Consider the following 46,153-nt stretch of genomic DNA (forward strand, 5'->3'; position numbering starts at 1 on the left):
GGTGATGAGCTGATGGCGCTCGTAGAGCGTCTGGCAGATATCCAGCACACGTTTGGCCGGTAGCTTGTAACGGCGCGCGGCATCGACCTGCAAGGCCGACAGCGAATACGGCAGGGGAGCCGTCTGGGATTTCTTCTTGCTTTGCAGGGTGCTCAGGTGCCCCTCGGCGCCGGGCAAGCGCGCCGCCAACGCTTCGGCCGGTTCGCGCGCCAATAGTCGTCCCTGGTCGTCCAACGGATGCGGCGGTTGGGGTTGCCACCAGGCACGTAGTGAGCCGTGCTCGACACCAAGATCCGCCCACAGCGTATAAAAGGGGCGCGAGACAAAGCGCTCGATCTCCAGGTCACGGCGCACGATGAGTCCTAATACGGGCGTCTGCACGCGCCCCACCGAGAGCACGCCCGAGTAGCCGGCTTGGCGGCCGGTCAAGGTCCAGGCGCGTGACAAGTTGATGCCATACAGCCAATCGGCGCGCGAGCGTGCCTCGGCAGCCTCGAAGAGCGATTGATAGCGTGCGTTGTCCTCGAGGCGTTGCAATGCCTGTTGCACGGCGGGGCGGTTGAGGTCGCTGATCAACAGTCGCGCCATCGGGCCGCGCCAGCCCAGGCGTTCGATGACCTGTTGGACCAGCAATTGCCCCTCGCGGTCCGGATCGCCGGCATGCACGACGCTATCGGCACGTTTGAGGAGTTTGCGAATCACGGCCAACTGCGTGCGGGCCTTGGTGCGTGGTATGAGTTGCCATTGCTGGGGCACGATGGGCAAATCGTCGAGGCGCCATTGCTGATAGCGAGCGTCGTAGGCGTCGGGTGGTGCCTGCTCGAGGAGGTGCCCGACGCACCAACTGATACAGGTCTCCCCGCATTCGAGATACCCGTCCTGGCGTTGCGCCTTGGCGGGTAATGCGTCGGCGATGGCGCGTGCCAGACTGGGTTTTTCGGCGACGATCAGGCGCATGGCGTTCGGAGGTTCCGCATGAGTATGGCATCTATTCTGACATGTTCATTCCAAGGCGTGGACTAGCGACGCCCGAAGAGCCGACGTGCGCGCACCAAAGCACGATACCAGTCACGATGGGGGGTCCCCACGGCGGGTGGACGATGGCTGAGAAAGCTGACGTTACGGGCATCGCTGCGTCCCGTCAGGTTGATGTTGGAGAGCATCTGCAGGGTGCTGTCGCGGGCGCCGTACTGGCGTTTGAGAAACTCGATGGCGGCGGGCTCGAGCTCCACGCGATAGTGGCGCACCAGCGCCAGCGCCAACGATTCGGCCGCGCGTGACAACTCGGTATCCACTTCACGAACCATCGAGGCGCCTAGCGCGGCCTTGGCGGCCGCTGACAGGTTGGGTTCGATCTGGCCGAAATCGGCGGCGTTGGAGCTATTGATGGCACGCTGCGTGGCCGGTTGTGACAGTCCCACGTGAGGCTCGAGAGCGAGGAATATCTCGATGGCCAAGCGCTTGGCGGCATCCACGCCGACGCTGAGCTGGGTCTCGCGGTGAGCGCCGCGCCACGCTTCGTGATGGCGTGGCGTGATGCCCGTCTGATTCAAGTAGCGGGCGAGATGCTTGCAGACCCGTGCCTTGGCTTCGTCATCCAGCGCAATGGTGCGTTCGCGGATGCGCAGCCCTCTCCGCCCTGGCCCCAGGCGCAGGCGCGTCGTGTCGTCGGACAAGCTGGCGGTGATGCGCTCCCAGCGATCCACCGACTTGATCAACTGAGCGTGACTGCGACCCACCTGTTCGTAAGCGCTGGAAACGCTCTTATAGAGCTGGATGGCATTGGCGAGGATGTCCGACTTGGTGCGTAACGCACGCTTGCGCTCTTCCTGGCCGACTTCCACTGCCTGAGCGAGGTGCACGATCTGCTCGGCCAGCGCGTCCATCGCCTTGACCGAACGCTCGAGCAGCAGCTCGGCACGCAGCCCCGAGGCGCTGTCTTCGACCAGGGTGCCGGACTGCTCGGCGAGATAGACATTGAGCGCCTTGAGACGCGAAAGGCCGGTCGCTTGTGCGATGCGCTGGCGTGCGCGTGCCTCTTCCAGATTGTCGAACGCCTGGGCGAGGCGCCAGCGACCGCGATACTCGAACGAGAGCACTGGAATCTTGCGCCCGCTGATCAGTTCGAACGCCAGAATCAGCATTTCCTCGACGTCCTGCAGAGTCATCAGCAGGTCGTTGTCCTGCTCGATGGCCGCCATGACGCGCTCGATGAAGTTCTCGTCGCGTGGTACGCCTTGGTGAAGGTCGGGGGCACGGCCCTCGAAGCGTTCACGCAGCAGGTGCGTGGCGATGGGCGCAGTATCGTAGAGGGCGTTGAACTGAGGTTCCAGGGTGTCGCGGTATTGCGTGACGAGATCGCGGATGCGGGCATGCAAGCCGACCCGGCGGTAGACGTCGATTTGACCAATGAGACGTGCGCTCTCGCGGTCGTCGAGCAACTCGATGGCCGCCAATTCGACGCCCTCCGGCGAAAGGTCGTGCTTGCGCAGCAACATGGCGGCGGCCTCTCGGCGTCGGGCATCACCCTCGAGGCTTTCGACGATCAGATCGCGCGTGACCAGCAGCAGCTCGGGCAAGGTCTTGATGACCTGCTCGATCTGTCCGGAGGTCTTCTCGGCCTTGCGTCCTTGAGTGAGGTGGTAGCCGAGGTTGGCCAGAATCCCCGCAGCGCCGGTGATCACCGTGTAGGAAATGAAGAAAACGTAGTTTTCCGTGGTCGGTGCCTTGCCGTACCCCAGCAAGTAGCCGCCCCAGGCGCCGAGCAGCGTCACCGGACCAGCCGTCCATAGAATCTGCATCAGACTGACCGACCAGGGTACCTTCTCGACGGCTGCGGTGATGCGCCGGATTTCGTTGCGTCCTTCGCGTTCGAGGCGTACCTGAGAGGTCTCTTGAGCGGGCGATGTTTTACGCTGAAACGGCAACGGCAGGAGCACGATGACATCCCTTACATGGCGGGGTTCGGACAAGCGGCGACAATACCCGAAAAGCGGCATTGGTGCACCAAGCGGTAGACGGATGAGGCTCGCTTGCCGGACATGCTAGAATAAAGCGATTTTTTCTGGAGGGTCGCGATGCTGGCCGCATGGGTGGAACAATTGCTGGGGTATGCCAGCGGCGCGTTGAAGGCGATACGCGATAATGAGCATTATCCGGCGCTGATGATCTGGGCGCGCGACGAGGGCGTGGTGCGTGTCGGCGGCGACCTGAGCATGGCGCAGGCCTTGGCGCCCTTGTTATGGAACGAGACGCCGCTGGTGCGATTGGGTTTCGATCCCGAGCCCTTGGCGTGGCCGGGGCGCAACGAGCCTTGCTGGTGCGATTCAGGACGCAAGACCAAACAATGCTGCGGTGCGGTGACGTTGCCGGGAGCGGTTCCCTCGCACCTGATGTGGATGCTGTCGCTCAAGGAATGGACGGGCGAGACACTCAAGGCGGCCCTGGGGAGCGGCAAGGCGCCGGATCAGGCACTGTTGGAAGCCGGCTTGATTGCCGCCGAAAGCGGTCAGCGCGGTCGTGCCCAGCAGATCCTCGAAAGCCTGTTCTCCAGCGAGCGTGACTGGTCGCGCCTGCCCGAACAGGCAGAGCCGGCGTTTGAGATCCTCGTCGATCTCTATCAATCGCGTGGTTTTCATCGCAAGCGGGCGTCGTTACTCGACGAGGTCCTGGAGCGTGGCCCGACCTTCCTGCGTGGCGTGGCGCTCGAGCGCCTATGCTTGATGCATCTCGATAGCGATGATTTGGCCAGTGCTCGGGAAGCCTTCGTGCGGGCCCAGCAAACGCTGCCCGATTCGCCAACGCTGGCCTATATCGAGTCCATGCTGTTGCTGCACGAGGGCCATCCAGAAGAAGCCCGCGCCCGGGCGCATTTCTGGTGGCGCCGACTCTCTAAACGCTCCGATCTCGAAGTGGATCAACTACAGTTTTTGGCCGACCTGGCCGCCAATCCCGAGGCGACCCTGGCCGAGCAGATGATCAACTCCGAGGAAGACTTGGCCGAGCCGTTGGCGTCGCTTGCCGCCTTGCTCGATACCTTGGAAGCACCGCCTCGGCTGCAATTGTCGCGTACTTCGGAAGGCCACGTGGAATATCATGCCACGGCTCGTGAGGATACCGCCTTCGCGGCGTGGTTCGAGTATTTCAAGGTGACCATCGACGAAGATGCCGCGCTGAGTTTCGAGTCCGACCCATGGGAAAACGCCGCAGAATGGCTGCCCGCCTTATGTGCTCACCCCGAATGGTTGGGCTCGCCGGCGGTAATGCAGTCGCTGAGCCTAGCGTTAACCAGTCGCTTCGGAAGCCTGCCATGGATGGCGGAGAGCTTCTTTGCGCCGCTGGCGGCGCGGTTCGAGGCATGGCTATCGCAACTCGAGACGCAGCAAGGTCCCTTTGCCTGGGACGACGCCGACAATGCCACTTTGTTGCGCTGTGCCTTGGCGCTGATCGTGGGAATGGAGCGCGGCGCGCGGACGCGTTCGCGGCATCTCGCCGAACGTGTGCTCAAGCTCGATGAAGAAGATGACCTGGGATTACGTGAGCTGGTGCTCGATCAGTTGTTGCGTGAAGGGCGTGACGACGAGGCCGCCGAACTCAGTGGCGTGCACGATGAGGAAGAGATGATCGGCGTGACCATGGCGCGTGTGCTCGCCTTGTATCGTTTGGCACGCTGTGACGAGGCTGACGAGGTACTAACCGCCGCCCAGCGGGCCAATCCCTACTTGGTGCCGATGCTATGTGACGAGAAGCCGAAGCCAGTGGCACTGGCCGTCGATGCACCAGCGCCGGGGACGCGCGCCGAGGCATGGCAGTATCGCCAATTAATGCGCGACCAGTGGATGGCGACGCCGGGCGCCATGGCGTGGCTGGGCGCCCATCGTTGAGAAGTCGCCATGGCGCGAGCGTGGCAGCTTAGGGTCTCATGTTCAGCGCTGAGTGCGAGCGAGCCAGAGCGCGAGTAGCACGGCGGGCACACCCAAGGCTGCACTGACGGTAAAGAAGCCCGTGTAGCCGACACCATCCACTACCAGCCCCGAGAAGCCGCCGAGAAACTTGCCGGGTAGCGTCATCAGCGATGAGAACAAGGCATACTGCGTTGCCGTATAGGCACGTGAGGTCAGGCTCGAGAGAAAGGCGATGAAGATCGTGCTCGCTAGGCCATTGGCGAGATTGTCGCCCATGATGGTCATGACCAGCATGGGAAAGCTGTGTCCCGCGTTGGCCAGTGCTACGAACATCAGGTTGGTGAGGGCGGTCGCCAGGGCGCCCGCCACCAACATTCGTCCCAGCCCAAAGCGTACTACCAATAGCCCGCCGGCCACACCGCCGAGAATGCTCATGGCGATGCCGAATACCTTGGTCACATTGGCAATCTCGGAGAGGCTGAAGCCTAGGTCGATATAGAGCGGATTGGCCATCGCGGCCATCGCCAGGTCGCTGATGCGATAGAGACCGATGAACAGCAAGAACCATAGAGCCGTGCGTCCGTGACGGGCGAAGAAGTCGGTGAAAGGGCAAACGATGGCCCCGATGACCCAGGCGCCGAAGCGACGCCGTCGACGAGGCGCGTGGCGATGCTGGTGCAGGAATGCGCGCACGCGTGGTTCGCTGGCGAGCTGGATGCCTAGCGTCGAGCGCTGCGGTTCTGGCCTCACCAAGGTGGTGATCACACCGATCCCGACGAGCGCGGCCATGCACGCGTAAGCGGCATGCCAAGAGACCGCGTCAGCGATATATAGCGCCCCGGCGCCAGCGGCGAGCAGCCCGCCGCGATAGCCGATGATATAGGTCGAGGCCATGGCGGCCTGCACGGTTTCCTCGGCGGACTCGATGCGGTAGGCATCGATGACGATATCTTGAGTCGCTGCGCCGAACGCGACCAGTAGGGCCAGGCCGGCAATGGGGATGAGATGCGCGGGTGGCGAGAGGGCGGCCAGGCCCAGTAGTCCTGCGGCGATCGTCAACTGGGCGCAGAGCATCCAACTGCGGCGTTGGCCGAGCCAACGACCCAAGCCCGGCAGAGCGACACGATCGACGATCGGCGCCCAGGCGATCTTGATCGAATAGAGGATGCCGATCCAGGAAAAGAACCCGATAGCAGCGACTTCTACTCCGGCGTCACGCAGCCACGCCGTGAGCGTCGAGAATACCAGTAGGAAGGGGAGGCCGGCGGCGAAGCCGAGAAACAGCATGGTGATGACCGGTGCCTGCAGATAAACCGCCAAGGCGTCGCGCCAGCGGCGGTGTGCGACATCGTGAGTCATCGGTTCCTCCCGTGAGCGAGCCGCCCGATGCGGCTCGGACATGAATCCGGCACAATGCTAGAATGCAGTGTTTGTACGGCAATGGCCCGCGCCCAGGCGCGTGGCGAAAACGCAGGTTGCGTACCGTGGCATACCCCGACGATGAAGGCCAGAGGACATGACCGATCAGCTCGATCCAAGCGCGCTCGATGACACGGCCGCCTGCCCGCGCTGGTATGTGGTGCAGTGCAAGGGCGGGGAGTCCTTCCGTGCCAGTGAGCATCTGACCAATCAAGGTTATCGTGTCTTCCATCCGCTGCTCGAGGTGCAGAAGAAGCGTCGCAACAAGTTGGTCTGGATTGCCGAACCCCTGTTTCCTCACTATTTGTTCATCCGTCTCGACCGGGTGGCGAGCAATTGGCGTCCCATCCGCTCCACGCGCGGCGTGTTGAGGCTGGTTGCGTTCGGCGACGAACCGCTGCCCGTGCCAGACGCGCTGGTCGAGATGCTAATTGCCCGTTCCCAGCGCGATGAGACGGCGCGTGAGGCGGGCAACGTCTACTTTCGCCCCGGTGAAATCGTCGAGATCACCGAGGGCCCCTTTCAGGCGCTCAAGGCCGTATTCGAGAATCAGAAGGGGGAAGAGCGCGCTATCGTTCTGCTCAACATGCTGCATCATCAGCAGCGCCTCGAGTTACCGGTGGGCGATCTACGCCGCACGACATGACACGCCGCCCAATGTTGTAAAGATCAGGAGTTTTCATGACCATCTCGCCGCAACATGTCGTTCGCCTGCATTATGTGTTGTGCGATTCTGCCGGACATGTGCTTGATGACTCGCGTCGTCGCAAGGCGCCACTCGAATACCTGCATGGCCACGCCAATATCTTGCCAGGCCTCGAGGCGGCGTTGGAGGGGCTTTCCGGCGGTGATATCCGCGAGATCAACCTGGCGCCCGAGGAGGCCTATGGGGCGCATGAACCCGATCTCGTGCAGATAGTGGCGCGCACGGCCTTTCCCGGCGTCGAAGAGTTATCACCGGGCATGCGTTTTCAGGCGCAGGGCCCCGATGGGCCGCGCACGGTGACTTTGATCGAAGCGGATGACACGCGGGTAACGGTAGATGCCAATCATCCGCTGGCGGGACAGGCCCTAGCGTTTCATGTCGAAATTCTCGATATCCGCTCGGCGCGCCGCGCCGAACTGGCTAAGGGCCACCCATTGGCGGCAGATGTGACGGCACCCGAGGTTGAGGATCGCAAGCAATAGCTGCTGGGCTTTGGATGTCTATCCTACCGGCGCCTGTTCTATGCGGCGCAAGAAGGTATCCACTGGTTCGGGATGTGCCAGGTAGTAGCCTTGCAGAAAGTCGATGCCGCGTGCGCGCAGATAATCTTGTTGCACCGCGTTTTCCACGCCTTCAGCGACTACGCGGAGTTCTAGCGCCTGACCAAGCGCGATGATCGAGCGCACCAGTGGCGCGTCGCGGTGCGGCGTGATGGCATCGACGAAGACCTTGTCGATCTTGATCTCGTCGACGCGAAAATCCTGTAGATAACGCAGCGACGAATAGCCTGTGCCGAAATCGTCGAGGGCGAGACGTACGCCGAGTTCACGCAGTGCGTTGAGTCTGGTGGCGATACCCGGTGTAACGAGAAGCGATTCGACGACTTCCAGGATCAGCCGCCGAGGCGCGAAGGCATGGCGCTCGAGCAATTGCGTCACGTGCGTCATGAAGGCGTCGTCATGGAGCTGTTGTACTGAGACGTTGACCGAGAGCGACAATTCACTGCCCTGCAGCGCACCGCCGAGCAAGGCGCAAGCTTGGTCGAGTACCCACTGCCCCATAGGGCGGATCAAGCCGCTGTACTCGGCTTCGGCAATGAAACTGCCCGGTGCTAGGAGCCCTTCGCGTGGATGTTGCCAGCGTAAAAGCACTTCGGCGCCCGCGAGGCGTCCTTCGGGGTCGAACTGTCCTTGTAAATACAGGCGAAACTGGTGTTCGTCGAGCGCCGTACGCAATTCGCGCTCCAAACGGTTGAGGCGCTGTTCCCAATCGCTTAGTTGGCTGGTGTAGAACGCCAAGTGAGGCGGTGGTGTCTCGCGTGCGTGTTGCACCGCGAGTTCGGCACGTTGTAGAAGTGATTCGATGTCCTGAGCGTCGCGCGGGTAGCATGCCACACCTGCGTTGAAACGTAGCTGACTGGGCGTGCCGAAGATACGCCAGCTGTTCTCGCCCAGCGAAAGAAGCCGCTCCAGGCAGTAGTGGCGCAGTGACTCATCCGTTTGCCCGGGAATCGCGATTAACAGACGATTGGCCGGGAGGCGGCCAATGTGAATGCTGCCTTGCAGCTCGGTCAGGCGTTCCTTGAGCTTCTCGGCCACCTGACGAATTGCTTCATCGCCGGCCTGTTGGCCGAGTGTCTCGTTGATGTGACCTAGACCGCCTAGTCGTAACACCAGCAGGTGGAACGCCTCGTTACGTTGCGTCAGCGCTTGCAGGCGATGCAGGAGCCCTCTCAGTGTTGCCAGTCCCGACACTTCGTCGTGGTGGAGCTGGCGATGCAGGTCGTGTTCGACCTCGCGACGGCGCAAGGATTCTGAAAACTGGGAGAGCAGTCCCGCGAATCCCATTAGTGTGGTGATTTCATCGCCATGCCACTCGCGTGGAGAGGTCGACTCACAGCAGATCGCCCCACGCAGCTCACCACCGGCGAAGATTCCCACGTCCAGCATGGCGTGAATATGATTTTCGCGAAGGTAATGGCGCAGGCCGCTGAGGCGTTCGTCATGCTGAGCGTCGGACGTGACCAGGCAAGGGTTTTGCGTCAGTGACGCGAGATAGCCATCCAGCCCATTAGGTGCCAGCCTGATGCCATTGAGTGAGTCGACGAGCGACATGCGACAGGTTAGGGCACGATCCTCGTCGAGAAACCATAGACTGGCACGCTCTGCGCCTAGAACCTCGGCGCTGGTGTCGAGCAAGGCACGTAGGAAGGCATCCTCGTCGAGATCACACTGTAGAAGCTCGCGCATGCGACGCCAGGCTTCCTGTTGATCCGCCTGGCGCTTTTGCGCCTGCATTAGCGCTTCCCATTGCGCAATGTTGTGGCGTGTTTGCTGGGCCATGCGATGTCGCAACAGCGCGCCCATTAGCATCACCATGATCGTGATCGCCATCAACCAGGATAGGCGTTGCTCGAATAGCAGCGACGCCATGATAGCGACCCCGCTGCCTACCGCAAACACGCGGAAAAGCACACTGTTACGACGTTGTTCTTTGCGCAAACGGTGTAATTGGCCGGCGGTATCGGGCGTCATTCTGGGTACCGGCGGTTGTCGAAGTAAAGATGAGTCGTCATGCGACATCCTACGCCATATCGAAAGAGCCTTGGCGCATCGGTGCTCAGCTGCCATATGGGCTCAGGCGAATCGTTGCTATGTGACGCGTGAGGCGCATGCATGGCCACAAACGCGCGGGATGCGAACTGCGTTGAGAATGATTTCAGGCCAATATCTTGGCAGTGAGCCAGAGCAAGGGGAAAGGAGTCCGGGGCGTGCCGCGCAGAGCATGCCCCGGTGCCGATCAGGATGTCAGGCGTTGACGCAGGAAATCGAGCATCGTGTCGGTGGGCACCATGGTGACCTCACTATCGCGGCGTCCTTTGTACTCCAACTCGCCGTTATCCAGCCCGCGTTCGCCGATCACGACGCGGTGGGGAACTCCGATGAGCTCCTGGTCGGCGAACTTGACGCCGGGGCGCAGGTCGCGATCATCGATCAGAACATCGACGCCGGCGTCACTGAGTTGCTGATAAAGGGTTTCGGCATACTCGCGAACGCGCTCGGATTTATGCGCGTTCATGGGCACGAGCGTGACTTCGAACGGGGCGATGGCATTTGGCCAGATGATGCCCCCTGCATCATGGTTTTGCTCGATGGCGGCGGCGACGACGCGGGTCACGCCAATGCCATAGCAGCCCATCAGCAGCGGAACTGCCTGGCCATTGTCATCGAGCACGGTGGCGTTCATCGCGGTGGAATACTTTGTCCCTAGCTGGAAGACGTGGCCGACTTCGATGCCGCGGGCGATGGCCAGGGTGCCCTGGCCGTCCGGTGAGGGGTCCCCCTCGACCACGTTGCGCAGATCGGCCACCTTGGGCAGGGCGACATCGCGTTCCCAGTTGATGCCGAAATAGTGCTGGCCGTCGATGTTGGCGCCGGCACCGAAGTCGCTCATCAGCGCCACGCTGCGATCGATGATCAGCGGCATCTCCAGGTTGACCGGTCCCAGCGAGCCGGGACCGGCGCCTACCGCCTGACGGATTTCCGCTTCATTGGCCATGGTCAGGGGGGCGGCAACCTCGGGGAGGTTCTCGGCCTTGACCTCGTTGAGCTCGTGATCACCACGCACCAGCAAGGCTATCAGGCCACCCTCAGTGGCATGCACCATCAATGTCTTGATGGTCTTCTCGATGGGCAAGCCATGCTGCTCCACCAAGGTGGCGATAGTACGTGCATTAGGCGTATCGACCAGATGCAGTTCTTCCTGAGGCGCGGCGCGCTCCGGTGTCTCGCCGAGCGGCGCCGGTAGCGCCTCGGCTTTTTCCATGTTGGCGGCGTAGTCTGACGACGTGGAAAAGACCACCGCGTCCTCGCCGGAATCGGCCAGCACCTGAAACTCGTGGGAGCCGGTACCGCCGATGTCGCCGTTGTCGGCCTCGACGGCGCGGAAATCCAGACCCAGGCGCGTGAAGATGCGCATGTAGGCGTCATACATCGCATCGTAGGAGCGCTGTAGACCAGCTTGGTCGATATCGAACGAGTAGGCATCCTTCATGATGAACTCGCGGGCGCGCATGACGCCGAAGCGCGGACGCGTCTCGTCGCGGAACTTGGTCTGGATCTGGTAGAAGTTGGAGGGCACCTGCTTGTAGGAGCGTATTTCGTTGCGGACGAGGTCGGTGATCACTTCCTCGTGCGTCGGGCCATAGCAGAAATCGCGATCATGTCGGTCACGAATGCGCAGCAGTAGGTTGCCGTATTGGTCCCAGCGTCCAGACTCCTGCCACAGCTCCGCTGGCTGGATCGCTGGCATCAGGACTTCCTGAGCGCCAGCGCGGTTCATTTCCTCGCGCACGATGTTCTCGACCTTACGAAGCGTGCGCAGCCCCAAGGGTAGCCAGGTATAAAGGCCCGAGCTCAGGCGGCGAATCATGCCCGCACGCAGCATCAGCTGATGGCTGACGATGTCGGCGTCGGCGGGTGTTTCCTTGAGGGTAGGGATCAATAATTGACTGGCGCGCATGGACAAGCGGTTCCTTGGATTCGAGGCCTAAATCACGTCGCCCTGAAGCGGCGCGGTAAATAGGGCTATTGTACGGTCAAGGCGTGAACGCGGCAAAAGTGATGCACGCTGGTGCTTCCTGGAACGGCGAGTCGGGTGGTGGGCCTCGAGAGGGCAGGCTCACGTTGACGCGAGTTTGCGATATGCTTATGCACGTAAGCCCGGCATGCTGGGCAACGTAGCTTTGACCTTAAATAATGTATGTGAACAGAGTAAGAGGATAAAGTGATGAGTGCCATGCACGACCGGAATGTCTTCCAGGCTCGCCGCTGGGTGGCGGCGCTCACCATCGTGGCCACTACCACGACCCTGGCAGGGTGCGGAACCGTGTTCTATCCCGAGCGCAAAGGGCAGCCCAGTGGACGTATCGACCCTGCAGTGGCGGTAGCTGATGGCGTGGGCCTGTTGTTTTATATCATCCCCGGGGTCATCGCCTACGCCATCGACTTTTCCAATGGCACGATCTACCTGCCGAGTCGCAATACTGCACAGGTGGATACGCTGCATTTCGAGGACGAGTTGGATGCGCAAACGCTCGAGTCGGTGCTGGCCGAGCGCACGGGCGGGCCAGTGCGTCTAGATGATGAGCTCGTGCGGGTTGAGCGGGTCTCTTCTCGAGGTGAGGCGCTGGCGCTGGTGCGCATGTCCGGCACTTACGATAAAGAACGTCTTGCCTCGATGTAAGGACGTTGTTGGCGAGTAAAGCAGTCTAGTGCGAGTTGCCTCACATGACTTTGATGAGTGTCATGCTACGAGGCAATTCGTGATTGGCATGAGAAAAACCAGACATGTAAACGCGAATATCAAACTGTTATCAAAAAGACTCTAACGCATACTGAAAGCCCGATTCAGACGCAGGGAGTCTACGATGACATCACAATATAAAGCTTCTCGATTTGCGGCGCCGTCCGAGCACCCAACGCAAGCCTATCGTTTGAGCAGCATGTGCTTGCCAGCGCCCTTGTCGGTAGGCGAGCTGAACACGTTCAGCACCATCAGCCGTCAGGTATCGCCTTTGAGAAAGCGCCAAACGCTATTCGCACAAGGTGAAGAATTCAAAAGCCTGTATATCGTTCGCTGCGGAAGCTTGAAGCAAGTTTATCGTGATATCACCAATGAAGAACACATTACCCAGTTTTATTTACCGGGAGAGGTGGTGGGGCTTGATGCCATCAGTAGTGGTTTTCATCCGGGGGTGACGCAGGCATTGGAAACGACATCTGTCTGCGAAATATTGCCTGAAGCACTCGAAGAGCTCGCCCAAAAAAGACCGGGTGAGTTGGGCATGAACGGTTGTTTTCTGCGGGTGATGAGTCGCGCACTGCATCAGGAACGCATGATGGTGCGTCTATTTCTGAATAGAACATCCGATATCCGTTTGGCCAGCTTTCTGATTGCCTTATCGACGCGCTTTCGACAACAAGGTTATTCGCCGTTCAGCTTCCGCCTTTCCATGTCGCGTAGCGATATCGGCAATTATTTGGGGCTGGCGGTTGAGACGGTGAGCCGTCTATTGGGGCGTTTCCAAGACTTGGAATTGCTCACGGCAAAGGGACGAGAAATCAGGATCGACGATCTGGATGGGCTTATGGCATTGGCGGATGGGCGTGGGCGCCAATCCATTTGGCATGCCACGGTCTCTTCGCCAAGTCACAGTCATCTCGCCGGTATGCCGGCTCACTGAGGCCAAGTGCATGGGGCATTTGGTTGCCCTTTAGAGGCTATCGGGAGAAATACTAGTAGGAGAGGGCGCCAAGCGCTTGATTCTACTGGTGCCCGGAGCCGGACTTGAACCGGCACGGTGTTACCACCGAGAGATTTTAAGTTCTATCAATAGGTGGACACTGAGCACCAGTGTTCAACAAAATCATTAGGTTACGCATGACAAGGCGACATTGTTAGACTTTGCCAGCCAGTAAAGTGGACACTTTGTGGCCACTAATCAACGTCATCATCTCCTAGGAGGTGAGCGTTTTCATCAAGGTGCAAGCGCAAAGCATGTCGTATTTGAGCACCAGCCGACCGTTCCTGAATGTCCGCAAGTTCCTTGATGCGATCATAAAGGCTGGGTTCAATCATAAGAGAAATGGTTTGCTTTTTTTCACTGGCTCTCTTACGAGGCGTTCTAGGCGCTTTAGAAGCCTCAGTAGGGGGTTCCCCCTCATGGTGGCTAGAAAAGCCCGTAGACGCCTTGATAGCGTGCGTGTTGGAAGGGGGTAGGTTAGTTGGTGAATCGGTAGATCCAAAACGTTGACTTTGCTTGATGCCAGCCAAAAATTCACCCAGTGCCTTTTCCGAATGTCTGGCAGTGTACGGCATAGGGGGCATTACCCCCTCAACTGACCAGCGCTCGAACCACACGCTATCGTTAATCGACCTGTTACGTACGCATTCGTAGTAAAGACCAAAAGCTTCAAACCAAGGACCTTTCTGGAGCAACCCAAGCAAATTGCGCCAGCCTTCTGGCTTTGCCTGCTTGAGGTAAGACCAAAGGCGACGACGCTCGTTTTTGGTAAGGTGACTGCTCATCCTATTCCACCATAGAACCTATATAGAAAGTATATTAGCTGCTAGCCAGCGAATACGCAATGTATCCGACTAAAACCTATATTTGACCTATATAGGTTTCTGGTGCTATACCTATATAGGTCTTCAAGCAGTGTCAAACACTGTCAATTAACGGCACCCATAAAGGGTGATCTGCGAGACGTGTTACAGGGAGGGTCTCGGTTGTGGCAGTAAAAAAGCAGGAGGATGGTACATGGCTGGTTGACTTTCGTGGCAACGGGAAAGGCTCAAAACGGTTCAGGAAAAAGTTCAAAACCAAAGGGGAAGCCCTGCGGTACATGAGCTATGTCAAAACCAAAGTGGTTCAACAGCCTGACTGGAACCCGCCTAAGAAAGATATGCGCCGGCTATCAGACTTGATTATGCGTTGGTATGAAATTCATGGAAAGCATAGCAAATCAGGTGAAAGCCGGAAATCACGACTTCTAAAATTGGCAGAAGTATCTGGCAATCCAACTGCCGAGAATCTGAATGCAGGATGGTTTGTAAGTCTCCGGGAAGTCAGAAGCAAAGATGTTTCAGCAAACACCTTGAATCATGATAGAGCTTACTTGAGCGCCATGTTTAATGAGCTAAGGAGAGTTGGCGAATGGGGAAAGGAAAATCCAATAAAAGATAGCAGGAAAATTAAGTATGATGAAAGGGAGTTGCGTTATCTTTCCAAGAAAGAGATAGAAGTGCTACTCGATAAGCTAAGTGAGTCAAGAAACAAATCAGCACTTTTGATAACGAAGGTATGCTTGGCAACAGGAGCGAGGTGGAGTGAAGCCGAGACCCTGAGGAGAGAAAACGTAAAGGATGGAAAGATATCTTTTTGGAGTACAAAGAACGGAAAGGCGCGCCATATTCCTATTGGCAGAGAGCTAGAAGAGGAAGTGCTCAGTCATGGAGGTAGCGGCAGGCTTTTTAGAGGAAGTTATGAGGCATTTAGTAATGCAATAAGAAAAGCAAATATAGAACTACCAGAAGGGCAAATGACACATGTGTTAAGGCATACTTTTGCGAGCCATTTTATTATGCAGGGGGGAAGTATACTGACACTTCAAAGAATACTTGATCACTCAACTATAACGATGACAATGCGATATGCTCATTTATCGCCAGACCATCTTGAGGAAGCCAAAAGCCTAAATGCATTAGAGGTTATTAAATGAAAAGACTTGAGCGCCTTAAAAGTGTTGGAATGAAGATTCACGCTATGTCACATATTATGGAAAATCAGCATTTAACAGACGACATATATACCGAAATTCTAGAAAATCTGCATAGCGAACTTGGCAATGCAATTGAAGAATATAAAAGCTCCAATATTGTCACATTCCCCGCGGCGTATGCTCCCTCAAGCTCCAGGATCAAGGGTAATGGCCCGTCAACCTAAGCCGTGGCCGCTTTGTATCGGGCCAGACGGTGGCGGCGGCGTCAACCCGTGCTGCGCAGAGTATGACGCCGCCGCCACCGCCTGGCGTTGGATAGAGGCGACCGACGGCGATAGGTGACGGGGTAAACCCCTGTTCATCAGGATATTGATAAGGGAGGTGACACCGGGAGGGCAGTGTGCATGGCAAGCAGAAAGGCGCCGCGTATAGCTGGGTCGTTTAGCATCGCCTAACCGGCGATCAACCAGAGACCTAAACGATTACAGAAAGTGGACACTTTGTGGTCAACGAGCTAGTTAACAAGGACTGCGCAAGATGGGGAAGGGCGCCAAGTGCCTGATATTACTGGTGCCCGGAGCCGGACTTGAACCGGCACGGTGTTACCACCGAGAGATTTTAAGTCTCTTGCGTCTACCAATTTCGCCATCCGGGCTAACGGATACGGAAGGGGAACACCGCAGAAAAAATGGAGGCTGGAGTCGGAATCGAACCGGCGTTGACGGAGTTGCAGTCCGCTGCATCACCACTCTGCCATCCAGCCTTGTTGCGCTCGTTGAAAAACGATCAACGTTCGAGTTTGGAGCGGGAAACGAGATTCGAACTCGCGACCCTCGCCTTGGCAAGGCGATGCTCTACCACTGAGCTATTCCCGCCGAACTCGAGGACGTATTATAGAGATAAGCCTGTGAATGTCAAACGTTTATGTGCTTCTCTGACGTGGAAATAATGCTCACATGGAGCGCGTCAATTCCGGCCATGCTGCGCGCAGGTACTGGAACATCGACCACAGCGTCAGCGTAGCGGCGACATAAAGTAGAGCGACGCCCAAGTTGGCGATCATCGAGCCAGGTGCGAAGCCGAGCAACAGCAGCAGCGAGACCATCTGCAGCGTGGTTTTTAGCTTCCCTATCCAAGAGACGGAGACACTACCACGCTTGCCGATTTCCGCCATCCACTCGCGTAACGCCGAGATGACGATCTCCCGACCGATAATGACCAAGCCCGGTAGTGTCAGCCACACAGCGTCGAAACGTTCGATCAGGAGGGCGAGGGCGACGGCGACCATGAGCTTGTCCGCTACTGGGTCGAGAAAGGCGCCGAAGGGGGTGCTCTGGTTCCAGCGACGCGCCAGGTAACCATCGAGCCAGTCGGTCACAGCAGCAAGCCCGAACAATCCCGCACACAGGAACATGCTCCAGGAATAAGGGAGATAAAAGGCGATCACCAGCAAGGGAATGAACACGATTCGCGCAAGCGTCAATAGGTTGGGGATGTTCATCGAGCGATGTAAGTCCTGACTGGTGAATGAGATCGTCGTGCCATTGTATCTTTCCGCTCATGGCTCATCCATGCAAGGCCTGATGAATGGTCGTGGCCATTTGAGCGCTGATACCGGGCACGCGGGCCAGTTCATCGCGGCTGGCCTGGCGGACGCCCTGAAGCCCGCCGAAGAAGCGTAACAACTCTCGACGGCGTTTGGGACCGACACCGGGAATGTCCTGCAGGGTCGAGGTGCGGCGTTGCTTGTCGCGCTGCTGTCGATGCCCGGTAATCGCAAAGCGGTGCGCTTCGTCGCGGATATGCTGGATCAAGTGCAGCCCAGGGGAGGCGCTATCGAGCGATAAGGCATTGTCGACGGTTTCCAGGAATAACGTCTCGAGGCCGGGCTTGCGTGTCGTACCTTTGGCGACGCCGAGCAGATGCGTGTTCATGATGCCGACATCTTCTAGCACCTCGCGCGCCATGTTGAGCTGCCCCTTGCCGCCATCGACGATAAGGACGTCGGGCAGCTTGCTTTCGTCCTGCACCAGGCGCTTGTAGCGGCGTGTCAGCGCTTGGCGCATGGCTGCGTAATCGTCGCCCGCCGCGACGCCTTCGATATTGAAACGCCGATAATCGGATTTGACCGGCCCGTCTTGATCGAAAACCACACAAGAGGCGACTGTCGCTTCGCCGTGGCTATGGCTGATGTCGAAACACTCCAGACGCGTCGGGGTTTCCTGTAGATCGAGCGCCTTGCGCAAGGCATCGAAGCGTTTGGCCAACTGCGAGCGGTTGGCTAGCTGGCTAGTGAGGTGCTGTTCGGCGTTGGTGTCGGCCAGGCGCAGCCATTGGGCGCGATGACCGCGTACCTGATGCGCCACACGGATGCGTTTGCCGGCACGTTCGGAGAGTGCGGCCTGAATGACATCGGCATCCACAAGCGGCAGGGACGTGATGACCTCGCTGGGGATGTCGCGATCGTGACCTAGGTAATAATGGCTGATGAACGCGCCGAGTAGTTCTTCCGCCGTCAGGTCCAGGCCGTTTTGCGGCATGTGGTGGCGCGCCCCGAGCATGCGTCCGCCACGTACGCTTAGAGTGCTGATGCAGACGCCGCCCGGGCGCTCGGCGAGAGCAAAGATGTCGGCATCGCCATCGCCAGTATCGACAATCTGACGCTCCTGCAGGCGTCGCAGTTGCTGAATTTGATCGCGAAGGCGTCCCGCTTCCTCGAAGTCCAGCGCCTGGCTGGCGGCTTCCATGTCCTGGGTGAGTTGCGCGGTCACCTGCTCGCTGCGCCCGTCCAGAGCCATGATGGCGTGGTCGATGTCGCGCTGGTATTCCTCGCGGCCGATATAGTCGACACAGGGTGCGCTGCAGCGCTGTATCTGATACTGAAGACAAGGCCTTGTGCGATGGGCGAAAACGCTGTCCTCACAATTTCGGATACGAAAGATCTTCTGCACCAACGCTAGACTCTCGCGGACGGCGGTCGTGCTGGGGAAAGGGCCTAGATAGCGACCGTCGCCGCGTTTCCCGCGCGCGCGTTTGAACTCGAGTGCGGGGTAAGGATGGCGATCCGAGACAAAAATGAACGGATAGGACTTATCGTCGCGCAGGAGGATGTTATACGGCGGTCGCTGCTCCTTGATGAGCGTCTGCTCGAGCAGGAGCGCCTCGGTTTCGGTGCGCGTGATGGTGACCTGGATATCTGCGATACGGCTGACCAGGGCTTGCGTCTTGGTGTTGAGCGCACCACGAAAATAGCTGGCAAGACGTGCCTTGAGCCGCTTGGCTTTGCCTACATACAAGATTTCGCCGTCGGTATCCAGCATGCGGTACACGCCGGGCGATTCGGAAACCGTCTTGAGGAAATGCTTGGCGTCGAAGCTCATGGGCGCGGGACAATCGTTGAGTCGGTCATGCCCGTTAGTATATCAAAGGGAAAGGGGCGCCGGAGACCCGAGTCGAGGCGCCGGCGACACCAGGTATCAAGAGGCTTCGTAGCCGTCTATCAAGCCGTAACGCAGCCCCAGGTGGGTGAGCTCGACATCAGATTGCACATTCAGTTTTTCGAAAATGCGGTAGCGATACGTGTTGACGGTCTTGGGACTCAGGAAGAGTCGGTCGGAGATATCGCTGACCTTCTGGCAGTTGACGATCATCATCGCCACTTGTAGCTCGCGATGCGAGAGTTGGTCGAAAGGGTTGTCCTGCGAGCCTATCTTGGACAGCACGACCTTCTGGGCGATATCCGGGCTGATGTAGCGTTGTCCCCCGAAGATGGCACGGATCGCGCGGACCATTTCATCGAGCTCTGTGCCCTTGCTGATGAACCCGGCGGCGCCAGCATCCATGAGGCGCTGGGCAAACGCTTCTTCGAGGAATGCTGTCACGATCACAACCTTGATATCCGACATGCCACGCATGATCTTGCGCGTGGCTTCGAGTCCACCGATACCGGGCATGCGTATATCCATCAATACGATATCGGGGCGCATTTCACGTGCCATGTTGACGGCTTCTTCGCCATCGACGGCCTCGGCGATAACGTGCAAGCCGTCTTCGGAATCCAGCATTCGGGCAATGCTAGTACGAACTAGATGGTGATCATCAGCGACAAGAACCTTGATCAAGGGAACTCCTGCAATCAATCGCCGGTTAACGAAATAAGGGGTATGTTGGCCCTTATGTGGCGGCCATTATGTAATGCTTCAGCTCCATGCGCTATGTGGTGGTAGCGATGCGCTCAATCAACTTAACAGTAATATTGGCTTTATGCTGCCGTGGGTTTTGCAGTTTCGCGCGCTGCGTGGCGCTAGTGCTGAGTGGCCTTTGGCGCATGACAGGTACGCATTGACATGAATGGATAGCAGTCGTAGTATACGCAGCGTTCCAGGGGCACTATCACGGATATATCCTTTGGCAAGTAGATAAACGCATCGCACGATGCGATATCGACATGGGGCCTTAGCTCAGTTGGGAGAGCGCAACACTGGCAGTGTTGAGGTCAGCGGTTCGAACCCGCTAGGCTCCACCAGATCCGCCTAATATCAAGCCGCCGACGCATCGCGTCGGCGGCTTTTTTCGTATCTTGCCTAGCGTCTAACGTTAAACGGTCGACGGCAATGTTTTCCCTCAAGGGCTGGCAGGGCCGCTGGCGCCGCATTCCAGACATCGGTATTGCATACCGTCCTCGGCATGGCGCTCTTCGAAGGCTTGCAGGCGCTCGTCGTCATTGATCGTCTCGCTGACGCTGCACGCCGGGCACTCGATGGTACGTTCATTGTTGCGTTGCTCGATGAGAAACATGCTGTTCTCCTGCCGTAGTCTCGACTCGATGAAAGGCATATCTGCCGTACAGTGACGGCAAGGCACGAAGCCTGTGAGCGCGGAGCTCGTAAAGAGAAAAGTCGGCGTTTGGCGGGGTGGCGTCAACGTAGACATTGGCGACGCTCAGGTAGTAAAAAATCAACGCTCGCGGGGTGTTGGAAGCGTACCTGCGAGTGGCTTCGTCGCAAAGCGGGGTGTCGGGTAGGGTCGTGCCGTGGTAGTGAAGTTACAGGAAGGGCAATTCGGCGCGCGTGGCGCGCAGGGCAAGACAGGGCGTCGCAGAAAGAAAGAAACGATGCCGCCCGGGCGGCATCGTTTCGTGGTAGGTCGGTAAGTTAGTCGTCGACTTTGCCGAGCAGGAGGAATTCGATCAAAGCCTTCTGGGCGTGCAGGCGATTGCCGGCTTCTTGCCATACCACGGCACGCGGATCGTCGAGCAGAGTCGTGCTGATTTCTTCGCCACGATGCGCGGGCAGGCAATGTAGAAACAGCGCACTATCGGCGGCGCGGTCGAGCAATGCCTCGGTGACCTGAAAGCCGTCGAAATCCCGCTCGCGCTTGGCTTGTTCCTCTTCCTGGCCCATCGAGGCCCAGACGTCCGTGGTGATTAGCCCCGCGCCTTGCACCGCCTGCTGTGGGTCGTGCGATATCTCCACGCGATCGCCGGCGGCCGCCACGAGGTCGGCATTCGGCTCGTAGCCTGGCGGACAGCAGATGCGCAGCCGGAAATCGAACTGCCGTGCGGCATTGATCCACGAATGACACATGTTGTTGCCGTCACCGATCCAGACCGCGGTCTTGCCCTTCACCGACCCGCGGCATTCGGTCCAGGTCATGACATCGGCCAGAAGCTGGCAAGGGTGATAGTCATCGGTCAGTGCGTTGATGACCGGAACCTGGCTGGCGGCGGCGTATTCTTCGAGCCCGGCATGCGAGAAGGTGCGGATCATGACGATGTCCACCATCTCGGCGAGAACGCGAGCGGTGTCGCCGATCGGCTCGCCGCGTCCTAGCTGCGTGTCTCGAGGAGAAAGGAACAATGCATGGCCGCCGAAATGTGCCATGGCGGTTTCGAAGGAAACCCGCGTGCGCGTCGAGGACTTCTCGAAAAACATCGCCAGGGTGCGATTGGTGAAAGGCGTATAGGTCGGCCCTTGCGCTTTGAGGCGGTTCTTGATCGTGATCGCACGCTGAATGAGGTGATTAAGTTCCTCGGGTGACAAATCGAGCAAGGTCAAGAAGTGGCGTGTGGCCATGGCGACGCTCCTTTCAAATGTGATCCACGGCATATCAGGGCGACGACGCCCACCGATGAAAGCGCGTGAGCGTCCCAGCCAAGACGCGCCCCGAGGCCCGGCTTTCTGCGACGCTCGGCCTTGCAAGGGCGACATGCGGGCCGTGCGGAAAGTCGACCATCCTAGCCAGGCTGCCGAGAAGGCGCAATTGTCGATATCAAGAGTGTCGGCGTTACGAGGGCTGTTTTCGGCGCTCGCCATCAGTAGAATGGAGGTACATTCACCCGATGTATTGCGGTGGTGCCGGCCAATGGCAAGCCGCCCCGCGTGAGGAAACTGAGATGAGCACGACTCTCGAGAACATCCAGCAGCAAATCGGCGAAAACACGATTCTGCTCTATATGAAAGGCACCCCTCAGCTGCCACAGTGCGGCTTTTCCGCCCAGGCGGTGCAGGCGGTCATGGCGTGCGGTGAGCGTTTCGCCTTCGTCAACATCCTCGACAATCCGGACATTCGTACTGAATTGCCCAAATACGCCAACTGGCCGACCTTTCCGCAGCTGTGGGTCAATGGCGAACTGGTTGGCGGCTGCGACATCATCGTGGAAATGTACGAAAGCGGTGAGTTGGAGAAACTAATCAAGGAAGCCACAGCCAACGCCGAAACCGAACAGGAGTGAGGCGTTGAGCCGGACGTCCTTCCCTGGAAGGGCCTTGGCGCATCGAAAAGCCCTGCCGATGAACATCGGCAGGGCTTTCGTATGGGTGACAAGCGAGTATGACGTGTCGCGTCAGTCCTCGCCCATGCTTTGTTCCTTCTGGGCCAGCTCCCAGCCGCCGAGATCTTTGTAACGGTTGATCATGGCACAGAATAACTCGGCGGTGCGCTCGGTATCGTAACGGGCTGAGTGAGCCGAGTCGTTATCGAACTGTATGCCCGCCGCACGGCAGGCGCGTGCCAGTACGGTCTGGCCGTAGATCAAACCACCCAGCGTGGCGGTATCGAAACACGAAAACGGATGAAAAGGGTTGCGCTTGATGCCGTTGCGTTCGATGGCGGCATTCAAGAAGCCCTGGTCGAAAGCGGCGTTATGGCCGACCAAGATGGCGCGAGTGCATTGGTTGGCCTTGATCGCCTTGCGCACTGGCTTGAAGATTTCGCCCAACGCGTCGTGCTCGCTCAATGCCACTTGCTGGCGCAATGGGCTATCCAGGTCGATGCCGGTGAAGTCCAGTGCAGCCTGCTCGATGTTTGCCCCGTCGAAGGGTTTGACGTGGAAGGCGTGCGTGGTATCAGGCATCAGGTTGCCTTGCTCGTCCATGGTCAGGGTCACCGCGGCGATCTCGAGCAGAGCGTCACTCTGGGCGTTGAAACCCCCGGTTTCCAGATCGACGACAACAGGGAGAAAGCCTCGAAAACGTTGAGCCATCAAATCGCGTGCCTGGCCGTCGCTCATGCTTTTGCTCCCATCCCGATGCGGTCTCGATAGCGTCGCCACACCCGGGGCGGGGCGACAAAGTGGCAGCGAGTGTAGCATTTTCGCCCCTCGACGTCCCGCCGCTCGGTATTCGTCAGCCTCGCTCGGCGCTATAATCGGGTGACGTTTTCTCGCTGTGTTCACGCAGCCGAACCATTCGATCAATATCCATCTTTTCAGGAGTCCCGCATGTCCGATGTGAACAAGGTCGTCCTCGCCTATTCCGGCGGCCTGGATACGTCCGTCATCGTCAAGTGGTTGCAGGAAACCTACGATTGCGAGGTGGTGACGTTTACCGCCGACATCGGTCAGGGCGAAGAGGTCGAGCCGGCGCGAACCAAGGCACAGGCCTTGGGCGTCAAGGAAATCTATATCGAGGACCTGCGTGAAGAGTTCGTGCGCGACTATGTCTATCCGATGTTCCGCGCCAACACGATCTACGAAGGCGAATATCTACTGGGGACCTCCATCGCGCGGCCGTTGATCGCCAAGCGGCTGATCGAGATCGCCAACGAGACCGGCGCCGATGCCATTTCTCACGGCGCTACCGGCAAGGGCAACGATCAGGTACGCTTCGAACTCGGCGCCTATGCGTTGAAGCCCGGCGTCCAAGTGATTGCCCCGTGGCGTGAGTGGGACCTCAACTCCCGTGAGAAGTTGATGGATTATTGCGAGAAGCACGACATTCCGGTCGACTTCTCCAAGAGCAAGAAGAAATCGCCGTACTCCATGGACGCCAATCTGCTGCATATTTCTTACGAAGGCGGCATTCTCGAGGATCCCTGGGCGGAAGCCGAAGAGGACATGTGGCGCTGGAGCGTGTCGCCGGAGGCAGCGCCGGAGACGCCTACGTATATCGAATTGACCTTCGAGAAAGGCGATGTCGTGGCTATCGACGGCGAGCCGCTCAAGCCTCATGAGGTGCTTTCCAAGCTCAACAAGCTCGGTGGCGACAACGGCATCGGGCGTCTGGATATCGTCGAGAACCGCTATGTGGGCATGAAATCTCGTGGCTGCTACGAAACCCCGGGCGGCACCATCATGCTGCGCGCCCACCGCGCCATCGAGTCACTGACGCTCGACCGCGAAGCCGCGCACCTCAAGGATGAGATGATGCCCAAGTACGCCGAAGTCATCTACAACGGCTACTGGTGGAGCCCGGAGCGCAAGATGCTGCAGGCTGCCATCGACGAGACTCAGGGCAACGTCAACGGCGTGGTACGCATGAAGCTCTACAAGGGCAGTGCCACCGTGGTCGGGCGCAAGTCCGAGGAATCGCTGTTCGATGCTTCCATCGCGACCTTCGAGGACGATGCAGGCGCCTACGATCAGAAAGACGCTGAAGGCTTCATCAAACTCAACGCCTTGCGTTTGCGTATCGCGGCGGCAAAAGGCCGCAATGCGAATTGATCCGTATCCACTCGCGTTGAACGTCTCCCGGCCGGGCGGCGTTCAACGCATAGCCAGCGCGCAGGAGGCTTCATGCTGAAACGACTCATCGAGGGCTTGTTTCGCAGCGGCGATGTCAATGACGAGGAAATACCCGCGACAGACTACGAAGGTTATTTGATTACGCCGGACCCGCAGGATGCCGGTGGTCAGTACCGGGTCAGCGGCTGGATTCGCAAGCCCATCGCAGGCGGTGAAACACTCGAACATCGCTTCGAGCGCTCGGATATCGTGTCTAGCCGTGAGGATTGTATCGAGTTGACGTTGCGCAAGGCGCAGCGCTTTATTGATGATACTGGCGACGAAATGTTCGAGGATCGCTGAGCGTTTCTATCGATCACTATTATCGTGCACGCGATTACCAACGCCACTATCTTTGGAGCTACGGCTTCTGGAGGAGTGGCGTTTTTTATTTCCACGACGCCTAGGGCAATCATTCGAGCGGGGACCCTCGCCGCTTAGAGCGGGCCCAACCTTTTATCATCCCGATGGAGCCGCGCATGATTACCGTGCATCACCTCGACAACTCCCGCTCGCTACGCATCGTCTGGTTACTTGAAGCCCTGCAGCAAGCTTATGAGCTCGTGACCCATCATCGCTATCCGCAGACATTGCTGGCGCCGGAGAGTCTCAAGCGTCTTCATCCACTCGGCAAGGCGCCGCTGATCGTCGACGAGGGGCTGACCGTGGCCGAGTCTGGGGCGATCATCGACTACTTGATCGAACGTTACGACGAGGGCCATTTGGCACCGCCGGTGGGGACGCCTGAGCATCGCGACTACCGTTATTGGCTGCATTACGCCGAAGGCTCCGCAATGCCACCGTTGGTGATGCATCTGGTTTTTTCGCGTTTGGGTAAGCCGCCGGTGCCGGCGTTGTTGCGTCCTGTGGCGGGCAAATTAGGACAGGGTGTACAAGCCAAGTTTCTGAACCCTGAGATCGAGCGGCATCTGGCTTTCTGGGAGTCCACGCTCGCCGAGCATGCATGGTTTGCCGGCTCAGACTTCACGGCGGCAGATATTCAGATGAGTTTCCCCGTGTTGGCTGTCGAATCACGACGTGGCATCAAGGATTTCCCCGCCATTGTCGATTGGTTGGCGCGGGTGCGTGAGCGGCCGGACTATCAGCGTGCCGTGGCGCAGACCGGCGAATTGAATCTGAGTGCGTCACGCTAGAGGAGGCGAACATGATGAGTCATTGGTGGGTAAAAGGGCTGGCACTGGGAATGATGGCGTTGCCGGTCATCGCCAGCGCTCAGGAAGAACCGCGCGATGACGGAGGTGACAATGTTTCCGGCGTGATGGCCTGCGATGTCCTTCAGGATGAGATCGAAGCCAAGATTCGTGCTAATGGTGTCGAGGACTTTGCGCTCGATATTATCGCCAGCGAACGCGTCGACGAGGAGGGGGTCCGTGAGGACGACGCTCTCGCCGGAGGGGAAGTCGTGGGAAGCTGTGCCGGCGGCACGCGTAAGGTGATCTATCGACGCGGCGCTCAAGGGAGCGGGGCCATGTCGTCCTCGGATGCCTCGCTGCCACCGTCTGACGCGAGTACTGAGCCAGGTAGAGACACTACCGATGAAACGCTGAGTGAAGACTCCGAAAGCGAGGATACCGGGCACTAGCGGATTCTACTCCCGCCTTTTGGCGGTCCGCTTCCGTCAGCCTCCGGGCTTGGCTACCATGGCGCCTTTTATCCAGGAGGCGCGCGTGAAGGCCTTATTGCTTTCCGCCTACGCAGCCGTGAGTCACCGGCACTGGGCGGATGGGCTGCAGCAGCAGTTCCCCGAGATCGACTGGCGGCGATTGGAACTGCCACCACGGCATTTTCCCTGGCGTATCCGCGGCAACCCTCTGACCTGGCTGGGCCAGGAGATCGACTGTCTCCATGAGGACTACGATCTGGTCGTCGCGACCTCGATGGTCGATCTGGCGACCTTGGTGGGCCTTTGCCCCTCGCTGGCGCGTGCGCGCAAGGTCGTGTACTTCCATGAAAACCAGTTTGCCTATCCGCTTCCCAAGGGCCAACGCATCCGCGCCGAGCCGCTAATGGTCAATCTCTACGCGGCCCTGGCGGCGGATGTCGTCGTCTTCAACAGTGCCTACAACCGCGACAGCCTATTGCGCGGGGCGCGCGAATTCCTCAAACGCATGCCTGAGCGCCTGCCGCTCGACTCCGTGTTGTCACGCGTCGCCGATAAGGCTGTGGTGCTCCCCGTGCCCTTGTCCGAGGAGATGCCCAAGCCCGCGCGCTCGGGGCAGCGAATTCTGTGGAATCATCGCTGGGAATATGACAAGAACCCCGAGGCGTTCTTTACTGCACTGGAAACGTTGGCCACGCGAGGCATCGACTTCGAGGTAGCGGTAATGGGCCAGCAGTTCCGCGATCAGCCGCCGGTCTTCGAGGCGGCGCGTGCGTGGCTGGGTGAGCGCGTCGTGTGCTGGGGCGAGCAGCCCGGTGATGTCTACCGAGACATGCTCGACAGCGCCGATATCGTGGTATCTACGACCGATCATGAATTCCAGGGGCTGGCGGTCATGGAGGCAGTGACCCATGGCTGCGTACCGCTGGTGCCGGACCGCCTGTGCTTTCCCGAGTATTATGCGTCGGCGTATCGCTACGCGGGCGATCAAACGACGCTCGAGGCCACGCTGGCGCAATGGCTGACCCAGCCGGCGTCACGCCCGGCGCTGCCCGACGCGCGAGCCTGGCAATGGCCGGCGTGGCGCGAGGCGTATCGCGAGGTGCTCATGGGGTGATGATGCACGCATCTTGCTGCGATCACGCTGCGTTCATTCGATTTCGGTCTTGTCCTTGTACTCGCAGAGATCCTCGATCACGCAGCTTCCGCAGCGTGGCTTGCGCGCCACGCAGGTGTAGCGCCCGTGCAGAATTAGCCAATGATGGGCATCGTGCAGAAAGTCCTTGGGCACGTGGCGCATCAGTTTCTGCTCGACCTCGAGCACGTTCTTGCCCGGTGCGATGCGCGTGCGATTGGCGACCCGGAAGATATGCGTGTCCACCGCCATGGTCGGCTGGCCGAACGCAGTATTGAGAATCACGTTGGCGGTCTTTCGCCCGACACCGGGTAGCGCTTCCAGTGCCTCGCGGGTGTCCGGTACCTCGCCGCCGTGCCGTTCGAGCAACAGGTGGCAGGTTTTCATCAGGTTGTCGGCCTTGCTGTTGTACAGGCCGATGGTCTTGATCTTGTCCTTGAGCCCATCGATGCCCAGGTCGAGGATGCCCTGCGGGGTATTGGCGACGGGGAACAAGCGCGCGGTGGCCTTGTTGACGCCGACATCCGTGGCCTGGGCGGACAACAGCACCGCCGTCAGTAGCTCGAAAGGCGTCTGCCAGTGAAGTTCCGTGGTCGGCGTGGGGTTGTGATCGCGCAGGCGCGAAAAGATCTCGTAGCGTTTTTGAGCGTTCATGGGGGAATCACGTCGATGAGGGAGAATCGAACGCGGCACGGGCTGCGTCGAGCATGCGCTGGGCTTCGTCGACCTGGCCATGCGCGGCCTCGAGGCTGGCGGCATCGCCATGGCGCTGGGCATGCGTGACTTGTTGGCGAGCCTTGCGCAATGACTGCTCGGCGGCTTTGACGGCCATGCGCCGATGGTGCGTAGTAGAGGAGTCGGCGCGCGGTGCCTGGGCGTTGCCGAGTTGCCGGTCGACGTCCGCCAGGCGCGAGGTCAGCGTATCGGCGCGTTCATCGAGCGCTCGGCGTGCCTCGGGATCTAGCCCGTCGCGCTGACGTTGACGTTCCACACGCTTGAGTCCGGCGACCAACGTGGCACGCGTCGCCTTGAGTGACGTGGTATCCACGCTGGCTGCAGCGTCCTGTTGCGTCGGCTGAGCAGGGGCTGTCTCGCGTTTAGTGCTTGCCGTCACGGCTGCTTGACGACGTTCGCGCTTGCGTCGCTTTTCCTCAGCTTGCCGGGCGAGACGCTGCTGGCGTGCCTCGTAGCGTTGTCGACCCAGTTCGGCACGTTTGGACAAGTAGGCGTCTTGCTGGGCTTGTGTCTCGGCGGCGACCCATTCGGGATGCGGCAGGATATCGATGCAGTCGACCGGGCAGGGTGCCACGCAGAGTTCACAGCCGGTGCATTCGGATTCGATCACCGTATGCATCTGCTTGGCTGCGCCGAGGATAGCGTCCACCGGGCACGCTTGGATGCACTTGGTGCAGCCGATGCACTCTGCCTCGCGAATATACGCTACCTTGGGAGACTCCGCGGGCTGCGCGAGGGGCTGGCGCGCCTGGCCTGTCAACTCGGCCAGCCGCGCCATAGTCGCCTCGCCACCGGGCGGGCATTTATTGATCGCCTCGCCGGCGGCAATGCCTTCGGCATAGGGGCGACAGCCGGGATGCCCGCACTTGCCGCATTGCGTCTGCGGCAGTTCGGCATCGAGGGTCTCGATGAGCGCGCGATTAGCGGACACCTTACCTCCTCAGGTCACGCGCTGGCCGGGTTCCGCACCGCTATCCGGCGACAGCAGATAGATGCCGCCCTCCTGGTCGCCAGCGGCCAGCACCATGCCTTCCGAAACGCCGAAACGCATCTTGCGCGGCGCCAGGTTGGCGACCATCACGGTCAGGCGCCCCTCCAGGGCTTCGGGCGCGTAGACGGCACGGATGCCCGAGAACACGGTGCGTGTCTCACCGCCCAAGTCGAGCGTCAACTTGAGCAGTTTCTTGGCGCCCTCGACGTACTCGGCCTTGGCAATACGCACGATGCGCATATCGAGCTTGGCGAAATCGTCGAAGCTGATCTCATCGGCGATTGGATCGTCGGCGAGGGGGCCCTTGGCCTGTTCCTTGAGCTTCTGCTCTTCGGCAAGCACTTCCTTGGACGCCTCGGTCATCTGCGCGATCTTGTCGGTATCGACGCGGGTCATCAGCGGCTTGAACTTGGCGATGGCATGGTCTTCGAGCACATGATGGCGGCTTCCCCAGTCGAGAGAATCGACCTGTAGAAAGACGCGTGCCTGCTCGGCCATGGTCGGCACCACGGGCTGCAAGTAGACCATCAGCACGTGGAACAGGTTGATCCCCACCGAGCAGATATCGAGCACTTCTTGCTCGCGGCCTTCTTCCTTGGCCAGTACCCAGGGCGCCTTGTCGGCGATATAGGCATTGGCCTCGTCGGCGAGCTCCATGATCTTGCGCATGGCGCGGCCGAATTCGCGTGCCTCGTAATCGGCGGCGATGGCCTCGCCAGCGTCCACGAAATGCGCCACCAGCTCGGGCTCGACGCAGCGCGCGGCGAGTTGCCCGTCGCCCAGCTTCTTGACGAAGCCTGCGCAGCGGCTGGCGATATTGACCACCTTGCCGACCAAGTCCGAGTTCACGCGCGAGGCGAAGTCTTCGAGATTGAGATCGAGATCGTCGACCCCGGCGGTGAGCTTGGCAGCGAAGTAGTAGCGCAGATATTCGGGGTTGAGATACTCGGCGTAGGTCTGCGCCTTGATGAAGGTGCCACGGGACTTGGACATCTTGGCGCCGTTGACGGTGACGAAGCCGTGGCAATTGACGCCGGTCGGCGTGCGCAGCCCCGCGCCCTCTAGCATCGCCGGCCAGAACAGGGCGTGGAAGTAGACGATGTCCTTGCCGATGAAGTGATAGACCTCTGCTTCCGAGTCGCGGCGCCAGTAGCTGTCGAAGTCGATGCCCTCACGCTCGCAGAGGTTCTGGAAGCTGGCCAGGTAACCGATCGGCGCGTCCAGCCAGACATAGAAATACTTGCCCGGCGCATCGGGGATCTCGAAGCCGAAGTAGGGCGCGTCGCGGGAGATGTCCCACTCGTTGAAGCCTGACTCGAACCACTCCAGCAGCTTGTTGCGAATCTGCGGCTGCACATGACCGCCATTGATCCAGCCCTGCATGAAATCGGCAAAGTCAGGAAGCTTGAAGAAATAGTGTGTGGACGTGCGAACTTCCGGCGTGGCGCCGCTGATCGCCGAGACCGGATCGATCAGTTCGGCCGGCGTGTAGGTCGCACCGCACGCTTCGCAGTTATCGCCGTATTGATCGTCGCTATGGCACTTGGGGCAGGTGCCCTTGATGAAACGGTCGGCGAGGAACAACCCTTTGATCGGGTCGTACATCTGCTCGATGTCGCGCGTGGAGATATGCCCGGCGTCGCGTAGCGCTTTATAGATGCGCTCGCTGTGCTGGCGGTTCTCTTCCGAGTGCGTCGAATGATAGTTGTCGAACGCCACTCCGAAGCGGGCGAAATCGGCCTGATGCTCGGCGCTAACGTTGCTGATCAGTTGCTCCGAGGTGATGCCTTCCTGCTCCGCGCGCAACATGATGGCGGTGCCATGGGCATCGTCGGCACAGACATAATGGCACTCGTGGCCGCGGCTTTTCTGGAAGCGCACCCAGATATCGGTCTGGATATACTCGAGCAAATGGCCCAGATGTATCGAGCCGTTGGCATAGGGCAGGGCACTGGTAACCAGGATCTTGCGCTTGGCGTTGGCGGTAGTCGGCATGGCGGCTCTAGTGACGAAAGTCGGAAACGAAAGAAGGCGTCGCGAACGACATCGACGAAAAGGCGATTGTAGCCCGCTTGGCGCTTGGCTGCATCCGTGATGCGGAAGACAACATCCACGCGGCCGGTGCTTGTAACACCTCGGTAAGGGTACGCTCAGGGCGTGCTTGGCCAGCCGCCGGTGCGGATGGCTGGACACCCCGTGACATCGAGATTGTAGAGATAAAGCCATGCGGGGCCGAAGGCGGTGCGATGAATGATACGGTCGTAGGTGCCGTTGTGCGGCGCGCGCACGCGATAATCCTCGAGTTGGTCGAGATCGCGTAGCCCTTGCGCATCGACCCGGTAGAGTTCCACTTCGATGCCGTGGGAGGGCTCCGCCTTGGCGCCGGGGCAATGCCCCAGGTCGTAGAGGGTGACATCACTGAGCGTATCCGCACCAATGAACTCGGCGCCTGCGAGCCAATGGTGATTGCGTAGGCCATGCTTGAGCGTGCCGTACACGGCGACCAACGGTGTGCGGCGAATGGCGAGAGCGGGTGAATGCATGGGCCCCCTGCGTTGACGACGAATGACGGGTCAGTGATCGGCGTGGCTATTACCGCGATAGACGACGAAGTTCGTCAGCCCCTGGTCGGCGAGCCGAAGCGCCTGCATTTTGCTCATGATGCCCTGATCGCAATATAGCGCGTAGCGCCGATGCGCCGGCAGGTGCGCGGCGCGTTCGCCAAGCTCGAAGAACGGAATCGCCAGTGGCTCGCCTCGCGGCAGCTCCAACGGGGCGGCATCGCGTTCATCGGGGTGGCGAATGTCGATGACCGTGACGTCATCGGCCTCGTGCAGAGCCTCGGCGCCCTCGATCACGGGTACATCGAGCGTGCGCGGCGCGGGCGTGTCGAGTAGGCGGTCCACCCGCGTTTGGCGGGTGGCCTCGAGTGCGGCTTCGAGCACACCCATATCGAAGTCGGCCTCGGCGGCGTCGATCTGGTCGGGTCTGGGGCGTGTATTGGGGCGTTGTGAGATCGTGCCGCAGTATTCCGGCAAGCGCTCGGCATGGGCGGCGGTACCGATGCGGCGTGCATCCTCGATGATGGTTTGCTTGTCGTCGGCGATGAGCGGACGTAGAACGGGCCGCTCGCTGACTGCATCGATCAGCCCCAGGTTGACCAGGCTCTGACTGGATACCTGCGCCAGCGCATCGCCGGTGACGAGAGCCGAGAGGCGCGCGCGTGTCGCGACGCGATTGGCGACCCGCAGCATCATGCGCTTGAGTACGACGCCCGCCAGACCGGCGGGCACACGGCGCTGGATTTCATCGAGCACGCCGTCGAAAGGCACACTGATGAAGTGGGCATGATGCGATGCACTGTAGCCCTGCCACACCTGATGCACGACCTCGCGTACGGCCTGCTCGTGTTCCGGTCCGCCGAGATTGAAGAACAGGTAATGCGTCTTGAGCCCGCGCCGGATCAAGCGCCAGGCCGCCACCGGCGAATCGTAGCCGCCCGAGATGAGTGCCAGTGCCTGGCCCTGGGTGCCGAGCGGATAACCGCCCAGGCCGGGCAAACGGCGGGTCACTAGACGCAGGTGCTGGTCTTGCAGCTCGAGCGTGACGTTTACCTCGGGGTGGGAGAGATCCACCTTGGCGTCCGGACTGGCATTGAGCAGCGCGCCGCCCAGGTAACGCTCGAGGTCTGCCGACGTGAAGTCGTGCTGACCGCGACGCTTGACGCTGACGCGAAACCGGCGGCCGGCCAGCGGTGCCCGCCATAGCGCCACCAGGCGTTCGGCGGTATCGGCGAAGGAGACGAAAGTATGCACATTGATCACCAGCACCTCGTGGATGCCGGGCACGCGCGATAGCGTTGCTTCCAGGCGTTCGCGGGTAGCGTCGTCGATAGCGTGGCGGACCCGCACCTCCAACGCATCCCAGCAGTCGGCGATCCGCACATCGGGGACCAGCGGCGTCAGAATGTTACGCAGGTTGGTGCGCAGACAACGAACCATCTGCTTGCGTACGGGGCGGGACTTGATGGTGATCTCGGGGAAAAGCTTGACGCGATACCGCATATGTCTCGTGTCGAGTGCTAGTGAAGGCGAGCATGGTAGCAATCCGGCCCCTGCCTCGCCAGTCACTCCGCCGGCGTACAATGAATACGGCATTTTTCGCCATTATCTTGAGCTGGATGCCGATTGAGCGCTCGATGTTATCGTCTGGTGGCGCTATGTTGAGAAATGTGTGCGGGGGCCGCGCCCGAGCGCCAATGAATTTGATACCATCTTGGCGTTCGTGATCCGCGCCGTGGTGGGCGCTTCTTGATGGGCAGGGATAAGCGCATGTTTCTCGACGATTTTTACACCGTGACCGATGATCGGCTATGTATTACGGCCGAGCAGGCAAGTCGTTTCGCCAAGTGTATCGCTGGCGATTACAATCCCATTCACGATGCGGATGCACGGCGCTTCTGCGTGCCGGGCGATTTGCTATTCGCCTTGGTGATGGCACGTTTTGGCCTGGCGCAACGCATGACCTTCCACTTCAAGGGCATGGTCGGTGACAGCGTGCCGCTGTGCTTCGTGCAACATGATGACGACACCGTTCAGGTGACCGACGCTCACGGCAAGGTATATCTCGAAGTCGAGCGCGGTGGGGATATCACCCACGACGCTGGCGTCATCGAGGCCTTCACGCGCCGTTACGTGGCGTTTTCAGGGCGCAATTTCCCGCATTATCTCAAACCGCTGATGGAAGAGCAGGGTGTCATGTTCAACCCCCAGCGGCCGCTGGTGATCTACGACAGCATGGGCTTCTCATTGTCACGGCTGGATGTCGCCGAGGCCGGCGTGGCTTTCGCCGGCGCGACGCTGGATGTCAGCGGCAAGCGGGGTGACGCCTTGCTGCAATTCAAGATGACTGACGGCGAAACGGCCATTGGCCATGGCTCCAAGAAGTTGGTGGTCAGCGGGCTGCGTGAGTACGACCCGCCGGTGATGGACGCTTTTGTCGAGAAGTTCATGAACCTCAAGGCGCATTACGCCACGGCAGAGTGAGACGCCAGATGCAACCCTTGCACGCAGAAGGTGTCACAGGCCACGTCATCTTTTGTTATAGGAGCATCCTTTGAGTATCCAAGGCATTCAGCAATTCTTTCAACGCATGCTGGAGTCCCCGCAACCGGAGCGCCGGCAGGTGACGTTGGAATTGGCGGTGGCAGCCCTGTTGTGCGAGATCATGCGTGCCGATTACGAACATGACCCAAGCGAAAGGTCCATACTGCGGGAGCTATTGACCACGCGTCTTACGATTGCCCCGGGCGACGTCGATGAACTGATGTCGTTGGCCGAAACCGAAGTCGAACAGGCTGTCGACCACTATGAATTCGTCAGCCTGATTCGCGAGCAATACGACTACGAGGATCGCGTGGCGCTGGTAGCGCAGATGTGGCAGTTGGCTTTTGCCGACGGTGAACTCGATGCCTTGGAAGAACACCGCGTTCGGCGTCTCGCCGATCTCCTTTATGTCAGCCACAGCGATTTCATTCGCATCAAGCTTGAGGTCATGCCTGAGAGTTGAGACGGCAAGGTCCGTCTGCGTGCGCCGAGTGCATGGAAGGCGTCTGGCGAAAAGTTGACTGAAACGCTTGGGTAAGTGCCATCGCGGGACGTTATACTGGCCGTATCGAGCTGTCAGCCTGGCTGGCGCACCGCAGATGAGCATATCGTGGAAAGGAGAGTTGCTGTGATCGAAGGCGTGAAGCATATCGTCGCCGTGGCGTCGGGTAAGGGGGGCGTCGGCAAGTCCACCGTGACCGTCAATCTGGCCTTGGCGATGGCCGCCGAGGGGTACCGAGTGGGACTGCTCGATGCTGATATTTACGGTCCCAGCCAGGCGCAAATGCTGGGAATCGCCCCGGGTGTACGGCCGCAGCCAGCGGGTGAAAATGCCTTCAAGCCGCTGGAGGCTCATGGTCTACAGGCGATGTCCATGGCGTTCATGGTGGATGTCGATGAACCTATGGTCTGGCGCGGTCCGATGGTGGCCGGGGCTTTCCAGCAGTTGCTCAATCAAACCGCCTGGAAAGATCTCGATTACCTGTTCGTCGATATGCCACCGGGCACCGGCGATGTGCAGCTGACTCTGGCGCAGAAAGTGCCGGTAAGCGGTGCGGTGATCGTGACCACGCCTCAGGACATCGCGTTACTCGATGCCAAGAAGGGTATCGAGATGTTCCGCAAGGTCAACGTGCCGGTGCTGGGCGTCGTCGAGAACATGAGCCAGCATGTCTGCTCGCAGTGTGGCCATCAGGAGCCGATCTTCGGTAGCGGTGGCGGCGAGCGCATTGCGGAGCAGTACCAGACCCGGTTATTGGGTCAATTGCCCCTCGACGGCACGATTCGCGAGCAGGCAGATGGCGGCAAGCCCAGTGTGATCGCTGACCCTGAAGGAAACGTCGCGCAGACGTTCCGCCAGGTGGCACGCTCCGTGGCCGAGGGGATCGACGCGCAGTCCGACGAGTCACCGACCATCAGCTTTGGTGAGTGACGTTCGTCACCTAACGTTTGCGTGACGCGATGGGGCCGTTATCATAACGGCCCCCTTTGTTTTCAAAGACCGAGTTTTCAAGGACCGAGTTTTCACGGACTGAGTGTTCACGGATCGAGTGTTCACAGACCAAGCGTTCGCGGAGACGACCCGATTTCATCGCGACAGCGCACTGAGCAGGAAACTTCAATGAGCATCAAATCCGATAAATGGATTCGGCGCATGGCCGAAGGCCAGGGCATGATCGAGCCGTTCGAGGCGGACCAGGTTCGTTACGTGAATGAGCAGCGGGTGATTTCTTATGGAACCTCCAGCTACGGCTATGACGTGCGCTGCGCCGATGAATTCAAGGTGTTCACCAATATTCATTCGGCCGTGGTCGATCCCAAAGGGTTCGATGAGAAAAGCTTCGTCGACGTCAAGGGCGATGTCTGCGTGATTCCGCCCAACTCCTTCGCTTTGGCGCGTACCGTGGAGTATTTCCGAATTCCGCGCAGCGTGTTGACTATCTGTCTAGGAAAGTCGACTTATGCGCGTTGCGGCATCATCGTCAATGTCACGCCGCTGGAACCCGAGTGGGAAGGCCATGTCACGCTCGAATTTTCCAACACCACTAACCTGCCTGCGCGCATCTATGCCAATGAAGGCGTAGCGCAAATGCTGTTCTTGGAGTCCGACGAGGTCTGTGACGTCTCCTACAAGGACCGTGGCGGCAAGTACATGGGGCAGAGAGGCGTGACGCTACCGAGGACGTAAGCAGCGAGCTACGGGCAACGGGCCACGAGCAGCGAGCCAAAATGCTGTTGAAGCCCGAAGCCCGAAGCCCGAAGCCCGAAGCCCGAAGCCCGAAGCCCGAAGCCCGAAGCCCGAAGCTGTGTTCTACCCTTCTTCGTCGAGCTCTTCCGCGGCGTCTTCATGCGACATTCGCAGACCGGTGGGTGGTAGCGGCATGCCGTCGAACTGAGCGCCTTCCGCACCCAGACTCAAGCGGCCTTCAAGAAACCAGCGCACGGCGATGGGGTAAATCAGGTGCTCGCGGGCATGGACTTTCTCGATTACCTGCTCGGCGGTGGTGTCGGGGTCGACCCTGAGCGCGGCTTGCAAGGCCACCGGCCCGCCATCGAGTTCCTCGGTGACAAAGTGCACGCTGGCGCCATGCTCCGACACGCCATCGGCCAGGGCGCGGGTATGCGTATCCAGTCCTGGATAGTCCGGCAACAGCGAAGGATGGATATTGAGCATGCGGCCGGCATAGCGATGCACGAATGTCGGGGTGAGAATGCGCATAAACCCCGCGAGGACGATCAGATCCGGGGTGTGGCGGTCGATGACCTTGATCAAGGCGCGGTCGTAAGCTTCGCGATCGTCGTATTCGCGATGCGGTAGCACGACGGAGTCGACACCGGCTTCCTTGGCGCGGATCAGGCCGTAGGCATCGCCTTGATTGGAGATCACGGCAACGATTTCACCACCCAACTCGTCGTGTTGCTGCGCATCGAGTAGCGCCTGCAGGTTGCTGCCGTTGCCGGAGATCAACACCACGACGCGACGCTTCTCGGCCGGTTCCGCTTCGAAGTCGTTGCCGTCGGGAGTGTCGGCTTGAGTCGTAGCATTCATGAGCGGACGTTCTCCAGACGAACTTGTTCTTCCTCACCCTGGCGCATAACGATGTCGCCAAGACGGTGCACCGTTTCGCCGGCGGCTTCCAGCGTGGTCTGGGCGTGTTCGGCCTGCGCCGCAGATACGACCACGACCATGCCGATGCCGCAATTGAGCACGCGGTGCATCTCGTGCTCGTCGACGTTGCCTTCACGTTGCAGCCAGTCGAAGACGGCGGGGCGCGTCCAGCTTTCGGCATCGATGCGCGCGGTGAGCGTATCGGGCAGCACGCGAGGCACGTTCTCGAGCAGGCCGCCGCCGGTGATGTGCGAGAGGGCGTGCACGGCCACGTCGCTGTCCTTGATCAACGACAACAGCGGCTTGACGTAAATACGTGTCGGCGCCAGCAAAGCGTCACGCAGGGGAGTGCCATCAATGTCTTGCTCAAGATCGGCCTGCCCTCTTTCTAGAATCTTGCGGATCAGCGAGTAGCCATTGGAATGGGGACCGGACGATGCCAGTCCGAGCAGCACATCGCCCTCGGCGACGCGGCTGCCATCGAGGATCTCGGATTTCTCGACGACGCCGACACAGAAGCCTGCCAGATCGTAATCGCTGCCCGAATACATACCGGGCATTTCGGCGGTCTCTCCTCCGATCAGCGCGCACCCGGCTTGGCTGCAGCCTTCACCGATGCCGGTGACGACATCGGCGGCGATGTCGATATCCAGCTTGCCAGTGGCGTAGTAGTCGAGAAAAAACAGCGGCTCGGCACCGGCGACGACCAAATCGTTGACGCACATGGCGACCAAATCGATCCCGATGGTGTCGTGACGCTCAAGGTCCATGGCCAGACGGAGCTTGGTGCCTACACCGTCAGTGCCGGATACTAAAACGGGTTCGTGGTAACCGCTGGGTAATTGGCACAACGCGCCAAAGCCACCCAAGCCGCCCATTACTTCGGGACGGGAGGTACGCTTTGCGACTCCCTTGATGCGTTCGACGAGCGCGTTGCCGGCGTCGATGTCCACGCCGGCATCCTTGTAGCTAAGTGATGTGCGGGAGGAGGAGGGCGTGTCCGAACTGCGAGTCATGGGCATTCCTGTCAACAGTGTGCCGATCGCGGGGCGATCGAGCGAAGCCGATGGCGCCGCCTGGCGCCCGAGGCCAGGGCGGTATAAGGGAAGCCTACATTGTAGCATTGCCCCAAGGGAGGCGCATCGCCTGCGCAGGCGTGTAGAATCGAATCCAAAAGGGTTGGGAGATACGTATTGCAATGACACGCATACAAGTGTGGGGCCTTCTGGGCGCGGCGGGATTGATCTGGTTGCTCGTCTTGCTGGAGCCCATCTTGATGCCGTTTTTCGTCGGCATGATTTTGGCCTATCTAGGTGACCCAGTGACTGACTGGCTGGAGGCGCGCGGCTTGTCACGCCGGCTCTCGGTAAGCGTAGTCTTCCTCGTGTTGGCGCTGTCCATGGTCTTGGCGTGCCTGATTCTGATTCCCTTGCTGGGACGCCAGCTGGCGCAGTTGGTCGAATCCTTCCCGGCCATCTTCAACTGGGTGCAGTCGGTGGTGCTACCGGAGGTCCAAGCCGTGACGGGCGTGGATCTCAGCGCTGATTTCGATCAACTGCGCAGCACCTTGATGGAGAACTGGCGCGAGACCGGTACAGTGGCGGCTGCGATTTTGGCCCAGGCGTCCAAGTCAGGCATGGCGTTCGCCGTGTGGATGGGCAATCTGGCGCTGATTCCCGTGACGACCTTTTACTTTCTACTCGACTGGGATCGGCTCAAGGCACGCCTGCGCGATTTGCTGCCGCGTCATGTCGAGCCAACGATCACGCGCCTGAGCCATGAATGCGACGAGGTGTTGTCGGCCTTTCTGCGCGGGCAGTTGCTGGTAATGCTCAGCCTAGCGGTGATCTACGCGACGGGGCTGAGTCTGCTCGGCCTGCGTTTCGGACTACTGATCGGACTGGTGGCCGGGCTGGCCAGCATCGTGCCGTATCTCGGCGTGATCGTGGGGATCAGCATTGCGGCTCTGGTCGCGTTCTTTCAGTTCGGCGAATGGCTGCCCTTGCTGGGCGTGGCCGTGGTGTTCGGTGTTGGCCAGGTCGTCGAAAGTACGTTACTCCAGCCCGTCCTGCTGGGGGACAAGATCGGCCTTCATCCGATTGCGGTCATCTTCGCGGTCCTGGCGGGGGGGCAGCTGTTCGGTTTCACCGGCATTCTGCTGGCATTGCCGGTCGCCGCTATCGTCATGGTAGTATTGCGTTACCTTCATGAGCGCTATAAAAACAGTCGCTTATACGATACTTCCCGCCACGATGGCGCCTCGCACGAAGGCGATGAGGAAAGGTCATGACCGGGTCCGCGCAGTTGCCACTGGGAGTGGGGCTGAGTGACGATGCAACGTTTGCCAACTTCCATGCGTCGAGTAATGCGCCATTGCTCGAACGCTTGCGTGGCCAGCTCGACACGGATGGCGAACCTTTTCTGTTTCTATGGGGCGCCCCCGGCAGCGGTCGCAGCCATCTGCTGCAAGCCGCCTGCCACGAAGCCGGCGACCGGGGCGGGCGTGCCTTGTACCTTCCCTTGCGCGATCTGGGCCACTTTCCGCCGCATATGCTCGAGGACCTCGAACGCCTGGACCTGGTGGCGATCGACGATCTCTCTGCGGTGCTGGGTCGCAAGCGCTGGGAAGAGGGGCTGTTTCATTTCTTCAATCGCATGCGCGATGCCAACAAGCGCTTGGTGATCGCCGCGGAGGCCGCGCCACGCCAGTTGCCCACCGTGCTGCCCGATCTTTCCTCGCGCTTGAGCTGGGGAGTGACCTTCCATGTGCAGTCCCTGGACGACAGCGGACGCTTCGAGGCTTTGCAACTGCGGGCACGGGTGCGTGGCATGCAGCTCCCCGACGAAGTCGCGCGCTATATTCTGCATCGAGGCCCGAGACAGCTTGCTGCGCTATTCGATGCCCTTGCGCGTCTCGATCACGCCTCGCTTTCCGCTCAGCGGAAGTTGACCATTCCCTTCGTCAAGCAGGCGCTGGGCTGGTAATGAGCCGCATCACGTATCGTCGCCGTTGAGGGTGGCGAGAATGCGGCGCGGCCCGCCGTGCTGACGATGCTCCCCTAGCCAGATGCCTTGCCAGGTGCCGGTAGCGAGTCGTCCCGACTCGACGGCGAGTGTCAATTGCGTACCGAATAGGCTGGCCAGGACGTGTGCCGGCATGTCGTCTGGCCCTTCCAGCGTGTGGCGCATGCCATCGATGCCTTGAGGCGCGAGTCGTTCGGCATAAAGGGCCATGTCGTGTCGCACATCAGGATCGGCGTTTTCGTTGAGGGTGAGCGATGCGGATGTATGCAGCAGTTGTAGATGCAAGAGTCCGAGACGCACGGAGGCGAGCTCTGGAAGCTGGTCGGTGATCTCGGCGGTGACGAGATGAAAGCCCTGATGGCGTGGGCTCAGGGTGAGCGTGGTGCGATGCCACATGATGGATTCTCCCGAGAGGTGGTGACGATGCCTTGAAAGGCGTCATCGGCAGCACAATTTCACACTGATAGTCGCCGGGCTCGTGTGCGCCAGAGGAGCGACCATCATGATCGTCGATAGCGACGGGTATCGCCATGATGGGGCCGCGTGCACGGCGGTCTCAACCGATCAGGAGGGTGTGATGAGCGAGACACGCATTGAACGCGACAGCATGGGGGAACTCGAGGTTCCCGCCGGCGCACTGTATGGCGCCCAGACGCAACGTGCCATCAACAATTTTCCCGTCAGTGGGCAGCCCATGCCCCCCGCGTTCATTCAGGCCGTGGCACGGGTCAAGCTGGCGGCGGCGAACGTCAATCGTGACCTTGGCCTGCTCGACGCCCAACGCGCAGAGGCGATCATCAAGGCGGCCCAGCGTCTCGTCGATGGCGAACATGGCGATCAGTTTCCGATCGATGTCTTCCAGACGGGGTCGGGCACATCGACCAATATGAACGTCAACGAGGTGATCGCGCATCTCGCCAGTGAGAGCGGCACCGAGGTCGGCCCCAATGACCATGTCAACATGGGGCAATCGAGCAATGACGTCATTCCCACTGCGTTGCATCTGTCGGCGGCGCTTGAGGTCGAGAAAACGCTGCTTCCCGCCTTGCGTCACCTGCAGTCGGCCATCGACGCCAAGGCACACGAGGTGGATGACGTCGTCAAGACAGGGCGTACCCATCTGATGGATGCCATGCCGGTGCGCATGAGTCAGGAGCTTGGTGGTTGGTCCAGCCAGGTCGCTCAGGCCATCGAACGCCTGGAGGGTACCCAGCAGCGACTGACACGACTGGCGCTCGGCGGTACGGCGGTGGGTACGGGGATCAATGCTCATCCCGAGTTCGCCGAGCGGGTCGCCAAGGCGCTGAGTGAGCAGACGGGACTCAATCTACGCCCCAACGATAGCTTCTTCGCCAGCCTGGGGTCGCAGGATGCCGCCGTCGAGCTTTCCGGTCAGCTACGCACCTATGCCTGTGCGGTGATGAAGATCAGCAATGATCTGCGTTGGATGAATTCAGGCCCCTTGGCGGGGCTGGGCGAGATCGAGCTCGAAGCCTTGCAGCCAGGAAGCTCGATCATGCCGGGCAAGGTCAATCCGGTGATTCCCGAGGCGGCGGCGCAGACCGCGGCGCAGGTGATCGGGCTAGATAGCGCGATCACGGTGGCGGGACAGAGTGGCAACTTCCAGCTCAACGTCATGCTGCCGCTGATTGCCTCGAATCTGCTGACGTCGCTTCGCTTGATGTCCAGCGCCAGCACGCTGCTCGCCGATCGCGCCATCGCGACCTTCAACGTGCGTCGCGACAATATCGAGGCGCCGCTGTCGCGCAACCCCATCTTGGTGACCGCGCTCAATTCGGTGATCGGCTACAACGCGGCGGCGCAGGTCGCCAAGAAGGCCTATCAGGCAGGGCGGCCGATCATCGATGTGGCCGAGGAAGAAACCGAGTTATCCCGCGAGGAACTCGAACGTCTGCTCGATCCCGCGCAGCTGACACAAGGCGGCATTCCCGAGTGACGTGAAAGGTGGATAGAAATAGCTTGTTTTGGGCGCCCTCACGGGCGCCCAATTTATTTAACTCATCGCACTATGCTGACTCGGCGAGTGACATAAACGGGATTCAATCATTGCTCTTGACAGGCTCCTCGCCACGCCGCTCGTGGGCTTCTTCAATGGTTTCCTCGGCGTCCTGTCGTTCTTCACGGTCCGCGTCGGGGCTGTCGTTTTCATCGGCACGTGCCGGCCGATAACGAAAGGTTGCGAGTATGGGGAAGTGATCGGAACCGAACGCCGAGAGGCGGCGTAGGTCGACCAAGGTGAAGTGTTCGCTGACGAAGACGTGATCCAGCGGCCAGCGTAGCCAACGATGTTCGGCGTGGAAGGTGCTGTACAGTCCGCGTCCGCGGCGAGGGTCCAGCATGCCGCTGATGTGGCAGAAAAGGCGTGTCGTCTTTGACCATGCCACGTCGTTGAGATCGCCGGCGACCAGCGTGGGTTGACCCGAGTCCCGGACCGTCTGGCCGACTAGCAACAGCTCGGCATCGCGCCATAGCGATTCATCGCTTTCGCCGGGCGCGGGGGGTCTTGGATGTACAGCATGGAAACGCACACGCTCGCCACTAGGCAGCGCGAACCAGCCGTGTATCGACGGGATGTCGTCTTGGATCAACCACTCGACATGCGGCTCATGTAGCGCGAGACGCGAATATAGGTGCATGCCGTAAAGGTTATCGAGGGGAATCTTAACAGTATACGGGTGGCTCTCGTTCAGTGTCTCGTCGAGGCGCTCTTCCCACCAGGCGTCTGATTCCAGGGTCAGCACGATGTCAGGGTCGACCTCGTGAATCTGGCGCATCAGCGATGCAGCCTGGCGATTGGGCGTGAGAACGTTGGCGACCAGCAAAGAGAATTGACGTGAGGCGTCCTCGCCTTCGGCATCCACCACATGACGTGCCCCCAACGGTGTCCAGGGGAAAATGCGCATACCTTGCACGCCGAGTACGACCAAACTCGCGATGGCACCAATCCAACCCAGTGGTGACCATGGCAGCACACTCAGCAAGGCAATTAAAATCACGACGGCGAACGCCGCCAGTTGCATGCGGGGAAAGTCGAAACCACGCACCCACCAGTAGCGTAAATCTAGCCACGGGATGGCGGTGGCGATAAACGCTACTAGCGCGAGCAGGGCAAACACTATCTCGGCGATATACTCAATCATCATGGCCTCTTTTCGGCGGCGCCGGCCCTGGCTCCATGCCGGGGCGTTACCGTCCATGGTAAGCGTGGAGATTGAGGGTAGCAGGCCAAGCGGTGATGGCACCAAGCAACGGCGTCACCGCATAGCCTCGTCAGGCCGCATACCCTTGGCAATGACGATTGAGATAGGCAGTCAGGCGCTGATGCTGCCCGGGCGTGAAACGCAGGCCCAGTTTGGTGCGTCGCCAGAGTATGTCGTCCGGTGAACGTGCCCATTCCTCACGCACAAGGTAGTCGACTTCAGCCTGCGTGAGGCCTGCGCCGAACGTTTCGCCAAGCTGATCTTCGCGCCTGACGCCGTGCAGGAAGCGCAGACATAGCGTGCCATAGCTTGAAGCGAGGCGCCGTGCCCGGGCTTCTCCTAAAAACGGATAATCGCGGACGAGTTGCATGGCAAATGCCTCGCGCGAGTCGATATCCCCGCCAGGGAGCGATGTCTCGGCGGTCCAGGGCGCTCCTATCTCGTTGAAGTAGGGTTTCAATTGCTCGAGGGCGGCTTCGGCCAGCTTGCGGTACGTGGTGATCTTGCCGCCGAAGACTGACAGCAACGGTGCGCCGCGTGCGTCGAGATCGAGTGTATAGTCGCGTGTCATTGCCGAGGGATCGGCGGATTCGTCATCGCACAACGGCCGCACACCAGAGAAGGTGGTGACGATGTCCACGCGCGCGAGTGTCTGGATGAAATGCTGATTGACCACGTCGAGTAAATAGTCGATTTCCTGACCGCTGGCGCTGACCTGGGCAGGATCGCCTTGGTAGCGCACATCGGTCGTGCCGATCAGGCTGTAGTCCTGCTGATAGGGCAAGACAAAAACGATGCGCCGATCCTGGTTCTGCAGGATATAGGCGCGCTCGTCGGTATTGAGGCGTGGCACGACGATATGGCTGCCTTGAATCATGCGCACCCCGTAGCGTGAATCGCGCTGGGCGTTTTTGCGTACCACCTGTTCTACCCAAGGCCCGGCGGCGTTGACCAGGGCGTGCGCGTATCGTATGTGGCGCTTGCCGGTACTGACATCTTCCAGCGTGATGTGCCAGAGGCCGTCTTCTTCCTGCGCCCCGACGCAGCGGCTTCCCACTTGGATATCGGCGCCGTGTTCGCGCGCTTGCATGGCATTGAGCACGACTAGTCGGGCATCGTCGACCCAGCAGTCGGAATATTCAAAACCGCGTTTGATCTCTGGTTTGAGGGGACTTTTGGCGTCGAAGCGAATCCCTTTCGACGCGGGAAGGCTGGCACGCTGGCTGAGATGATCGTAAAGGAACAGGCCCGTGCGGATCATCCAGGCCGGGCGTAAATGCGGCTGGTGCGGGAGGATGAAGCGCAACGGCCAGACGATATGCGGTGCCTTGCGTAACAACACTTCACGCTCATGCAGTGCTTCGCGCACCAGGCGAAATTCCCGATGCTCAAGATAGCGTAGGCCGCCATGAATCAATTTGCTGCTCGCCGAGGAGGTCGCACTGGCGAGGTCATGCTGCTCGCTCAGGGCGACGCGCAAGCCACGGCCTGCAGCATCATTGGCGATGCCGGTACCGTTGATGCCACCGCCGATGACGAAAAGATCGAGTATGTCCTGTCGGGGGGAGGCGTTCATGGAAAGCTCCGCAAGATTGGTTTCGCAAGTTGATTGTTCGGATATGAAAATAGCGTAATCGAAAACGAACATCAAGTCGACGAAACGAACATGGCGTCAGGTGACGCCATAAGCGGGGCGAGGCGGTCAAGCGTCGGCGATATGCAGTGTTACATCATGTTCGCGTAGCAGGCGCAGGATGCCGTCGGGTGGTTGACGGTCCGTGAACAATGCGTCGATCTGCGAAATGTTGCCCTGGCGCACCACGGCGTTGCGCTGGAACTTAGAGTGGTCGGCGGTCAGGAAGACCTGGCGCGAGTTACGAATGATGGCCTGGGCGACGCGAACTTCCTGATAGTCGAATTCGAGCAGCGAGCCGTCATCGTCGATGCCGCTGATGCCGATGATACCGTAATCGACCTTGAACTGATTGATGAAGTCGATCGTGGCTTCACCAATGATGCCGCCGTCGCGCGAGCGTACCTGACCGCCGGCGATGATGACGTTGAAGTCTTCCTTGTGTTGAAGGATTGCCGCCACGTTGAGGTTGTTGGTGATGACCTCGAGGCCCTGATGTTCGCGTAGCGCCTCGGCGACCATTTCATTGCTGGTGCCGATGTTGATGAACAGCGAGGCGGAATCGGGAATCTGAGCGGCGACGCATTCAGCGATATGCTGCTTGGCATCGGCATTGAGTGTCTTGCGTGTATGGTAGGCGGTGTTGACGGTGCTCGACTCGAGGCCGGCCCCACCGTGCACGCGTTTGATCGTGCCTTCGTCGGCCAATTGGTTGAGGTCGCGTCGAATTGTTTGTGGCGTGACGGAAAAATGCTGTGTGAGCTGCTCGATAGAGGCGTAGCCCTGATGCTTGACCAGGGTGACGATGGCCTCGTGGCGGTCTTGTTGTGTCATGGGGTTCCGTTACCTGGCGAGTAAAACGGCCGATGAATGAACCATGTCTTTTGGGTAGACGCGAACGTTGCACAGGCGGTGCAGTGCGGGCTGGACGGCTATGTTAAACCATGAATTAGTACGGAAAAAGGCATTATGAATTGTTGTAAAACGAAAGTAGACAAAGATTTTGTTCGCTAAAATGAACTTTAATAAGAAGAAACGGAAATGGCAAGGTGCTCGCGTCAAGCGTTTGAACCTTGGCGAATTTTTGGGTCGGGGCTTGCATTTTTCTATGGCCTGCGTAAAATACGCATCCGTTGCCGAGATGAGAGTCAGCAACGGTAGTAATGGCATTACCGCAGCTAATCTGAAATAGGACCGTAGCTCAGTTGGTTAGAGCGCCACGTTGACATCGTGGAGGTCAGCGGTTCAAATCCGCTCGGTCCTACCA

General features: G+C 59.7%; 42 protein-coding genes and 5 tRNA genes (1 of these 47 running past the window's edge). 21 read left to right on the plus strand and 26 right to left on the minus strand.

Features of this window, described 5'->3' with window-relative positions:
- Both LUN51_RS10765 and LUN51_RS10770 read right to left on the minus strand, forming a co-directional pair.
- A protein-coding gene (locus LUN51_RS10765) for a DNA topoisomerase III (RefSeq protein WP_277811252.1) crosses the window boundary here: on the minus strand, window positions 1-957 show its 5' portion. Its footprint begins 975 nt before the window's first position; 957 of the gene's 1,932 nt are visible here — the first part of the coding sequence; its start codon is at window positions 955-957; the stop codon falls past the left edge of the window.
- A 62-nt stretch (window positions 958-1,019) separates the two neighbouring features.
- A complete protein-coding gene (locus LUN51_RS10770) occupies window positions 1,020-2,939 on the minus strand; it encodes a hypothetical protein (RefSeq protein WP_277811253.1) in 1,920 nt (639 codons plus the stop codon).
- A 138-nt stretch (window positions 2,940-3,077) separates the two neighbouring features.
- On the opposite strand from LUN51_RS10770, the gene LUN51_RS10775 reads away from it, so the two are divergent.
- Window positions 3,078-4,883 carry an SEC-C domain-containing protein gene (locus LUN51_RS10775; protein WP_277811254.1) on the plus strand — a complete coding sequence of 602 codons (1,806 nt, stop codon included), beginning with the start codon at window positions 3,078-3,080 and terminating at the stop codon, window positions 4,881-4,883.
- A gap of 42 nt (window positions 4,884-4,925) precedes the next feature.
- On the opposite strand, the gene LUN51_RS10780 is transcribed toward LUN51_RS10775, so the two are convergent.
- Window positions 4,926-6,263, minus strand: coding sequence for an AmpG family muropeptide MFS transporter (locus tag LUN51_RS10780; protein ID WP_277811255.1), 1,338 nt, complete (start codon window positions 6,261-6,263; stop codon window positions 4,926-4,928).
- A gap of 157 nt (window positions 6,264-6,420) precedes the next feature.
- Between LUN51_RS10780 and rfaH the strand changes: the two genes are divergently transcribed.
- Together rfaH and LUN51_RS10790 are read left to right on the plus strand one after the other, a co-directional pair.
- Window positions 6,421-6,969, plus strand: a complete 549-nt coding sequence (gene rfaH, locus LUN51_RS10785) for a transcription/translation regulatory transformer protein RfaH (RefSeq protein WP_277811256.1) — start codon at window positions 6,421-6,423, stop codon at window positions 6,967-6,969.
- 35 nt (window positions 6,970-7,004) lie between these two features.
- Complete coding sequence (locus LUN51_RS10790; RefSeq protein ID WP_277811257.1) at window positions 7,005-7,511, plus strand: FKBP-type peptidyl-prolyl cis-trans isomerase; 507 nt, start codon at window positions 7,005-7,007, stop codon at window positions 7,509-7,511.
- Between the two features lie 18 nt (window positions 7,512-7,529).
- Here the strand turns inward: LUN51_RS10790 and LUN51_RS10795 are convergent, their stop codons facing one another.
- Entirely contained in the window at window positions 7,530-9,563 is a 2,034-nt protein-coding gene (locus LUN51_RS10795) for a putative bifunctional diguanylate cyclase/phosphodiesterase (protein WP_277811258.1), read from the minus strand.
- 265 nt (window positions 9,564-9,828) lie between these two features.
- Window positions 9,829-11,550 (minus strand): proline--tRNA ligase, encoded by a 1,722-nt coding sequence (locus tag LUN51_RS10800; protein WP_277811259.1) that lies wholly within the window; start codon window positions 11,548-11,550, stop codon window positions 9,829-9,831.
- A gap of 267 nt (window positions 11,551-11,817) precedes the next feature.
- Between LUN51_RS10800 and LUN51_RS10805 the strand changes: the two genes are divergently transcribed.
- Both LUN51_RS10805 and LUN51_RS10810 read left to right on the plus strand, forming a co-directional pair.
- Complete coding sequence (locus LUN51_RS10805; RefSeq protein ID WP_277811260.1) at window positions 11,818-12,273, plus strand: hypothetical protein; 456 nt, start codon at window positions 11,818-11,820, stop codon at window positions 12,271-12,273.
- Window positions 12,274-12,457: 184 nt separating this feature from the next.
- Window positions 12,458-13,273 (plus strand): helix-turn-helix domain-containing protein, encoded by an 816-nt coding sequence (locus tag LUN51_RS10810; protein WP_277811261.1) that lies wholly within the window; start codon window positions 12,458-12,460, stop codon window positions 13,271-13,273.
- Window positions 13,274-13,527: 254 nt separating this feature from the next.
- Here LUN51_RS10810 and LUN51_RS10815 read toward each other — a convergent pair whose 3' ends face one another.
- Window positions 13,528-14,118, minus strand: a complete 591-nt coding sequence (locus LUN51_RS10815; RefSeq protein ID WP_277811262.1) for a hypothetical protein — start codon at window positions 14,116-14,118, stop codon at window positions 13,528-13,530.
- Between the two features lie 203 nt (window positions 14,119-14,321).
- On the opposite strand from LUN51_RS10815, the gene LUN51_RS10820 reads away from it, so the two are divergent.
- Entirely contained in the window at window positions 14,322-15,311 is a 990-nt protein-coding gene (locus tag LUN51_RS10820) for a phage integrase (RefSeq protein WP_277811263.1), read from the plus strand.
- A 568-nt stretch (window positions 15,312-15,879) separates the two neighbouring features.
- Here LUN51_RS10820 and LUN51_RS10825 read toward each other — a convergent pair.
- The 6 genes from LUN51_RS10825 to uvrY all read right to left on the minus strand — a co-directional run bounded on the left by LUN51_RS10825 (window position 15,880) and on the right by uvrY (window position 19,432).
- A tRNA-Leu gene (locus LUN51_RS10825) sits at window positions 15,880-15,966 on the minus strand.
- A gap of 34 nt (window positions 15,967-16,000) precedes the next feature.
- A tRNA-Cys gene (locus tag LUN51_RS10830) sits at window positions 16,001-16,074 on the minus strand.
- Window positions 16,075-16,111: 37 nt separating this feature from the next.
- Window positions 16,112-16,186, minus strand: a tRNA-Gly gene (locus LUN51_RS10835).
- A 77-nt stretch (window positions 16,187-16,263) separates the two neighbouring features.
- Window positions 16,264-16,812 carry a CDP-diacylglycerol--glycerol-3-phosphate 3-phosphatidyltransferase gene (gene pgsA, locus LUN51_RS10840; protein ID WP_277811264.1) on the minus strand — a complete coding sequence of 183 codons (549 nt, stop codon included), beginning with the start codon at window positions 16,810-16,812 and terminating at the stop codon, window positions 16,264-16,266.
- Window positions 16,813-16,876: 64 nt separating this feature from the next.
- The gene (gene uvrC / locus LUN51_RS10845; protein ID WP_277811265.1) at window positions 16,877-18,691 is read right to left on the minus strand and encodes an excinuclease ABC subunit UvrC; all 1,815 of its coding nucleotides are present in this window, start codon (window positions 18,689-18,691) and stop codon (window positions 16,877-16,879) included.
- A gap of 96 nt (window positions 18,692-18,787) precedes the next feature.
- The gene (gene uvrY / locus LUN51_RS10850) at window positions 18,788-19,432 is read right to left on the minus strand and encodes a UvrY/SirA/GacA family response regulator transcription factor (protein WP_040241657.1); all 645 of its coding nucleotides are present in this window, start codon (window positions 19,430-19,432) and stop codon (window positions 18,788-18,790) included.
- 328 nt (window positions 19,433-19,760) lie between these two features.
- On the opposite strand from uvrY, the gene LUN51_RS10855 reads away from it, so the two are divergent.
- Window positions 19,761-19,836, plus strand: a tRNA-Ala gene (locus tag LUN51_RS10855).
- Between the two features lie 98 nt (window positions 19,837-19,934).
- Here LUN51_RS10855 and LUN51_RS10860 read toward each other — a convergent pair.
- Both LUN51_RS10860 and argF read right to left on the minus strand, forming a co-directional pair.
- Entirely contained in the window at window positions 19,935-20,108 is a 174-nt protein-coding gene (locus tag LUN51_RS10860) for a hypothetical protein (RefSeq protein WP_175575896.1), read from the minus strand.
- A gap of 356 nt (window positions 20,109-20,464) precedes the next feature.
- Complete coding sequence (gene argF / locus LUN51_RS10865) at window positions 20,465-21,385, minus strand: ornithine carbamoyltransferase (RefSeq protein WP_246894188.1); 921 nt, start codon at window positions 21,383-21,385, stop codon at window positions 20,465-20,467.
- Between the two features lie 320 nt (window positions 21,386-21,705).
- On the opposite strand from argF, the gene grxD reads away from it, so the two are divergent.
- The gene (gene grxD, locus LUN51_RS10870; RefSeq protein ID WP_246894187.1) at window positions 21,706-22,044 is read left to right on the plus strand and encodes a Grx4 family monothiol glutaredoxin; all 339 of its coding nucleotides are present in this window, start codon (window positions 21,706-21,708) and stop codon (window positions 22,042-22,044) included.
- 111 nt (window positions 22,045-22,155) lie between these two features.
- On the opposite strand, the gene rnt is transcribed toward grxD, so the two are convergent.
- Complete coding sequence (gene rnt, locus LUN51_RS10875; RefSeq protein ID WP_246894186.1) at window positions 22,156-22,821, minus strand: ribonuclease T; 666 nt, start codon at window positions 22,819-22,821, stop codon at window positions 22,156-22,158.
- 210 nt (window positions 22,822-23,031) lie between these two features.
- Here rnt and LUN51_RS10880 point away from each other — a divergent pair, with 210 nt between their 5' ends.
- The 5 genes from LUN51_RS10880 (at window position 23,032) to LUN51_RS10900 (ending at window position 27,050) form a co-directional block, all read left to right on the plus strand.
- On the plus strand, window positions 23,032-24,252 hold the full coding sequence (locus LUN51_RS10880; protein WP_246894185.1) for an argininosuccinate synthase: 1,221 nt from the start codon (window positions 23,032-23,034) through the stop codon (window positions 24,250-24,252).
- A 72-nt stretch (window positions 24,253-24,324) separates the two neighbouring features.
- Complete coding sequence (locus tag LUN51_RS10885; protein WP_246894184.1) at window positions 24,325-24,615, plus strand: HlyU family transcriptional regulator; 291 nt, start codon at window positions 24,325-24,327, stop codon at window positions 24,613-24,615.
- Between the two features lie 176 nt (window positions 24,616-24,791).
- The gene (locus LUN51_RS10890; RefSeq protein ID WP_277811266.1) at window positions 24,792-25,466 is read left to right on the plus strand and encodes a glutathione S-transferase; all 675 of its coding nucleotides are present in this window, start codon (window positions 24,792-24,794) and stop codon (window positions 25,464-25,466) included.
- An 11-nt stretch (window positions 25,467-25,477) separates the two neighbouring features.
- Window positions 25,478-25,915 carry a DUF1161 domain-containing protein gene (locus LUN51_RS10895; RefSeq protein WP_277811267.1) on the plus strand — a complete coding sequence of 146 codons (438 nt, stop codon included), beginning with the start codon at window positions 25,478-25,480 and terminating at the stop codon, window positions 25,913-25,915.
- Window positions 25,916-26,000: 85 nt separating this feature from the next.
- On the plus strand, window positions 26,001-27,050 hold the full coding sequence (locus LUN51_RS10900) for a tRNA-queuosine alpha-mannosyltransferase domain-containing protein (RefSeq protein WP_246894181.1): 1,050 nt from the start codon (window positions 26,001-26,003) through the stop codon (window positions 27,048-27,050).
- A gap of 33 nt (window positions 27,051-27,083) precedes the next feature.
- Here LUN51_RS10900 and nth read toward each other — a convergent pair whose 3' ends face one another.
- From nth to thiI, 5 genes are all read right to left on the minus strand, one after another.
- Entirely contained in the window at window positions 27,084-27,722 is a 639-nt protein-coding gene (gene nth / locus LUN51_RS10905; protein WP_246894180.1) for an endonuclease III, read from the minus strand.
- Between the two features lie 7 nt (window positions 27,723-27,729).
- Window positions 27,730-28,734 (minus strand): electron transport complex subunit RsxB, encoded by a 1,005-nt coding sequence (rsxB, locus tag LUN51_RS10910; RefSeq protein ID WP_246894179.1) that lies wholly within the window; start codon window positions 28,732-28,734, stop codon window positions 27,730-27,732.
- A 9-nt stretch (window positions 28,735-28,743) separates the two neighbouring features.
- Window positions 28,744-30,789, minus strand: coding sequence for a methionine--tRNA ligase (metG, locus tag LUN51_RS10915; RefSeq protein ID WP_246894178.1), 2,046 nt, complete (start codon window positions 30,787-30,789; stop codon window positions 28,744-28,746).
- Window positions 30,790-30,944: 155 nt separating this feature from the next.
- Window positions 30,945-31,337, minus strand: a complete 393-nt coding sequence (locus LUN51_RS10920; RefSeq protein WP_246894177.1) for a gamma-glutamylcyclotransferase family protein — start codon at window positions 31,335-31,337, stop codon at window positions 30,945-30,947.
- Between the two features lie 30 nt (window positions 31,338-31,367).
- A complete protein-coding gene (gene thiI / locus LUN51_RS10925) occupies window positions 31,368-32,858 on the minus strand; it encodes a tRNA uracil 4-sulfurtransferase ThiI (protein ID WP_246940644.1) in 1,491 nt (496 codons plus the stop codon).
- A gap of 267 nt (window positions 32,859-33,125) precedes the next feature.
- On the opposite strand from thiI, the gene LUN51_RS10930 reads away from it, so the two are divergent.
- From LUN51_RS10930 to dcd, 4 genes are all read left to right on the plus strand, one after another.
- The gene (locus LUN51_RS10930; protein ID WP_277811268.1) at window positions 33,126-33,839 is read left to right on the plus strand and encodes a DUF3581 family protein; all 714 of its coding nucleotides are present in this window, start codon (window positions 33,126-33,128) and stop codon (window positions 33,837-33,839) included.
- A 70-nt stretch (window positions 33,840-33,909) separates the two neighbouring features.
- Window positions 33,910-34,362: a TerB family tellurite resistance protein gene (locus LUN51_RS10935; protein ID WP_431355571.1), complete on the plus strand. Its 453-nt coding sequence runs from the start codon at window positions 33,910-33,912 to the stop codon at window positions 34,360-34,362.
- A 168-nt stretch (window positions 34,363-34,530) separates the two neighbouring features.
- Window positions 34,531-35,331 (plus strand): iron-sulfur cluster carrier protein ApbC, encoded by an 801-nt coding sequence (gene apbC / locus LUN51_RS10940; RefSeq protein ID WP_277811279.1) that lies wholly within the window; start codon window positions 34,531-34,533, stop codon window positions 35,329-35,331.
- Window positions 35,332-35,520: 189 nt separating this feature from the next.
- Window positions 35,521-36,087: a dCTP deaminase gene (dcd, locus tag LUN51_RS10945; protein WP_040241625.1), complete on the plus strand. Its 567-nt coding sequence runs from the start codon at window positions 35,521-35,523 to the stop codon at window positions 36,085-36,087.
- 123 nt (window positions 36,088-36,210) lie between these two features.
- On the opposite strand, the gene purN is transcribed toward dcd, so the two are convergent.
- Together purN and purM are read right to left on the minus strand one after the other, a co-directional pair.
- A complete protein-coding gene (gene purN, locus LUN51_RS10950; protein ID WP_040241621.1) occupies window positions 36,211-36,948 on the minus strand; it encodes a phosphoribosylglycinamide formyltransferase in 738 nt (245 codons plus the stop codon).
- Window positions 36,945-38,024 (minus strand): phosphoribosylformylglycinamidine cyclo-ligase, encoded by a 1,080-nt coding sequence (gene purM / locus LUN51_RS10955; protein ID WP_277811269.1) that lies wholly within the window; start codon window positions 38,022-38,024, stop codon window positions 36,945-36,947. Before purM ends, purN begins: the two co-directional genes overlap by 4 nt.
- A 182-nt stretch (window positions 38,025-38,206) precedes the next feature.
- Between purM and LUN51_RS10960 the strand changes: the two genes are divergently transcribed.
- Both LUN51_RS10960 and hda read left to right on the plus strand, forming a co-directional pair.
- Window positions 38,207-39,298 (plus strand): AI-2E family transporter, encoded by a 1,092-nt coding sequence (locus LUN51_RS10960; RefSeq protein ID WP_277811270.1) that lies wholly within the window; start codon window positions 38,207-38,209, stop codon window positions 39,296-39,298.
- Window positions 39,295-39,993 carry a DnaA regulatory inactivator Hda gene (gene hda / locus LUN51_RS10965; RefSeq protein WP_261507278.1) on the plus strand — a complete coding sequence of 233 codons (699 nt, stop codon included), beginning with the start codon at window positions 39,295-39,297 and terminating at the stop codon, window positions 39,991-39,993. Before LUN51_RS10960 ends, hda begins: the two co-directional genes overlap by 4 nt.
- A 9-nt stretch (window positions 39,994-40,002) precedes the next feature.
- Here the strand turns inward: hda and LUN51_RS10970 are convergent, their stop codons facing one another.
- On the minus strand, window positions 40,003-40,428 hold the full coding sequence (locus LUN51_RS10970) for a secondary thiamine-phosphate synthase enzyme YjbQ (RefSeq protein ID WP_277811271.1): 426 nt from the start codon (window positions 40,426-40,428) through the stop codon (window positions 40,003-40,005).
- Between the two features lie 181 nt (window positions 40,429-40,609).
- On the opposite strand from LUN51_RS10970, the gene LUN51_RS10975 reads away from it, so the two are divergent.
- Complete coding sequence (locus tag LUN51_RS10975) at window positions 40,610-41,989, plus strand: class II fumarate hydratase (RefSeq protein ID WP_277811280.1); 1,380 nt, start codon at window positions 40,610-40,612, stop codon at window positions 41,987-41,989.
- A gap of 103 nt (window positions 41,990-42,092) precedes the next feature.
- Here the strand turns inward: LUN51_RS10975 and LUN51_RS10980 are convergent, their stop codons facing one another.
- The 3 genes from LUN51_RS10980 to LUN51_RS10990 form a co-directional block, all read right to left on the minus strand.
- Window positions 42,093-43,193: an endonuclease/exonuclease/phosphatase family protein gene (locus tag LUN51_RS10980; RefSeq protein ID WP_277811272.1), complete on the minus strand. Its 1,101-nt coding sequence runs from the start codon at window positions 43,191-43,193 to the stop codon at window positions 42,093-42,095.
- Between the two features lie 130 nt (window positions 43,194-43,323).
- Complete coding sequence (gene glpD / locus LUN51_RS10985; RefSeq protein ID WP_277811273.1) at window positions 43,324-44,829, minus strand: glycerol-3-phosphate dehydrogenase; 1,506 nt, start codon at window positions 44,827-44,829, stop codon at window positions 43,324-43,326.
- A 126-nt stretch (window positions 44,830-44,955) separates the two neighbouring features.
- Window positions 44,956-45,720 carry a DeoR/GlpR family transcriptional regulator gene (locus LUN51_RS10990; protein WP_277811274.1) on the minus strand — a complete coding sequence of 255 codons (765 nt, stop codon included), beginning with the start codon at window positions 45,718-45,720 and terminating at the stop codon, window positions 44,956-44,958.
- Between the two features lie 356 nt (window positions 45,721-46,076).
- On the opposite strand from LUN51_RS10990, the gene LUN51_RS10995 reads away from it, so the two are divergent.
- A tRNA-Val gene (locus LUN51_RS10995) sits at window positions 46,077-46,153 on the plus strand.

The organism is Chromohalobacter canadensis (assembly GCF_029544075.1).
Classification (GTDB): domain Bacteria; phylum Pseudomonadota; class Gammaproteobacteria; order Pseudomonadales; family Halomonadaceae; genus Chromohalobacter; species Chromohalobacter canadensis_A.

Coding starts and splice junctions, on each gene's coding strand:
- LUN51_RS10990 (WP_277811274.1), bottom strand. CDS start 45,720: ATGACACAACAAGACCGCCACGAGGCCATCGTCACCCTGGTCAAGCAT.
- LUN51_RS10980 (WP_277811272.1), bottom strand. CDS start 43,193: ATGATTGAGTATATCGCCGAGATAGTGTTTGCCCTGCTCGCGCTAGTA.
- nth (WP_246894180.1), bottom strand. CDS start 27,722: ATGAACGCTCAAAAACGCTACGAGATCTTTTCGCGCCTGCGCGATCAC.
- LUN51_RS10815 (WP_277811262.1), bottom strand. CDS start 14,118: ATGAGCAGTCACCTTACCAAAAACGAGCGTCGTCGCCTTTGGTCTTAC.
- dcd (WP_040241625.1), top strand. CDS start 35,521: ATGAGCATCAAATCCGATAAATGGATTCGGCGCATGGCCGAAGGCCAG.
- LUN51_RS10920 (WP_246894177.1), bottom strand. CDS start 31,337: ATGCATTCACCCGCTCTCGCCATTCGCCGCACACCGTTGGTCGCCGTG.
- uvrC (WP_277811265.1), bottom strand. CDS start 18,691: ATGAGCTTCGACGCCAAGCATTTCCTCAAGACGGTTTCCGAATCGCCC.
- LUN51_RS10890 (WP_277811266.1), top strand. CDS start 24,792: ATGATTACCGTGCATCACCTCGACAACTCCCGCTCGCTACGCATCGTC.
- LUN51_RS10975 (WP_277811280.1), top strand. CDS start 40,610: ATGAGCGAGACACGCATTGAACGCGACAGCATGGGGGAACTCGAGGTT.
- LUN51_RS10810 (WP_277811261.1), top strand. CDS start 12,458: ATGACATCACAATATAAAGCTTCTCGATTTGCGGCGCCGTCCGAGCAC.
- grxD (WP_246894187.1), top strand. CDS start 21,706: ATGAGCACGACTCTCGAGAACATCCAGCAGCAAATCGGCGAAAACACG.
- LUN51_RS10960 (WP_277811270.1), top strand. CDS start 38,207: ATGACACGCATACAAGTGTGGGGCCTTCTGGGCGCGGCGGGATTGATC.
- purM (WP_277811269.1), bottom strand. CDS start 38,024: ATGACTCGCAGTTCGGACACGCCCTCCTCCTCCCGCACATCACTTAGC.
- LUN51_RS10895 (WP_277811267.1), top strand. CDS start 25,478: ATGATGAGTCATTGGTGGGTAAAAGGGCTGGCACTGGGAATGATGGCG.
- glpD (WP_277811273.1), bottom strand. CDS start 44,829: ATGAACGCCTCCCCCCGACAGGACATACTCGATCTTTTCGTCATCGGC.
- LUN51_RS10790 (WP_277811257.1), top strand. CDS start 7,005: ATGACCATCTCGCCGCAACATGTCGTTCGCCTGCATTATGTGTTGTGC.
- LUN51_RS10775 (WP_277811254.1), top strand. CDS start 3,078: ATGCTGGCCGCATGGGTGGAACAATTGCTGGGGTATGCCAGCGGCGCG.
- hda (WP_261507278.1), top strand. CDS start 39,295: ATGACCGGGTCCGCGCAGTTGCCACTGGGAGTGGGGCTGAGTGACGAT.
- argF (WP_246894188.1), bottom strand. CDS start 21,385: ATGGCCACACGCCACTTCTTGACCTTGCTCGATTTGTCACCCGAGGAA.
- LUN51_RS10780 (WP_277811255.1), bottom strand. CDS start 6,263: ATGACTCACGATGTCGCACACCGCCGCTGGCGCGACGCCTTGGCGGTT.
- pgsA (WP_277811264.1), bottom strand. CDS start 16,812: ATGAACATCCCCAACCTATTGACGCTTGCGCGAATCGTGTTCATTCCC.
- metG (WP_246894178.1), bottom strand. CDS start 30,789: ATGCCGACTACCGCCAACGCCAAGCGCAAGATCCTGGTTACCAGTGCC.
- LUN51_RS10800 (WP_277811259.1), bottom strand. CDS start 11,550: ATGCGCGCCAGTCAATTATTGATCCCTACCCTCAAGGAAACACCCGCC.
- LUN51_RS10795 (WP_277811258.1), bottom strand. CDS start 9,563: ATGACGCCCGATACCGCCGGCCAATTACACCGTTTGCGCAAAGAACAA.
- LUN51_RS10930 (WP_277811268.1), top strand. CDS start 33,126: ATGTTTCTCGACGATTTTTACACCGTGACCGATGATCGGCTATGTATT.
- thiI (WP_246940644.1), bottom strand. CDS start 32,858: ATGCGGTATCGCGTCAAGCTTTTCCCCGAGATCACCATCAAGTCCCGC.
- rnt (WP_246894186.1), bottom strand. CDS start 22,821: ATGAGCGACGGCCAGGCACGCGATTTGATGGCTCAACGTTTTCGAGGC.
- LUN51_RS10805 (WP_277811260.1), top strand. CDS start 11,818: ATGAGTGCCATGCACGACCGGAATGTCTTCCAGGCTCGCCGCTGGGTG.
- rfaH (WP_277811256.1), top strand. CDS start 6,421: ATGACCGATCAGCTCGATCCAAGCGCGCTCGATGACACGGCCGCCTGC.
- LUN51_RS10880 (WP_246894185.1), top strand. CDS start 23,032: ATGTCCGATGTGAACAAGGTCGTCCTCGCCTATTCCGGCGGCCTGGAT.
- LUN51_RS10885 (WP_246894184.1), top strand. CDS start 24,325: ATGCTGAAACGACTCATCGAGGGCTTGTTTCGCAGCGGCGATGTCAAT.
- purN (WP_040241621.1), bottom strand. CDS start 36,948: ATGAATGCTACGACTCAAGCCGACACTCCCGACGGCAACGACTTCGAA.
- LUN51_RS10860 (WP_175575896.1), bottom strand. CDS start 20,108: ATGTTTCTCATCGAGCAACGCAACAATGAACGTACCATCGAGTGCCCG.
- LUN51_RS10970 (WP_277811271.1), bottom strand. CDS start 40,428: ATGTGGCATCGCACCACGCTCACCCTGAGCCCACGCCATCAGGGCTTT.